This window comes from Streptomyces sp. NPDC039609, from assembly GCF_055596705.1.
In genome coordinates this window covers 459679-514036 of record NZ_JBVIUJ010000006.1, presented here as the reverse complement: position 1 = coordinate 514036, position 54358 = coordinate 459679, and the positions used below count along the sequence as shown (strand labels likewise).

General features: G+C 72.4%; 55 protein-coding genes (2 of these 55 running past the window's edge). 27 read left to right on the top strand and 28 right to left on the bottom strand.

What is annotated here, in order from left to right; genetic code table 11:
* Positions 1–799: the 5' portion of a serine/threonine-protein kinase gene (locus ACZ561_RS20665; RefSeq protein WP_470996936.1), read on the bottom strand. The gene continues 782 nt to the left of window position 1, outside the view; only the first 799 of its 1581 coding nucleotides appear in the window; it begins with the start codon at positions 797–799; its stop codon lies beyond the left edge, outside the window.
* A gap of 334 nt (positions 800–1133) precedes the next feature.
* Here ACZ561_RS20665 and ACZ561_RS20660 point away from each other — a divergent pair, with 334 nt between their 5' ends.
* Positions 1134–1397, top strand: a complete 264-nt coding sequence (locus tag ACZ561_RS20660) for a hypothetical protein (protein WP_376434722.1) — start codon at positions 1134–1136, stop codon at positions 1395–1397.
* A 155-nt stretch (positions 1398–1552) separates the two neighbouring features.
* Here the strand turns inward: ACZ561_RS20660 and ACZ561_RS20655 are convergent, their stop codons facing one another.
* From ACZ561_RS20655 to ACZ561_RS20645, 3 genes are all read right to left on the bottom strand, one after another.
* Complete coding sequence (locus tag ACZ561_RS20655; RefSeq protein WP_470996933.1) at positions 1553–2749, bottom strand: CaiB/BaiF CoA transferase family protein; 1197 nt, start codon at positions 2747–2749, stop codon at positions 1553–1555.
* A gap of 70 nt (positions 2750–2819) precedes the next feature.
* Positions 2820–3584, bottom strand: coding sequence for an ABC transporter permease (locus ACZ561_RS20650; RefSeq protein ID WP_470997209.1), 765 nt, complete (start codon positions 3582–3584; stop codon positions 2820–2822).
* Between the two features lie 59 nt (positions 3585–3643).
* A complete protein-coding gene (locus ACZ561_RS20645) occupies positions 3644–4582 on the bottom strand; it encodes an ATP-binding cassette domain-containing protein (protein ID WP_470996930.1) in 939 nt (312 codons plus the stop codon).
* A gap of 62 nt (positions 4583–4644) precedes the next feature.
* On the opposite strand from ACZ561_RS20645, the gene ACZ561_RS20640 reads away from it, so the two are divergent.
* Positions 4645–5376 carry a TetR/AcrR family transcriptional regulator gene (locus ACZ561_RS20640; RefSeq protein WP_470996927.1) on the top strand — a complete coding sequence of 244 codons (732 nt, stop codon included), beginning with the start codon at positions 4645–4647 and terminating at the stop codon, positions 5374–5376.
* Here the strand turns inward: ACZ561_RS20640 and ACZ561_RS20635 are convergent.
* The 3 genes from ACZ561_RS20635 to hmgA are packed head-to-tail and all read right to left on the bottom strand — an operon-like array spanning position 5373 to position 8722.
* Positions 5373–6584: a type ISP restriction/modification enzyme gene (locus ACZ561_RS20635; protein WP_470997207.1), complete on the bottom strand. Its 1212-nt coding sequence runs from the start codon at positions 6582–6584 to the stop codon at positions 5373–5375. The two genes, ACZ561_RS20640 and ACZ561_RS20635, sit on opposite strands and share 4 nt — an antisense overlap.
* A gap of 14 nt (positions 6585–6598) precedes the next feature.
* Entirely contained in the window at positions 6599–7348 is a 750-nt protein-coding gene (locus ACZ561_RS20630; protein WP_376434712.1) for a GntR family transcriptional regulator, read from the bottom strand.
* A gap of 48 nt (positions 7349–7396) precedes the next feature.
* Positions 7397–8722: a homogentisate 1,2-dioxygenase gene (gene hmgA / locus ACZ561_RS20625; RefSeq protein ID WP_470996924.1), complete on the bottom strand. Its 1326-nt coding sequence runs from the start codon at positions 8720–8722 to the stop codon at positions 7397–7399.
* A 142-nt stretch (positions 8723–8864) separates the two neighbouring features.
* On the opposite strand from hmgA, the gene ACZ561_RS20620 reads away from it, so the two are divergent.
* The 11 genes from ACZ561_RS20620 (at position 8865) to ACZ561_RS20570 (ending at position 23180) form a co-directional block, all read left to right on the top strand.
* A complete protein-coding gene (locus ACZ561_RS20620; RefSeq protein ID WP_470996921.1) occupies positions 8865–10934 on the top strand; it encodes a right-handed parallel beta-helix repeat-containing protein in 2070 nt (689 codons plus the stop codon).
* A gap of 470 nt (positions 10935–11404) precedes the next feature.
* Positions 11405–12175 (top strand): hypothetical protein, encoded by a 771-nt coding sequence (locus ACZ561_RS20615; protein WP_470997205.1) that lies wholly within the window; start codon positions 11405–11407, stop codon positions 12173–12175.
* Positions 12172–13449 (top strand): hypothetical protein, encoded by a 1278-nt coding sequence (locus tag ACZ561_RS20610; RefSeq protein WP_470996918.1) that lies wholly within the window; start codon positions 12172–12174, stop codon positions 13447–13449. Before ACZ561_RS20615 ends, ACZ561_RS20610 begins: the two co-directional genes overlap by 4 nt.
* A gap of 41 nt (positions 13450–13490) precedes the next feature.
* The gene (locus tag ACZ561_RS20605; protein WP_470996916.1) at positions 13491–14111 is read left to right on the top strand and encodes a TetR/AcrR family transcriptional regulator; all 621 of its coding nucleotides are present in this window, start codon (positions 13491–13493) and stop codon (positions 14109–14111) included.
* 76 nt (positions 14112–14187) lie between these two features.
* Entirely contained in the window at positions 14188–16383 is a 2196-nt protein-coding gene (locus tag ACZ561_RS20600) for a molybdopterin oxidoreductase family protein (RefSeq protein ID WP_470996914.1), read from the top strand.
* 134 nt (positions 16384–16517) lie between these two features.
* Complete coding sequence (locus tag ACZ561_RS20595) at positions 16518–17942, top strand: CitMHS family transporter (RefSeq protein ID WP_470996912.1); 1425 nt, start codon at positions 16518–16520, stop codon at positions 17940–17942.
* Between the two features lie 153 nt (positions 17943–18095).
* On the top strand, positions 18096–19064 hold the full coding sequence (locus tag ACZ561_RS20590; protein ID WP_470996910.1) for a hypothetical protein: 969 nt from the start codon (positions 18096–18098) through the stop codon (positions 19062–19064).
* On the top strand, positions 19051–19851 hold the full coding sequence (locus ACZ561_RS20585) for a class F sortase (RefSeq protein WP_470996908.1): 801 nt from the start codon (positions 19051–19053) through the stop codon (positions 19849–19851). Before ACZ561_RS20590 ends, ACZ561_RS20585 begins: the two co-directional genes overlap by 14 nt.
* 134 nt (positions 19852–19985) lie before the next feature.
* The gene (locus ACZ561_RS20580) at positions 19986–20459 is read left to right on the top strand and encodes a DUF3574 domain-containing protein (RefSeq protein ID WP_470996905.1); all 474 of its coding nucleotides are present in this window, start codon (positions 19986–19988) and stop codon (positions 20457–20459) included.
* Positions 20460–20581: 122 nt separating this feature from the next.
* On the top strand, positions 20582–21973 hold the full coding sequence (locus tag ACZ561_RS20575; protein ID WP_470996902.1) for an aldehyde dehydrogenase family protein: 1392 nt from the start codon (positions 20582–20584) through the stop codon (positions 21971–21973).
* A gap of 121 nt (positions 21974–22094) precedes the next feature.
* Entirely contained in the window at positions 22095–23180 is a 1086-nt protein-coding gene (locus ACZ561_RS20570; RefSeq protein ID WP_470996900.1) for a zinc-binding dehydrogenase, read from the top strand.
* Between the two features lie 10 nt (positions 23181–23190).
* Here ACZ561_RS20570 and ACZ561_RS20565 read toward each other — a convergent pair whose 3' ends face one another.
* The 4 genes from ACZ561_RS20565 to ACZ561_RS20550 are packed head-to-tail and all read right to left on the bottom strand — an operon-like array spanning position 23191 to position 26924.
* Positions 23191–24126, bottom strand: coding sequence for a DMT family transporter (locus tag ACZ561_RS20565; protein ID WP_470996897.1), 936 nt, complete (start codon positions 24124–24126; stop codon positions 23191–23193).
* 32 nt (positions 24127–24158) lie between these two features.
* Positions 24159–24854: an ArsR/SmtB family transcription factor gene (locus ACZ561_RS20560; protein WP_470996894.1), complete on the bottom strand. Its 696-nt coding sequence runs from the start codon at positions 24852–24854 to the stop codon at positions 24159–24161.
* 19 nt (positions 24855–24873) lie between these two features.
* Positions 24874–26280: an ankyrin repeat domain-containing protein gene (locus ACZ561_RS20555; protein WP_470996891.1), complete on the bottom strand. Its 1407-nt coding sequence runs from the start codon at positions 26278–26280 to the stop codon at positions 24874–24876.
* Positions 26247–26924 (bottom strand): TetR/AcrR family transcriptional regulator, encoded by a 678-nt coding sequence (locus ACZ561_RS20550; RefSeq protein WP_470996888.1) that lies wholly within the window; start codon positions 26922–26924, stop codon positions 26247–26249. The genes ACZ561_RS20555 and ACZ561_RS20550 overlap by 34 nt, the downstream gene beginning before the upstream one ends.
* Before the next feature lie 72 nt (positions 26925–26996).
* On the opposite strand from ACZ561_RS20550, the gene ACZ561_RS20545 reads away from it, so the two are divergent.
* From ACZ561_RS20545 to ACZ561_RS20535, 3 genes are all read left to right on the top strand, one after another.
* Positions 26997–28148, top strand: coding sequence for an acyl-CoA dehydrogenase family protein (locus tag ACZ561_RS20545; protein ID WP_470996886.1), 1152 nt, complete (start codon positions 26997–26999; stop codon positions 28146–28148).
* A gap of 70 nt (positions 28149–28218) precedes the next feature.
* Entirely contained in the window at positions 28219–28506 is a 288-nt protein-coding gene (locus tag ACZ561_RS20540; RefSeq protein WP_352189895.1) for a YiaA/YiaB family inner membrane protein, read from the top strand.
* A 59-nt stretch (positions 28507–28565) separates the two neighbouring features.
* Positions 28566–29192: a TetR/AcrR family transcriptional regulator gene (locus tag ACZ561_RS20535; RefSeq protein ID WP_376434677.1), complete on the top strand. Its 627-nt coding sequence runs from the start codon at positions 28566–28568 to the stop codon at positions 29190–29192.
* Here the strand turns inward: ACZ561_RS20535 and ACZ561_RS20530 are convergent.
* The gene (locus ACZ561_RS20530) at positions 29183–29644 is read right to left on the bottom strand and encodes a MaoC family dehydratase (RefSeq protein ID WP_376434675.1); all 462 of its coding nucleotides are present in this window, start codon (positions 29642–29644) and stop codon (positions 29183–29185) included. The two genes, ACZ561_RS20535 and ACZ561_RS20530, sit on opposite strands and share 10 nt — an antisense overlap.
* 129 nt (positions 29645–29773) lie before the next feature.
* Here ACZ561_RS20530 and soxR point away from each other — a divergent pair, with 129 nt between their 5' ends.
* Complete coding sequence (gene soxR, locus ACZ561_RS20525) at positions 29774–30238, top strand: redox-sensitive transcriptional activator SoxR (RefSeq protein ID WP_470996881.1); 465 nt, start codon at positions 29774–29776, stop codon at positions 30236–30238.
* A 140-nt stretch (positions 30239–30378) separates the two neighbouring features.
* On the opposite strand, the gene ACZ561_RS20520 is transcribed toward soxR, so the two are convergent.
* From ACZ561_RS20520 to ACZ561_RS20505, 4 genes are all read right to left on the bottom strand, one after another.
* Positions 30379–31449 (bottom strand): RNA ligase (ATP), encoded by a 1071-nt coding sequence (locus ACZ561_RS20520; protein ID WP_470996878.1) that lies wholly within the window; start codon positions 31447–31449, stop codon positions 30379–30381.
* 125 nt (positions 31450–31574) lie between these two features.
* On the bottom strand, positions 31575–32273 hold the full coding sequence (locus ACZ561_RS20515; protein ID WP_470996875.1) for a 3-keto-5-aminohexanoate cleavage protein: 699 nt from the start codon (positions 32271–32273) through the stop codon (positions 31575–31577).
* Positions 32270–32878, bottom strand: coding sequence for a hypothetical protein (locus ACZ561_RS20510; protein WP_470996872.1), 609 nt, complete (start codon positions 32876–32878; stop codon positions 32270–32272). Before ACZ561_RS20510 ends, ACZ561_RS20515 begins: the two co-directional genes overlap by 4 nt.
* A 99-nt stretch (positions 32879–32977) precedes the next feature.
* Positions 32978–33457: a hypothetical protein gene (locus ACZ561_RS20505; protein WP_470996869.1), complete on the bottom strand. Its 480-nt coding sequence runs from the start codon at positions 33455–33457 to the stop codon at positions 32978–32980.
* A 194-nt stretch (positions 33458–33651) separates the two neighbouring features.
* Between ACZ561_RS20505 and ACZ561_RS20500 the strand changes: the two genes are divergently transcribed.
* Positions 33652–34419, top strand: a complete 768-nt coding sequence (locus ACZ561_RS20500; RefSeq protein ID WP_470996867.1) for a hypothetical protein — start codon at positions 33652–33654, stop codon at positions 34417–34419.
* Here the strand turns inward: ACZ561_RS20500 and ACZ561_RS20495 are convergent, their stop codons facing one another.
* From ACZ561_RS20495 to ACZ561_RS20485, 3 genes are all read right to left on the bottom strand, one after another.
* Positions 34420–35631 carry an alpha/beta hydrolase gene (locus ACZ561_RS20495; RefSeq protein WP_470996865.1) on the bottom strand — a complete coding sequence of 404 codons (1212 nt, stop codon included), beginning with the start codon at positions 35629–35631 and terminating at the stop codon, positions 34420–34422. It abuts the gene before it with no gap.
* A 111-nt stretch (positions 35632–35742) separates the two neighbouring features.
* Positions 35743–37065 carry an erythromycin esterase family protein gene (locus ACZ561_RS20490; RefSeq protein WP_470996862.1) on the bottom strand — a complete coding sequence of 441 codons (1323 nt, stop codon included), beginning with the start codon at positions 37063–37065 and terminating at the stop codon, positions 35743–35745.
* A gap of 78 nt (positions 37066–37143) precedes the next feature.
* Positions 37144–38439: an exo-beta-N-acetylmuramidase NamZ family protein gene (locus tag ACZ561_RS20485; RefSeq protein ID WP_470996859.1), complete on the bottom strand. Its 1296-nt coding sequence runs from the start codon at positions 38437–38439 to the stop codon at positions 37144–37146.
* A 152-nt stretch (positions 38440–38591) separates the two neighbouring features.
* On the opposite strand from ACZ561_RS20485, the gene ACZ561_RS20480 reads away from it, so the two are divergent.
* From ACZ561_RS20480 to ACZ561_RS20470, 3 genes are read left to right on the top strand one after another with little or no spacing between them, the layout of a single operon-like run.
* On the top strand, positions 38592–39362 hold the full coding sequence (locus ACZ561_RS20480) for an SDR family oxidoreductase (RefSeq protein WP_470996856.1): 771 nt from the start codon (positions 38592–38594) through the stop codon (positions 39360–39362).
* Positions 39359–41017: an AMP-binding protein gene (locus tag ACZ561_RS20475; protein ID WP_470996853.1), complete on the top strand. Its 1659-nt coding sequence runs from the start codon at positions 39359–39361 to the stop codon at positions 41015–41017. The genes ACZ561_RS20480 and ACZ561_RS20475 overlap by 4 nt, the downstream gene beginning before the upstream one ends.
* Before the next feature lie 26 nt (positions 41018–41043).
* On the top strand, positions 41044–41637 hold the full coding sequence (locus tag ACZ561_RS20470) for a TetR/AcrR family transcriptional regulator (protein ID WP_470996850.1): 594 nt from the start codon (positions 41044–41046) through the stop codon (positions 41635–41637).
* A gap of 57 nt (positions 41638–41694) precedes the next feature.
* Here the strand turns inward: ACZ561_RS20470 and ACZ561_RS20465 are convergent, their stop codons facing one another.
* Together ACZ561_RS20465 and ACZ561_RS20460 are read right to left on the bottom strand one after the other, a co-directional pair.
* On the bottom strand, positions 41695–42909 hold the full coding sequence (locus tag ACZ561_RS20465) for an acyl-CoA dehydrogenase family protein (RefSeq protein ID WP_470996847.1): 1215 nt from the start codon (positions 42907–42909) through the stop codon (positions 41695–41697).
* Positions 42910–42915: 6 nt separating this feature from the next.
* Positions 42916–43938 carry a phosphotransferase family protein gene (locus ACZ561_RS20460; RefSeq protein ID WP_470996844.1) on the bottom strand — a complete coding sequence of 341 codons (1023 nt, stop codon included), beginning with the start codon at positions 43936–43938 and terminating at the stop codon, positions 42916–42918.
* Between the two features lie 134 nt (positions 43939–44072).
* On the opposite strand from ACZ561_RS20460, the gene ACZ561_RS20455 reads away from it, so the two are divergent.
* Positions 44073–45311, top strand: coding sequence for a glucarate dehydratase family protein (locus ACZ561_RS20455; RefSeq protein WP_470996841.1), 1239 nt, complete (start codon positions 44073–44075; stop codon positions 45309–45311).
* Positions 45312–45347: 36 nt separating this feature from the next.
* Here the strand turns inward: ACZ561_RS20455 and ACZ561_RS20450 are convergent, their stop codons facing one another.
* Together ACZ561_RS20450 and ACZ561_RS20445 are read right to left on the bottom strand one after the other, a co-directional pair.
* Positions 45348–46259 (bottom strand): MBL fold metallo-hydrolase, encoded by a 912-nt coding sequence (locus ACZ561_RS20450; RefSeq protein ID WP_470996838.1) that lies wholly within the window; start codon positions 46257–46259, stop codon positions 45348–45350.
* An 88-nt stretch (positions 46260–46347) separates the two neighbouring features.
* On the bottom strand, positions 46348–46644 hold the full coding sequence (locus ACZ561_RS20445) for a hypothetical protein (protein WP_329122466.1): 297 nt from the start codon (positions 46642–46644) through the stop codon (positions 46348–46350).
* A 128-nt stretch (positions 46645–46772) separates the two neighbouring features.
* Here ACZ561_RS20445 and ACZ561_RS20440 point away from each other — a divergent pair, with 128 nt between their 5' ends.
* Positions 46773–47711, top strand: a complete 939-nt coding sequence (locus tag ACZ561_RS20440; protein ID WP_470996835.1) for an NADP-dependent oxidoreductase — start codon at positions 46773–46775, stop codon at positions 47709–47711.
* Positions 47712–47903: 192 nt separating this feature from the next.
* Here the strand turns inward: ACZ561_RS20440 and ACZ561_RS20435 are convergent, their stop codons facing one another.
* From ACZ561_RS20435 to ACZ561_RS20415, 5 genes are read right to left on the bottom strand one after another with little or no spacing between them, the layout of a single operon-like run.
* Positions 47904–48224 carry a DUF202 domain-containing protein gene (locus tag ACZ561_RS20435; protein WP_470996832.1) on the bottom strand — a complete coding sequence of 107 codons (321 nt, stop codon included), beginning with the start codon at positions 48222–48224 and terminating at the stop codon, positions 47904–47906.
* Positions 48221–48616 (bottom strand): YidH family protein, encoded by a 396-nt coding sequence (locus ACZ561_RS20430; RefSeq protein ID WP_470996829.1) that lies wholly within the window; start codon positions 48614–48616, stop codon positions 48221–48223. The genes ACZ561_RS20435 and ACZ561_RS20430 overlap by 4 nt, the downstream gene beginning before the upstream one ends.
* A gap of 9 nt (positions 48617–48625) precedes the next feature.
* On the bottom strand, positions 48626–49141 hold the full coding sequence (locus ACZ561_RS20425; RefSeq protein WP_470996826.1) for an NUDIX hydrolase: 516 nt from the start codon (positions 49139–49141) through the stop codon (positions 48626–48628).
* A gap of 35 nt (positions 49142–49176) precedes the next feature.
* On the bottom strand, positions 49177–49977 hold the full coding sequence (locus ACZ561_RS20420) for a glucose 1-dehydrogenase (RefSeq protein WP_470996824.1): 801 nt from the start codon (positions 49975–49977) through the stop codon (positions 49177–49179).
* Positions 49974–50609, bottom strand: a complete 636-nt coding sequence (locus tag ACZ561_RS20415; RefSeq protein WP_470996821.1) for a TetR/AcrR family transcriptional regulator — start codon at positions 50607–50609, stop codon at positions 49974–49976. The genes ACZ561_RS20420 and ACZ561_RS20415 overlap by 4 nt, the downstream gene beginning before the upstream one ends.
* A 93-nt stretch (positions 50610–50702) precedes the next feature.
* Between ACZ561_RS20415 and ACZ561_RS20410 the strand changes: the two genes are divergently transcribed.
* The 4 genes from ACZ561_RS20410 to ACZ561_RS20395 form a co-directional block, all read left to right on the top strand.
* Positions 50703–52358, top strand: coding sequence for an FAD-binding dehydrogenase (locus tag ACZ561_RS20410; protein ID WP_470996818.1), 1656 nt, complete (start codon positions 50703–50705; stop codon positions 52356–52358).
* Positions 52359–52500: 142 nt separating this feature from the next.
* A complete protein-coding gene (locus ACZ561_RS20405) occupies positions 52501–53205 on the top strand; it encodes a VanZ family protein (protein ID WP_470996816.1) in 705 nt (234 codons plus the stop codon).
* Between the two features lie 68 nt (positions 53206–53273).
* Positions 53274–53969 (top strand): response regulator transcription factor, encoded by a 696-nt coding sequence (locus ACZ561_RS20400; protein WP_470996812.1) that lies wholly within the window; start codon positions 53274–53276, stop codon positions 53967–53969.
* Positions 53962–54358, top strand: the beginning of a protein-coding gene (locus tag ACZ561_RS20395) for a sensor histidine kinase (RefSeq protein WP_470996809.1). It continues 683 nt past the right edge of the window; only the first 397 of its 1080 coding nucleotides appear in the window; its start codon is at positions 53962–53964; its stop codon lies off the right edge, out of view. Before ACZ561_RS20400 ends, ACZ561_RS20395 begins: the two co-directional genes overlap by 8 nt.

The window sequence follows — 54358 nt, the reverse complement described above, 5'->3', positions numbered from 1 at the left end:
CCGCGACCAGTCTCAACTCCCGCTCCGCCTCGGCGGATTGGAGCCGTTCCTGCGGATCCTTGCGGAGCAGTCCCTCGATCACGGGGGTCAGCGGGCCGGCTCTGCGGGGTGGTGGCAGCTCCTCGTCCACCACGGCTCGCAGGGTGCTCAGCGGTGTGTCCTGACGGAACGGCGAGTCGCCCTCCACCGCCGCGTAGAGGAGCACGCCGAGCGACCACAGGTCCGAAGCGGGCCCCGGGGTGCGGCCCAACGCCCGCTCAGGGGCGAGGAATTCGGGCGAGCCGACCAGCTCGCCGGTCATCGTGAGGCCGGAGGTCCCCTCCACCGCCGCGATGCCGAAGTCGGTGAGGACCACCCGGCCGTCGTTGGCGAGCAGCACGTTGCCCGGCTTCACGTCCCGGTGCAGCACCCCGGCCTCGTGTGCGGCGCGCAGTGCGGCCAGTACGTCGGCTCCGATGCCCGCGGCGCGCTGCGGGGGCATGGGGCCCTCCGCGTCGAGGACGTCGGAGAGGGTCAGCCCGCGGATCAGCTCCATCACGATCCAGGGCCGGCCGTCCTCGGTGGCCACGTCGTACACCGTCACCACGTTGCGGTGCGAGATCCGGGCGGCCGCCCACGCCTCCCGCTCCAGGCGGGCGTAGAGCCGCCGCTCGTCGTCCCCCGCGAGCCCGGCCGGGGCGCGGACCTCCTTGACGGCGACATCGCGGGCCAGGACCTCGTCCCTGGCCCGCCAGACGGTGCCCATGCCCCCCTGGCCCAGGACGTCGAGGAGTCGGTACCGCCCCGCGATCACGGTCATGGCGTGTCCCCGTCCGTCGTCCACCGGTGGAACATTCCTGCCCCCGCCCCGGCCACTTCGAACACCGCGCCGCGAGCCCGAGGTGATCTTGGTGGTGGAGATCACATACCATCGGACGACCACGGCCGACGGGCTTGCGTGCAGGATGGTTCGTGACGGTTCGCCAGGTGTTCGAGCGCTGTCCAACTCGCCCTGGAATCAGATGGATTCGGACAGTAATCGTCAACCCCCGTACGAGTGCGGTGAATCCTGCCGCCGGGATACACGAGTGTCACAGCGGGGCGATAGGGTTAACCTGCCCGGGCTGGGTGCCCTCGTTAGGGTGGGGAGTGACATGGAACAGATAGCAATGCGCAGCAGGCCGCGAGTGCCTGCCATCACATGCGGGAGCAGTGCGACCAGTTCGCGACTCGACCGTCATCTCGCGGTGCTCGGCGGTCCCGTCGTGCCGCAGCGCGACGCGGCCGAGGCGACGCTGCTGATGCGCGAGCTGACGTCGCGTGACGTCGCGCACAGCCGCCGTAGCAAGAGCGCGCGCGTCTCGCTCTTCGCCCCCCTGCGCCGCCTGCGGCGCTCGCTCTTCGGCAGCCGCGGCTAGCCGGCGTTCCTTCGGGGTCGTGGGCATCCGATCCGCAGGGCATGGGATCCCCCTGGGGACACCTCCCGGGCGAAGCCCCGGGGGAGAAGCCCCGGGGGAAGGTGGTCACACCCCCGATGTGCGGCTGCCCCACCCCGCTCACCCCCGCGGCCCCGTCACGCCACGACACCGTCTCCTCGTAGCGTCTCCAGCTCCGCCGGCCCCACCCCGAGCTCACTGAGCACCGCATCCGTGTCCTCCCCCAACGCCGGGATGCGGCCCATCCGGGCTTCGGGTCCGTCCGGGAACGTGACCGGCGGCAGCAGGGTCCGCAGCTGCCCGGCCGCTGAGTCCACGAACCGCCAACGGTCCCGCGCCGCCAGTTGCGGATGCTCCGCCAGATCCGCGACCGTGTTCAGCCGCGCGCAGGCGACCCCCGCCGCGTCCAGCCGCGCCAGCGCCTCCGCCGCCGTCAGCGGCGCCAGCGCGTCCGCCACCACCGCGTCCGTCTTCGCGCGGCCGGCCACCCGCGCCGTGTTCGTGGCGAACGCCGGATCGTCCGCCAGATCCGGTCGGCCCAGGACCCGTTCGGCGAGTCGGCGCCACTCACGGTCGTTCTGGACCGACAGCAGAACCAGGCTCCCGTCGGCCGTCGGATAGGCGTCGTACGGCGCGATCACGGCGTGCGCCAGCCCCGTGCGCGCCGGTGCCGTGCCCCCGTGCATCCCGTGGTGCAGCGGATGCCCCATCCACTCGGCCAGCGAGTCGAGCAGCGACACTTCCACGGGCCCGCCCCGCCCGGTCGTCCCCCGTCGCACCAGCGCGGCGAGGACGCCCGTGCAGGCGTACATCCCCGCCGCGATGTCGGCCGCCGGAATCCCCGACTTGACCGGTTGTTCCTCCGTCCCGGTCACCGAGACCAGCCCCGCCTCGCACTGCACGAGCATGTCGTAGGCCCGTTTGTGCGCGTACGGTCCACCCGGCCCGTACCCCGAGACGTCCACCGCGATCAGCCGGGGATGCGCTGCGCAAAGCGTGGCCGCGTCCAGGCCGAGCCGGGCCGCCGCGCCCTGCGCCAGGTTCTGGACGAAGACGTCGGCGCCGGCCACCAGCCGGCGGACCAGGGCGAGCCCCCGGGCGTCCTTGAGGTCGACGGCCACCGACTCCTTGCCGCGGTTGCACCACACGAAGTGCGAGGCCAGGCCCCGCGCGGCCGTGTCGTAGCCCCGGGCGAAGTCTCCGCCGTCCGGACGCTCGATCTTGACGACGCGGGCGCCCAGGTCCGCGAGCTGGCGGGTGGCGAAGGGGGCGGCGACGGCCTGTTCGACCGCCACGACCGTGATCCCCTCCAGGGGGAGTGGCTGAGTGCTCATGACAGCCCTGCCTACCCTGCGGGCGACGCCTTGTCACCGTCGCCCTCGTCACCGTCGTCCTCGGGCCGTGTCACCCGCGGGCGTAGCGCCGCACCGCGAGCGGGGCGAAGACCGCGATCAGCGCCAGCGACCAGAGCAGCGCCCCGGCCACCGGGTGCGCCACCGGCCAGGCGGCGTCCGCCGGCGCGGTCGCGTTGCCGAACAGCTCCCGTACGGCCGTCGTCACCGCCGAGATCGGGTTCCACTCGGCGACCGTCCGCAGCCAGCCGGCCATGTTCTCCGTCGGGATGTACGCGTTCGAGAGCAGCGGCAGCATGAACGTGGCGCTGCCCAACTGGCCGGCCGCCTCCTCGCTCTGCGAGGCGAGGCCCAGCAGGATGCCCACCCAGGTCGCCGCGAAGCGGAAGAGCAGCAGCAGACCGAAGGCGCCCAGCGCCTCCGGAGCGGTGCCCTCGATCCGCCAGCCCATCGCGAGCCCGACCAGGATCATCGGGACCATGCCGACCGCGCTCGTCACCAGATCGGCGAGCGCCTGCCCCAGCGGGACGGCGGCCCGGCTCATCGGCATGGTCCGGAAGCGGTCCATCACACCCCGGTGCGTGTCCTGGGCGGCCTGGAACATCCCTGTCATGAGCCCGCCCGCCGCCGTCGCCACGAGCAGGCCGGGCACCAGGTACGCCCGGTACTCGGTGCCGGGCATGGCGAGCGCGCTGCCGAAGACGTACCCGAAGAAGAGCAGGAAGACGATCGGCATGGTCTGCGTCATGACGACGATCGCCGGGGCCCGGCGGACCTTGTGCAGGTGGCGGCCCAGTACCGCCCACCCGTCTCCCATCGCCGCCCCTACGGAGAGCGCTTCGCGCGCGCCCTTCCTTCCGTCGTGGACCAGTGCGCTCACGCGGCGAGCTCCTTCCGGTCGGTGAGGCGCAGGAACACCTCGTCGAGGGTGGGCGGACGCAGGGACGCGTCGACGATGTGGACACCGGCCGCGTCGATCTCGCGGACGATCCGGGGGAGGGTGACGGTGGTGTCGGTGGTCACCGCGCCGACCGTGCGCCGCTCGGCGTCGAGCACGGGTGCCGAGCCGGTCAGCTGGTCGAGCACGGCGGCCGCCGCGTCGAGCAGCGCCGGGTCGGCGACCACCACCTCGGCCCAATTGCCGATCATCGCCTTGAGTTCGGACGGAGTGCCGCGGTGTGCGGCCCGGCCCTCGTCGATCAGCACGATGTCGTCGGCGAGCTGATCGGCCTCCTCCAGGTACTGCGTGGTCAGCACCACGGTCGTGCCCTGGGACGCCAACCCCCGTACGGCGTCCCAGATCCCGTTCCGGCTGTGCGGGTCGAGCCCCGTCGTCGGCTCGTCGAGGAAGAGGACCCGCGGCGGGACCAGCAGGCTCGCCGCGAGATCGAGCCGGCGGCGCATCCCGCCCGAGTAGGTCCGGGCGGGCCGGCCGGCCGCCTCCGTGAGGCCGAACTGCTCCAGGAGTTCGTCGGCGCGGGCGCGCGGGGCACGCAGCAGTCTGGCGAAGAGCCGCAGGTTCTCGGCGCCGGAGAGGTCCCCGTCGACCGAGGCGTACTGGCCGGTGACGGCGATCCGCCTCCGCACCCCCGCCGGGTCGCGCACCAGGTCGTGTCCGGCGACCCGGGCGCTGCCCGCGTCCGGGGCGACCAGCGTGGTCAGGACCCGCACGGCGGTCGTCTTGCCCGCGCCGTTGGGGCCGAGGACCCCGCAGACCGTGCCCTCGGGGACCGCCAGGTCGAGTCCGCGCAGCGCGTGGACGTCGCCGTAGCGCTTCCTCAGACCCTCACTAAGTACAGCGTACGTAGTAGTCATGGTTCGACCATACCTCACTACGTACGGTGTACGTAACTACGATGGTGGGGAGGTGATGATCAATGGCGGGCCGAGCGGCCGAACCGGAAGTGATCTGGGCGCGCCCCGAGCGCACGGGCCGTGGCCCGAAACCGGCGTACAGCAGGGCCGACATCGTGGCCGCCGCGGTGCGGATCGCCGACGCCGACGGGATCGACGCGCTCTCGATGCGCCGGATCGCGGCCGACATCGGCTGCGGCACGATGTCGCTCTACAACTACGTCCCGCGCAAGGAGGATCTGTACGAGCTGATGGTCGACGCCGTCAGCGGCGAGTACGACCTCCCCGACCCTCCGAGCGGTGACTGGCGCGCGGACATGGTCCACGTGGCGCGCGAGGCCCGGGGCATCCTGCGCCGCCACCCCTGGGTGATCAGGCTGATGACGACCGGGTACGCCTTCGGCCCCAACGCGCTGTGCTTCCTGGAGGGGTGTCTGGCCTGCCTGGACGGCCTCGACCTGCCCGGCGGCACCAAGATGGAGCTGATCGCGACGGTGAACGGCACGGTGATGACGATCGTCGCCAACGAACTCGCCATCGCCGAGCGCGCCCGCGGACTGCCCTGGTCGGAGGAGCAGGAGCAGGCGGTGCGCGGGGCCTATCTGGCGGAGCGGCTCGCGGGCGGTGCCTACCCCAGGCTGGCCGCGGTGTTCGGCGCGGCCGGGGTCGGTCCCCTCGACCCCGACGAGATCTTCGACCGGACGCTGGGGCGGGTCCTCGATTCCTTCGTCCCGGGCCGGGTTCCGCCGTCCTAGAGCAGCGCGAACTGGCCCTCCGGCCCCTCCTCCTGATGGTCCAGTACGGAGGCGGGGCGGCGCGCCGCGTCGGGTACGGGGAGCACTCCCGCCTCCCGTAGCGCGGCCCGGGTCAGTGGCGTGCCGCGCGTGAGCGCCTCCCGCTCCGGCTCCCGCTGGGCCAGGAGGGCCAGGACCGTGATCAGCTCCAGGAGCTCCGAGGTCCACTCCTGCGGCCAGGCCGCCGGACCGATGGCCTCCAGACCGCCGGTCTCGGCGGGCGCGGTCCGGTGCGCGAACCACTGCTCGAGCATCCGCACCCCGCCGACATGGAACTCCCACGCCTCGGCCGGGACGGGCGAGATCCTGCCGTCGTCCAGGGTCAGGGTCTCCTCCTCCGGCTCGTACGCGAGCACGGTCGGCCGGGCCGGGATCGGCGCCCGTACATAAGGCCGCCGACCACCGGGCAGCCGGGGCCGCTCGCCGCCGCGGGAGCCCCGCAGCTGGATGTCGGTGAGCCGCCGGCCCAGCTCCACGCCCGCGACCCAGACGTCCGGGTCCGCGGGGAGCGGGACGCGACAGCCGGCGGCGGAGGGGCGGGCGGCGGCGACGGCCCAGGCCAGTACGGACTCCGGGGCGACCGGCCGTCCGTACCGCTCGCTCAGCAGCGGGAGCAGACCGGGTGCGAGGTTCGGCTCCTCGCCCCCGGGGCGACGGAAGAGCGGCCGGATCCGACCCGGGCGTCCCGCGGGGGAGCGGCCGGCGGGCAGCGCCGAGGTCACCAGGAGCGCGGGACCGGACGCCCCCGGCACGTACCCCTGCTCCACGGCGAACAGCTGCCTCTCGTCGGCGACCCGCCAGAGCTCCGGGCGGGCGGTGTCGATGAGCCGGTGATCAGGGAGCAGCCACTGCTCGTCGAACGGGCCGTGGGCCAGTCGTACCGGCTCCGGACACGGCCCCGACTCGCGGACGAACCGGACGGTGCCGGTCCGCTGTCCGGGCAGCGCGGCCACCGAACTCGACGGCGTCCGCGCCCGGCTGGGCCGGAACAGCTCCTCGCGCTCGGTACCCTCCGCCCCGACGAGACGGTCCCAGCGCGCCCGCAGCGTCCGGACGTCGGGCGCCACGATCCAGGAACGGCCGAGCCGCAACGGCGCGACGGACCACGGCATCAGCTCGTCCAGGAGAGGCGCCTCGTCCAGCGGTACGTCTTCGGTCACGCCCCGGATGCTAGCGAGCGGGCTCAGTGCGCCTCCACCGTCACGGTGAACGAGAACCGGTCACCCCGGTAGCGGATCCGGGCCACGTCGACCACCCGGCCGTCCTCGTCGTAGGTCACACCGGTGTAGTGGAGGATCGGCGAGAGCAGCGGCACCTCGAGGAGCGCGGCCGTCTCCGGGTCGGCGAGGCGGGCCTCGACGGTGTCCGTGATCCGGCTGATCCGGACCCCCATCACGTCCCGCAGCACCTTCGTCATCGGCCAGCGCTCCAGATCGGCCGGGTCGAGACCGGCCGCGATCTCCGGCCGTACCGCGTTCTGCGCCCAGTTGGTCGGCTCGCCGGTCTCCCCGTCGCGCCGCAGCCGCCGGTACGCGACGACCTCGGTCACATCCGGGAAGTACTCGGCCAGCTCGCCCGGCACCGGCTCGCTGCCGTGACCGAGGACGGTGGTCCGCTCGCCGGACTGCTGGGCCACGATCGCGTCGATCGAGCCGAGCAGCCGGCGCGGGCTGGAGCGCCGGGCGCCCGGTTCGATGAAGGTGCCGCGCCGCCGGTGCCTGCTGATCAGGCCCTCCTCCTCCAGCTCCTTGAGGGCCTGGCGCATGGTCAGCACGCTCACGCCGTAGTGCGCGGCGAGCTGCTCCTCGGTGGGCAGCCGCAGCGAGGCGTCGGGCGTGCGGCCCAGTATGGAGGCGCGCAACGACTGCGAGACCTGATACCAGAGCGGCAGCTTGCGGTTCAGGACCAGCGAGTCGGGAGCGAAGGCGGTCACGGCGTTCTCCGTACGACGACTACGACGAGACTCGACGGCTACGAGACTCTACGGCCGGAAGTGGCGCTCCAGACCCTGCCACACGTCGTCGTACCCCTTCTGCAGATGGTCGGCGTTCGCGGCCTGGCCGGTGGCGGTGACGGGCCAGCGGGTCTCGAACATGAAGGCAAGACCGTCGTCGATCCGCTGCGGCTTCAGCTCCGCCGCGCTCGCCTTGTCGAAGGTCTCCCGGTCCGGGCCGTGCGCGGACATCATGTTGTGCAGCGAGCCTCCGCCGGGCACGAAGCCCTCCGCCTTGGCGTCGTAGGCGCCTTCGATCAGGCCCATGTACTCGCTCATCACATTGCGGTGGAAGTACGGCGGGCGGAAGGTGTCCTCGCCGACCAGCCAGCGCGGCGCGAAGACCACGAAGTCGACACCCGCCAGGCCCGGGGTGTCGGACGGCGAGGTGAGCACCGTGAAGATCGACGGGTCCGGGTGGTCGTACGAGATCGTCCCGATGACGTTGAAACGGTGCAGGTCGTAGACGTACGGGGTGTGGTTGCCGTGCCACGCGACGACATCGAGCGGGGAGTGGCCGTACGTCGCCGACCAGAGGTTTCCGCAGTACTTGTTGACTACCTCGACCGGACCCTCGACGTCCTCGTAGGCGGCGACGGGCGCGCGGAAGTCGCGGGCGTTGGCCAGGCCGTTGGCGCCGATCGGGCCGAGATCGGGGAGCTGGAAGGGCGCCCCGTAGTTCTCGCAGACGTATCCGCGGGCACTGTCGTCCAGGAGCTCCACGCGGAAGCGGACGCCGCGCGGGATCAGCGCGACCTCGCCGGGGCGGGCGGCGAGCAGGCCCAGCTCGGTGCGGAGCAGGAGCCCGCCGCGCTCGGGGACGATCAGCAGCTCGCCGTCGGCGTCGCTGAAGACCCGGTCCATGGAGGCGTTCGCGTGGTACAGGTGCACGGCCATGCCGGCGCGCTGGGTGGCGTCGCCGTTGCCACCGAGGGTCCACAGGCCGGCGAGCCAGTCCGTGCCCGGCGCCGGGTCGGGCAGCGGGTTCCAGCGCAGCCGGTTGGGGTCGGGGACGGTCTCGGTGAAGGGGGCCGAACGCAACGCGCCGTTGTCGATCCGGGCGAACGGCGGGTGCGCGGCCGAGGGCCGGATGCGGTAGAGCCACGAGCGGTGGTTGTGCGCCCTGGGCTCGGTGAAGGCGCTGCCGCTGAGCTGCTCGGCGTAGAGACCGAGAGGGGCGCGCTGTGGCGAGTTGCGGCCGTGCGGCAGCGCGCCGGGCACCGCCTCCGAGCTGTGCTCGTTGCCGAAGCCGGTGCTGTAGTCCAGCGCCTCGGCCACTTTCCTGGCCTGCTCCGTCGGCTGTTCCGTGGTCATCGCCCGCTCCTGTCCTGAGCCCGCAAAGGAATCCTATGGATGACCGTAGGATTCCGCGACCGCTCGCGTCAACGGGTCACGGTTCGACGTGATGCGTGCAGAAGGGGTTCCAAAACATGAACATTGCTCTACTCTCACGCGCATGTCGTGGACCCGTAGGCTCCTTGTCGCGCTCTCGGTCGTTCTCGCGGCGCTCGCCGCCGCCCTCGTCACCGCTCCCGGGGCCCAGGCCCACGAGGAGCGGCCCGTCACCTTCCCCGACGGCTCCGGCAGTGTGCCGACGCTGCGCACCGGGGAACCCGATCTGCTGGTCTGCAAGACCGACCGGGCCGACTTCACCCGCCGCGTCTCCGGCTTCCCGGCCGAGGCGAAGGCCCGGAACCTGGCCCTGTTCGAACGCTGTACGCGGACCGGCTACCGCCATCTCCAACAGGCCGTCGACGCCGTCGACCGACCCGGCATGACCATCGCCGTCCTGCCCGGCCTGTACGAGGAGGAGCCCTCACAGCCCGCGCCGACCGGCGCCTGCGCCTCGCTCAAGGCGCCGAACTCCGCGCTCGGCTACCAGATCCTGTCGTACGAGCAGCAGAAGCAGTGCCCCCACAACCAGAACCTGGTCGCGATCCTCGGCAAGAAGAACCTCCAGATCGAGGGCACCGGCGCCTCGCGCCTCGACGTCGTCTTCGACGCCAAGTACACCAAGCTCAACGCGATCCGGGCCGACGAGTCCGACGGGATCTACTTCCGCAACTTCACCGCCCAGCGCACCACCTTCAACTCGCTGTACGTGCTCGCCGGCGACGGATTCGTCATCGACAACGTGCTGACCCGGTGGAACGACGAGTACGGCTTCCTGACCTTCGCCTCCGACCACGGCCTGTACAAGAACTGCGAGTCGTACGGCAACGGCGACTCCGGCATCTACCCCGGCTCGGCCTCCGACATCAACGACGGCCGCGGCTACGACGTCCCGCGCTACTCCATCGAGATCACCGGCTGCCGCAGCCACCACAACATGGTCGGCTACTCGGGCACGGCCGGGGACTCGGTCTATGTCCACGACAACGAGTTCGACCACAACATGGGCGGCGCGTCGATGGACTCCGCCTTCCCCGGCCACCCCGGACTTCCGCAGAACCACGCCCGCTTCGAGCGGAACCTGATCCACGACAACAACCAGAACTACTACCGCCACGTCGCCGACGGGACCTGCGCCAAGCCGCCCGTCGAGCGCGGCTACGAACAGGGCGTCGTCTGCCCGCAGATCTCCATGCCACCCGGCACCGGCATCATCACGGCGGGCGGCAACTGGAACCTGTACGAGAACAACTGGGTGTACGGGCACCAGCGCGCCGCCTTCTTCCTGAGCGCCGTCCCCGCCTTCATCCGCGGCGAGTCCGACTGGGGCAAGCAGACCGACACCTCCCACCACAACCGTTACGCCGGCAACCACCTGGGCGTCGACCGCTCCGGCGCCTCCCGCCCCAACCGCGCGGACGTGTGGTGGGACGGCCAGGGCGGCGGCAACTGCTGGCAGGCCGACGCCGGGGCGTCCAGCCCGGGCGCCCTGCCCGAGTGCGGGACGCGGCGGGGCGAGGTCTCGGGGAACACCGACCGGCTCGTCGGCGAACCGGCCAAGCTGGCCCACCTCCTCGTCTGCGCCGACTACAGCGTCCAGGCGCGACGGCTGCCGGCCGGCTGCGACTGGTACGGGGCGCGGGGCATCCAGCGCGTCGAGACCCAGCTCGCCCTGGCGGTCGCGGTCGTCCTCGCCCTGGTCGGCGGTGTCCTGTGGTGGCGCAGGCTCCGCGGCAGCCGGCTCGCGGGCGCGGCGACCCTCGTGGGCCTCGCGGGCCTGGCGCTGGACGTGGCCGGCTCGACCCTCGGCCTGTCCTCGGGCCCCGTCCCCGCCCTGGCGCTGCTGCTCATCGGCGCCTGGTGGACGGCGCTCGGCCTGGCCCTGCGGCCGACCCGCCCCGCCTTCGCCTGGACCACCGTCGCCCTCGGCGCCCTCACCCTCCTCGATGCCTTCGACAAGGCCGTCCTGATGATCCCCTGGATCCCCCTGAGCCCGGCCTGGCTGCGCGGACTCCTCGCCGTGCTCTGGGTGCTCTGGGCCGTGGTGGCGGCCGGCCGCCGCACCCCACCGGCCTCCGTCGCCTCGTCCGCACCGCGGGACGAGGCCGCCGAGACCGCTGGAGGCCGGGCATGAGTGCCGAGCCGACGACCGGCACTCCCGCGACGACCGAAGCGGCCGCACTGCGCAGGACCGGAGGAGGCGCCGCGGCGCGGGGGGCCGGCGGGGGAGGGTCTGCGGTGCGTGGGACCGGCGCGGGTGGGTCTGGTGTGCGTGGGACCGGGGGAGGGTCTGCGGTGCATGGGATCGGTGGGCGAGGGTCTGCGGTGCGTGGGACCGGTGGGGGAAGCGCCGCGGTGCGTGAGACCGGGGGAGGGTCTGCGGTGCGTGGGGCCGGCCGGGGAGGCGCCGCGGTGCGTGGGACCGGCGGGAGAGCAGTCGCCCGCGCCTCGGCCTCCCGCGCCTCGGCCTCCCGCGCCTCGGCCTCCCGCGCCTCGGCCTCCCGCGTCTCGGCCTCCCGCGCCTCGGCCTCCCGCGCCTCGGCCTCCCGCGTCTCGGCCGGCCGGGGCGGGACCGCTGCCCGGCGTGCGGCCGCCCTCGGTGGGATCGTTCTCGCCGTCGTTCTCGCCGTCGGGTGCGGCGGCCGGGCCACCACGCACCACAAGCCGGGCACCAGCCACCAGGAGGCGACCGGGGGCAGCGGGACGCTGCTCCCGGCGAAGGACGAGGCCGGGCACCGGCTGCGGGAGGTGCCCGTCGCGGGCGCCCCCGCCGTACGGGCCGATGCGCGGCCCGACACCGAGGGCGGCTGGAACATCCACCTGACCGTGGAGAGGTTCCGCTTCACCCCCGAGAGCGTCGGCGGCGCCGCGATCCCGGGCCGCGGGCACGCCCGGCTCCTCGTCGACGGCAAGGAGGCCGGCCGCGCCTACGGACCCTGGCACCACATCCCGCCCGGCGCGCGCACCGTGACCGTCCGCCTCCACGCGGACGACCACACCGTCTGGGCCGTCGCGGGCAAGCCGATCGAGGCCACCGTCCCCCTGACCGGCGCCGCGCCCACCGTGGGCGCGCCTCCGGCCGCCGCGACACCGACCGCCACCGCCACAGCCGCCGGCCGGACCGTCGAGATCACCGTCACCGGCACATCCGTACAACCACCCCCTTCCCGCGTCGAGTTGAAGAAGGGCGAGCGCATCACCCTTCGCGTCACCAGCGACCGCGCCGACACCCTCCACGTCCACGGCTACGACCGCGAACTGCCCCTCGCCCCCGGCGAACCCGCCTCCCTCACCCTGACCGCCGACCGCACCGGACTCTTCGAGGTCGAGACCCATGAGTCCGGACTCCTGCTGACCCAACTCGTCGTCCGGTGACCGCTCCCGCGCGCCTCCTCGCCCACGGAGTCGGCTCCCAGCACGACCTCCCCCTCTCGCCCTTCTACGCCTACGCCGGCGCGTTCGCCGCGCTCTTCGTCTCCTTCCTCGCCCTGGGCCTCCTCTGGTCCTCCTCCCGCTTCCGAGGAGACCGGGCGGGCCGCCCCCTGCCCGCAGCCGTCCAGCGCCTCGCCGACGCCCCGGCCACCCGCACCGCCCTCCGTCTCATCGGCGCGGGCGCCGGCCTCGCCGTCCTGCTCCATCTCCTCCTCGGGCCCGACGATCCCGACCGCAACCCCGCCCCCGGCGCCGTCTACGTCCTGCTGTGGGTCGGGCTCGTCCCCGCCTCCCTCCTCCTCGGCCCCGTCTGGCGCCTCCTCAACCCCCTGCGCACCCTCCACGCCCTGCTCCCCGCGGCCCGGGCCCCTCGCCCCGTGCCCGCCGGTCTCGGCATCCGCCCCGCCGCCGCGGGACTCCTCCTCTTCGCCTGGCTCGAACTCGCCGCCCCCGACCCCGCGTCCACCACCACCCTCCTGACCTTCCTCGCCGTCCTCACTGCAACCGGCCTCCTCGGCGCCGCCCGCCACGGCCCGGACTGGTTCGCCCACGCCGACCCCTTCGAGGCCTACTCCTCCCTCCTCGCCCGACTCTCTCCGCTCGGCCGCCGCGCCGACGGCCGACTCGTCCTGCGCTCGCCCTTCGACGGCCTCGACTCCACCCCACAGACCCCCGGCCTCGTCGCCACCGTCAGCGTCCTCCTCGGCTCCACCGCCTACGACGGCATCTCCGACAACCCCCGCTGGGTCACCACCCTCCAGACCTCCGCACTCGGCCCGACCCTCACCGCCACCCTCGGCCTGCTCGCCGCCGTGGCCCTCGTCACCGTCCTCTACGCCCTGTGCGCCGGCACCCTGCGCCTCATGTCCCGCACGCTCACCCACCCCCTCACGTCCTTCGCCCACTCCCTCCTGCCGATCGCCCTCGGCTATCTCGTCGCGCACTACTTCACACTCTTCGTCACCGAAGGGCCACGTACGGTCATGATGGCAGCGGGCACCGACAACGCCCCCGCGCCCGCCCCACCCCTGAGTCCCGGCGGCCTCGCCACCCTCCAGGTCGCCGCGATCGTCACCGGTCATGTCCTCGGCGTCGTGGCCGCCCACGACCGCTCCGTGCGCCTCTTCCCGCCCGCCCGGGCGGTGGCCGGCCAACTCCCGCTGTTCGCGCTGATGATCGCGTACACCCTCGGCGGCATCGGCCTGCTCATCGCCTGACCCGCGCATCTCCTGACCCGAACCAGGATCGGAGCGGCATCATGGACCCCGTGCCCCCGCCCTCACTCCGCCGCACCCCCGTCCAGCAGCGCAGCGCCGAGCGCCTCGCCCGGATCCTCGACGCCTGCGCCGAACTCCTCGACGAGACCGGCTACGAGCAGCTGAGCACCCGCGCCGTCGCCGTCCGCGCGGGTGTCCCCATCGGCTCCGTCTACCGCTTCTTCGGCAACAAGCGCGCCATGGCCGACGCCCTCGCCCAGCGCAACCTCGACCGTTACGCCGAGCGGATCGCCGCCCGGCTCGCCGTGGCCGGACACGTCGACGCGTACAGCGCGATCGACGGCGTCCTGGACGAGTACATCGCCATGAAGCGCACGGTGCCCGGTTTCGCGCTCGTCGACTTCGGCGTCCCGGCCCCGCCCGCCGGCGAGGGGCCGGGCGAGGATGCCAACCACCTCGTCGCCGACCGCCTCTGCGGGCTGCTCGCCGACCATCTCGGCCGTACCACCGACGACGTCCTGCGCCGCAAGGTGCTGGTCGGCGTCGAGGCCGCCGACGCGCTGCTCCAGCTCGCCTTCCGCACGGACCCGTCCGGGGACCCGGGGCTCGTCGCGGAGATCCGCGAGCTTCTCTACGCCTATCTCGCACCCTCGCTGACATGACCCTCCCCACCGTGCGTACCGGTCGGTATGCTCGCTGGTGCCCGCGCGTCACAGCCGCCGCCCCAGGGAGCCCGCCATGTCCACCGCCCTGCGTATCTGCCCGCTCTGCGAAGCCACCTGCGGGCTGACCCTCACCCTCGACGGCTCCCGTGTCACCGGAGCTCGCGGGGACCGCGACGATGTCTTCAGCCAGGGCTTCATCTGCCCCAAGGGCGCCTCCTTCGGCGAGGTCGACGCCGACCCCGACCGCCTCACCGGGCCCCTCGTCCGCAAGGGCGGCATCCTCCAGGAAGCCACCTGGACCGAGGCGTTCGACGCGATCGCCGCCCGCGTCCGGCCCCTGATCGAGGAGCACGGCCCGAACGCGGTGGGCGTCGTCCTCGGCAACCCGAACGTCCACACCATGGCCGGCGCGCTCTACCCGCCCCTGCTGCTCGGCGCGCTGCGCACGCGGAACCTGTTCACCGCCTCCACGCTCGACCAGATGCCCAAGCACGTCTCCAGCGGACTGCTCTTCGGCGACCCCTTCGCCATCCCCGTACCGGACCTGGACCGCACCGACCATCTCCTGATGCTCGGCGCCAACCCCCTGGACTCCAACGGAAGTCTCTGCACCGCCCCCGACTTCCCCGGCAAGCTCAAGGCGCTGCGCAGGCGCGGCGGCACCCTCACCGTCGTCGATCCGCGCCGTACGCGCACGGCCCGGCTCGCCGATCGCCATGTCGCCATCCGCCCCGGCGCCGACGCCTTCTTCCTTGCCGCGCTCGTCCACACCCTCTTCGCCGAGGACCTCACGGACCTCGGCGCGCTCACCGAGCACATCGAGGGAGTGGAGGAGGTACGGGAAGCGGTACGGGACTTCACGCCCGAGGCCGTCGCCACCGCCTGCGACCTGGACGCCGACACCATCCGCACCATCGCCCGGGAACTGGCCGCCGCACCCACGGCCGCCGTCTACGGCCGCATGGGCAGCTCCACCGTCGCGTACGGCACGCTCGCCAACTGGCTCGTCGACGTCCTCAACGTCCTCACCGGCAACCTCGACCGCCCCGGCGGCGCGCTCTTCCCGCTCGCCGCCACCGCCCCCGCGCCCCGCCCGGCGGGACCCGGCAAGGGCTTCGCCCTGGGCCGCTGGAGCAGCCGCGTCTCCGGTCACCCGGAGGCCAAGGGCGAGATCCCGATGGCCGCCCTCGCCGAGGAGATCGAGACGGAGGGGGAGGGGCGAATCCGCGTCGTGATCACCGTCGCCGCCAACCCCGTCCTGTCCGCACCCGACGGCACGCGTCTCGACGCGGCCCTGAGCACCTTGGACTTCATGGTCGCCGTCGACCCGTACCTCAACGAGACCACGCGCCACGCCGATGTCCTGCTGCCCCCGCCGCCACCCTCGCAGAGCGCGCACTTCGACTTCGCCTTCAACAACTTCGCCGTCCGCAACCAGGCCCGCTTCACGCCAGCCGCCGTCCCTCTGGAAGAGGGACGCATGGACGAGTGCGAGATCCACGCCCGGCTGATCCTCGCCGTCTCCGGGATGCACGGCGCGCCGCCCTCGGCCGTCGACGACCTCGCCATCGACACCACCCTCGCCAAGGCCGTCGCGCAGGATCACTCGCCCGTCCACGGCGCCGACCCCAAGGCCGTCGCGGCCCAACTGAGCGGCGCGACCGGGCCCGAGCGGCGCCTCGACATGATGCTGCGCCTCGGCCCGTACGACCTGGACCTCGAAGCCCTCCGCCGGGCGCCCCACGGCATCGACCTCGGCCCGCTGAAGCCCCGCGTCCCCGGGCTACTCAAGACCCGCAGCGGACGCGTCGAGCTGCTGCCCGCGCCGATCGCCGCCGATCTGCCCCGGCTGCGCGCCGCCCTCGACACCGAACCGGGCGGCCTCGTCCTCGTCGGCCGGCGGCATCTGCGCTCCAACAACAGCTGGCTGCACAACGTGCCGTCCCTCAACAGCGGCTCGAACCGGTGCACCCTCCAGATCCACCCGGACGACGCCGACCGGCTCGGCCTCGCCGACGGCAAGCCCGCCCGGATCGCGGCCGAGGGCGGCGAGCTGGAGGCCGAGGTGGAGATCACCGACACCGTACGGAACGGGGTGGTGAGCCTGCCGCACGGCTGGGGCCACGACCGTCCGGGCACCCGTCTCGCGGTCGCCGCCGCACGCCCCGGGGTCAATGTGAACCAGCTCCTCGACGGCACCCGGCTGGACCCGCTGTCCGGCACCGCCGTGCTCAACGGCTTCCCCGTGGAGCTGTCACCCCTGCCGTGACCTGGGGTTTTGCTCGTATTGCTCACGCGTCGACATCTTGTTAACCGCGGAAGGGGGCACCTAACGTCATCCGAACGCCGCACCGGTGGGAGCCGCCCCGGTGGGAGTTCAAGGGTGAACGTGAGGTGTCCTCCATGCTGACCGTCCTCGGCTTCGCCATGATCGCGACCTTCCTGGTCCTGATCATGATGAAGAAGATGTCGCCGATCGCGGCGCTCGTGCTGATTCCCGCGTTGTTCTGCGTCGTCGTCGGGCAGGGAGCCCAGCTCGGCGACTACGTCCTCGAAGGCGTGGGCAAGCTGGCGCCCACCGCGGCGATGCTGATGTTCGCCATCGTCTACTTCGGCGTGATGATCGACGTCGGTCTCTTCGACCCGATCGTCCGGGGCATCCTGCGCTTCTGCAAGGCCGACCCGGTGCGGGTGGTGGTCGGTACGGCGGCGCTCGCCGCGATCGTCTCGCTCGACGGCGACGGCTCCACCACCTTCATGATCACCGTTTCGGCGATGTATCCGCTCTACAAGCGGCTCGGGATGAGCCTGGTCGTCATGACCGGTGTCGCCGCCACGGCCAACGGCGTCATGAACACCCTGCCCTGGGGCGGCCCCACCGCCCGCGCCGCGACCGCGCTCAAGCTGGACGCGGCCGACATCTTCGTCCCGATGATCCCGGCGCTCGGCATGGGCCTGCTCTTCGTCTTCCTCCTCGCGTACGTCCTCGGCCGCCGCGAGCGCAAGCGCATCGGCTACCTCACCCTGGACGAGGTCCTCGAGCCGACGCAGACCGAGACCGTCCTGGTGAAGACCGGTGCCGGTACGGAAACCCCGAAGGCGTCCGGCGGCTCCGGCGGTGCCGGTGACGCCCTCGGGCTGCCCGGTGCAGCCTCCGGGCAGCCCGAGGGGGCTTCCGATGAGGGCTTCCCCGGGCTCGACCCGAACCGCCCGACCCTGCGACCCAAGCTGTACTGGTTCAACGCCGGCCTCACCGTCGCGCTGCTCACCGCGATGATCCTCGAACTGCTGCCGATCCCGGTCCTGTTCCTGCTCGGCGCCGCGCTCGCGCTCACCGTCAACTACCCGAACATGGCCGATCAGAAGGCCCGGATCGGTGCCCACGCCGACAACGTCCTCAATGTCGCCGGCATGGTCTTCGCGGCCGCCGTGTTCACCGGGGTCCTGACCGGCACCGGCATGGTCAAGCACATGGCCGACTGGCTGGTGGGCGCCATTCCTGCGGGCATGGGCCCGCACATGGCCCTGGTCACGGGCGTGCTCAGCCTGCCGCTGACGTACTTCATGTCGAACGACGGCTTCTACTTCGGTGTCCTGCCGGTCCTCGCCGAGGCGGGCGCGGCCCACGGCGTGTCCCCGCTGGAGATCGCCCGCGCCTCGATCGCCGGCCAGGCCCTGCACATGTCGAGCCCGCTGGTTCCGGCCGTCTATGTCCTCGTCGGTATGGCGAAGGTGGAGTTCGGCGACCACACCAGGTTCACGGTGAAGTGGGCGGCGCTCACCTCGCTGGTGGTCCTCGCGGCCGGGATCCTCTTCGGCGTCATCTAGCCCGCGGTCGGCGGAGGGCGAGTGATTCCTCCGCCGGGGGAGTGAAAGTCGGAGGGTGGGCGGCGTTGCTGCCACCCTCCGTATTTCTGTCATGACAGAAAGTCAGATTATCGGTTGATCATCTGATGTCTTCATGACTGGAGGAACCCTCGTATGACCGCTCTGGCTGTCCGTCCCCTACTGTCCGCCGCGCTGGTCACCCTGGCTTTCGGCGGCGCCACCCTGGCCGGTGCGCCCGCGGCCGTCGCCGCCCCCGGCGACGACGGCGACATCAAGGTCCACCATGCCGGACGCCCGGGCGAGGTGTCCCGCACGGGCGAGAACAGCCCGGTCAACAATCCCTCCGTCTGCACGTTCTACTTCGCCGCCTTCAACTTCGACGGACTCCAGAGCATCAACTGGGCCATCACGCCCCAGCCGCCGGTGGACAGCGTCACGACGAGCGGCTCGATTCCCATCGACGCCTCGGGGCACGGGATCAGCCCGGATCTGACGCTCGCCGACGGCAGGTACAAGGTCGAGTGGACCTGGGAGGGCCAACAGGGCCCGGAGAAGAGCAAGATCTTCAGAGTCGACTGCGACGACAGCGCCGGCCCGCCCCCGACGAACGGCAGTGGCGGCAACGGGGGAGCCGCAGCAAACAGTGGCAATGGCGGCACCGGGAACGGCAGCACCGCATCCAGCAGCAGCGCGAACGGCGGGACGGCCAACGGCAGCGGCAGCTGGAACGGCGGGACCGGCAACGCCACCGGCGGGACCAGCAGCGCCACCAGCAATGCCACCGGCGGAACCGGTAGCTGGAACGGCGGGACCGGCACCGCCACCAGCGGGACCACCAGCGGGACCAGCAGCTGGAACGGCGGCACGAGCAACGGCGTCACCGGCAACGGCGCGAGCCCGTCCAGCACCAGCAGCGCGAACGGCTGGACCGGTGGCAGCGGTGGCAGCGCCACCAAGCCCCCGCAGGGCCCGGTCGGCGCGGGTGGTGGCGGCAGTGCCGACACCACCGGGACGGACGGCTCCGCCTTCGGGGTCGGATCGGCCATCGCCGCCGCCCTCGCGGGTACGGTCGGCCTGATCCTCGTCCGTCGGTCGCGCCGCCGCACCGATGGCGCCGCGTAGGTCCCGCTTCACGCGCAGACAGCGGCGCCTCCTCCGGCTCACCCGGACGGTGGTGGTGACCCTGTCGCTGGTCGGTGGCGGCATCTGGTGGGCCCAGGACGAGGAACCGTCCGGCCCGCCGATCGCCGCCCCGGCCGCGCACGGGGCGGGTGCGGAACCCCCCGCCGCCCCGGCCGGATCCGGTCGGCACCCCGACGAGAAGCCCAAGGCGCAGCCGCGGCCCACGGCCTCGGCCCCCCCGAAGGCGCAGCCGCGGCCCGGGGCTCCGGCCGCGCCCAAGGCCCGGCCCGCACCCAAGGGCGATCCGCTGCCCGCGCCCCTGGTCCGCTCGCGCCCCACCGGCATCGCCGTCCCGGCGATCACCATCGAGGCCCCGGTGCTCGGCCTGGGACTGGACTCCGCCGGGCGGCTCGGCACCCCGCCGGCCGACGACCCCCGGATCGTCGGCTGGTACAAGGACGGCCCGGCCCCGGGTGAACGCGGCACGGCGGTCGTCGTCGGCCACCGTGACACCCGTACCGGGCCTGCCATCTTCCTCAACCTCGACTCGCTCGCCCCCGGGAACACCGTCCGCGTCGCCCGCGCCGACGGCCGGGTCGCCGTCTTCACCGTCGACAAGGTCCGCACCTACACGAAGGAGCAATTCCCCGACCGGGAGGTGTACGGCTCCACGGGCCGCCCCGAACTGAGGCTGCTCACCTGTGGTGGCTCGTTCGATCCGAAGAAGGGGTACGAGTCGAACATCGTCGTCTACGCCCATCTCACCGACATCGCCGGGGAGATCTGACCCGGGCGTCGTCCTCCGTTCGGGGGGCGGCGACGCGACGGTTCGGCCGGGAAGGGTGGAACCGGTCCGTTCCCGGGGAGTTACCGAGCCTCAGGAACCTCGGGCCCCCGGCCCCGAGCCACAAGGACGCGCACATGCCCCTTCGTCTGCTGACCACCCGTAGCCGTGTCGCCGTCGCCACCGCCGGGCTGCTGATCGCGGTCGGCGCCCCCGCCGCGTACGCCACCCTCGACGAGGACGCGGTCTCCCCTGTCGCCGTCACGGCACAGACGCGCGGCACGGCGTATGTCGAGACACGGCTGTTCTTCGGGACGGAGCGCCCCGACGGCGGCCCGGACGTCACCGATCAGCAGTTCATGGCCTTCGTCGACAAGGAGGTCACGCCGGGGTTCCCGGCCGGCCTGACGGTCCAGGACGGGCGTGGACAGTGGCGTGACGTGAACGGCACCATCGAGCGGGAGCGATCGTACGAGCTGATCCTGTTCTACCCGGCCGCCGAGGCGCGGCTTCACGACCCGCGGATCGAGCAGGTCAGGGAGGCGTACAAGAAGGCCTTCGGGCAGGAGTCCGTGGCCCGGCTGGACGAGCCGACCCGCGCCGACTTCTGAGTCGGCGGGAGGGAAGGGACTGCGGGAAGAAGGCTCTGGCGCCGAAAAACTATCAGCGCTAGTTTGGGTCGCGGACGACGAACCGGCCGGTAGGTTGGGAACAGGCGCAGAGGAGACAGCGGATGAAGAGCCACGACGCGATGTACATCGGCGGGGAGTGGCGCCCCGCCGCCTCCACCGACACCATTCCGGTCGTCAACCCGGCGGACGAGCAGGTCATCGGCCATGTTCCCGCCGGAACCGCCGAGGACGTCGACGCCGCCGTCCACGCGGCGCGGGCCGCGTTCCCCGGCTGGGCCGCCACCCCGCCGGCGGAGCGCGCCAAGCTGATCGGCGCGCTCCGCGACGCCCTCGCGGCCCGCGCCGAGGAGATCGCCGCCACGGTCACCGCCGAGCTCGGCGCCCCGCCCCAGCTGGCGGCCACGGTCCACGCCGGACTGCCGATCGCCGTCGCCGGTTCGTACGCCGAGCTCGCAGCCACCCACTCCTTCGAGGAGAAGGTCGGCACCTCCACGGTCTACTCCGAGCCCGTCGGTGTCGTCGGCGCGATCACCCCGTGGAACTACCCGCTCCACCAGATCGTCGCCAAGGTCGCCCCCGCGCTCGCCGCCGGCTGCACCGTCGTCCTCAAGCCCGCCGAGGACACCCCGCTGACCGCCCAGCTCTTCGCCGAGGCGGTCCACGCGTCGGGCATCCCGGCCGGTGTGTTCAACCTCGTCACCGGCCTCGGCCCGGTCGCCGGCCAGGCGCTCGCCGAGCACGAGGGCGTCGACCTCGTCTCGTTCACCGGCTCGACGGCCGTCGGCAGGCGGATCGGCGCCCTCGCGGGCGGCGCCGTCAAGCGGGTCGCCCTGGAACTCGGCGGCAAGTCGGCCAACGTCATCCTGCCGAGCGCCGACCTCGGCAGGGCCGTCGCCGTCGGCATCGCCAACGTCATGGCCAACTCCGGTCAGACGTGCAGCGCGTGGACCCGGATGCTCGTCCCCGCCGACCGGTACGACGAGGCGGTGGCGCTGGCCGCCGAGGCCGTCAAGAAGTACGTCCCCGGCGAGCGCGTCGGCCCTCTCGTCAACGCCAAGCAGCAGCAGCGGGTGCGCGGCTACATCGAGAAGGGCGTCGAGGAGGGCGCCCGTATCGTCGCGGGCGGCCCCGAGGCGCCGCGCGAGACCGGCTACTACGTCTCCCCGACCGTCTTCGCCGACGTCACCCCGGACATGACCATCGCCCAGGAGGAGATCTTCGGCCCGGTCGTCTCGATCCTGCGGTACGAGGACGAGGAGGACGCCCTGGCCATCGCCAACGGGACCGTCTACGGGCTCGCCGGCGCGGTCTGGGGCGAGCCGGAGGCGGCCGTCGCCTTCGCCCGCCGGATGGACACGGGCCAGGTCGACATCAACGGCGGCCGCTTCAATCCGCTGGCGCCCTTCGGCGGTTACAAGCAGTCGGGCGTAGGCCGTGAACTCGGCGCGCACGGCCTCGCCGAGTACCTCCAGACCAAGTCCCTCCAGTTCTGAGCCCTTCCGAGCCGGTTCCGACCCCGCTCCGGTCCCGCTGAGCGTGTTCGAGCCTGCCTGTTCCCAGCCTGCTCCGAGCCCTTCCGAGCCTGTTCCGAGTCCCTGAGGAGCAAGACGCGTCATGAGCGTGGTCCGCGCCGCCTTCCTGCCCGCCGTCGGCTCTCCGCTGGAGATAGCCGGTATCCGACTGCCCGAGCCCGGCCCCGGCCAGGTCAGGGTGCGCCTCGCCGCGGCCGGGGTCTGTCACTCCGACCTGTCCCTCTCCAACGGGACGATGCGGGTGCCCGTCCCCGCCGTCCTCGGCCACGAGGGCGCCGGCACGGTCGTCTCCGTCGGCGAGGGCGTCACCCACGTCGCCCCCGGCGACGGCGTCGTCCTCAACTGGGCGCCGTCCTGCGGAACCTGCCACCCCTGCTCGCTCGGCGAGGTCTGGCTCTGCGCCGACGCGCTGACCGGCGCCGGGAGCGTGTACGCCGCCACCGAGGACGGCGTCGACCTCCACCCCGGTCTCAACGTGGCCGCCTTCGCGGAGGAGACCGTGGTCGCGGCGAACTGCGTCCTGCCCGTCCCGGACGGGGTCCCGCTCACGGACGCGGCACTCCTCGGCTGCGCCGTCCTCACCGGCTGGGGCGCGATCCACCACTCGGCGCGGGTCCGGGAGGGGGAGTCCGTCGTCGTCTTCGGTGTCGGGGGCGTGGGCCTCGCCACCCTCCAGGCCGCCCGCGTCGCGGGCGCCTCGCCGATCATCGCGGTCGACGTGTCGCCCGAGAAGGAGGCCCTGGCGCGGGCCGCCGGGGCGACGGAGTACGTCGTCGCCTCCGAGACCACCGCCAAGGAGATCCGGAAGCTGACGGGTGGCCAGGGCGCCGACGTGGCCGTCGAGTGCGTCGGCCGCGCCACCACCATCCGTACCGCCTGGGACTCCACCCGGCGAGGCGGTCGCACCACGGTCGTCGGCATCGGCGGCAAGGACCAGCAGGTCACCTTCAACGCCCTGGAGCTCTTCCACTGGGGCCGGACCCTGTCCGGCTGCGTGTACGGGAACTCCGACCCGGCCGTGGACCTGCCCGTCCTCGCCGAACACATCCGGGCCGGCCGCCTCGACCTGGGCGCCCTGGTCACCGAGCGGATCACCCTGGACGGCATCCCGGGCGCGTTCGACAACATGCTCGCGGGCAAGGGCGGCCGGGCGCTCGTCGTCTTCTAGACGGCCCCGGTCAGACGGTTTCCGCGGCCTCGACGCTGTCGGCCGGAGTCCTCGACGGGGGCTTCGGCCGGGAGCGCGAGACCGCCACGCCCGCCAGGCACAGCGCCCCGCCACCGAGCGTGAGCAGCCCGGGGAGCTCGCCGAGGAACACCCACGCCATGACGACGACCAGTGCGGGCACGGCGTACGTCGTCGCGCCCATCCGGCCCGCGGTCGTACGGGCCAGGGCGTAGGCCCAGGTGGTGAAGGCGAGGGCGGTCGGGAACACCCCGAGGTACACCATGTTCAGCGTCGCGGAGAGCGGCGCCCGGCTCGCCTCGTCGACGAGCTGCCCGGCGAACGGCAGACACGCCACGGTGCCGACCAGGCACCCGAAGGTCGTGATCTGCAGCGCGCTGCCGTGGGCCAGGGCGGGCTTCTGCGCGACCACACCGCCCGCGTACGCGACGGCCGCGAGCAGGCAGAGCACCACGCCGAGGACGGAGGCGTGCCCCGCGCCGGACATCGAGAACCCGACGGCGACCGCGCCGGCGAAGGAGACCCCCATCCCCGCGATCAGCCGGGGCGGCAGCTTCTCGCCGAGGAAGCGGGAGCCGAGCAGCGCGATCAGGATCGGCCCGATGTTCACGACCATCGCCGCCGTGCCGGCGTCGACCTCCTGCTCGCCCCAGTTGAGGACCACCATGTAGGCGCCGAACCACAGGAGTCCGGACACCGCGATCCCCGGCCAGGCCGCCCGTGACGGAAGCCCCTCCCGCCGTATCAGCAGGACCGCTCCGAGGACGAGAGCCCCGGCGAGGAGCCGGCCCAGGGCGAGCGCGCCGGGGGAATAGGCGGCCCCCGCGCTGCGGATCGAGACGAAGGCGGAGGCCCACAGGACGACGGTGACAGCGGCGGCGGCGAGCGCCAGGCGGGAGGTGGCGGGGGAGCCGGGTGAGTCGGTCATGGGGCGACCGTATGCCCTGGACCCTTCGGCGCTCACCGAATTGTCTCCGGCTCGATCCCCAGGGCCAGCCGCAGCGCCTGCTCGCCCTGCGGGGTCACCTTCACGGCCCGCTCGGACCCGATCCGTACGCACCAGCCGGCGTCGAGCGCGTGCCGGCAGAGCGCCGCGCCCGCGATCCCCGCCAGATGAGGCTTCCGCTCGGTCCAGTCGAGGCAGCCGCGGGCGACGGGCCGCCGCCCCCTGGCCGCGAGGGCGATCCCCAGCTCCCCGAACCACTCCACGCCCGCGTCCGTGAGCGCGAACCCGGTGTCCTGACGCAGCAGTCCGCGCACGGTCATCGCCTCGGTGATCGCGATGCCCAGCCGCCCGGCGAGATGGTCGTAGCAGGTACGCCCCCGCGCCATCGCCTGCCCCGCGCTCGCGGCCCGCAGCGACTGCGGCGGCGCCTTCCGCGCGGGCTCGGAGCGGGCGGCCAGGTCCTCGACGAGGTGGGCGATCCCGGCGTCGGCAAGGCGCACGTACCGGTGCCGCCCCTGCCGCTCCTCGGCGAGCACCCCGCCCGCGACGAGCTTCCCGAGGTGCTCGCTGGTCGTGGACGGCGCCACGCGCGCGTGGCGCGCCAACTCCCCCGCGGTCCAGGCCCGCCCGTCGAGCAGGGCGAGGAGAAAGGCGGCGCGGGTCTCATCGGCGAGGAGCGCCGCGAGGGCGGCGAGGTCTTTTGCGGCCATGGCTACCAGGGTGCCGCACTCACGGTTCGGCGTCCGCCGAACCGTCCCGGTGGCGCGACCGGTAGGCGTGGAGCTCGATCAGGCGGTGGTCCTCGGCGAGCAAGCACGGCTCCCATGGGAGCCGTCCCACCCGCTCGTACGCGTCCTCGGTGCGCGGATCGTCGCGCAGGGCGAGCCCGTACGCGGCCTCCAGGCGCACCAGTTGCTCGTCCTCGTCGAGCAGCCGCCACAGCGTGTCGGCTACGGCGGGGGAGCGGTCCGGGCACGTGGCGAGTGTCGCCGCGGTGCCGCCCCGGACGCCGGGATCTGGGTCCCGGGCCAGGGCGAGCAGCGCTTCCGCGAACTCGGCGGCCTCGGCCGGCTCCCCGGCCTCGGTGAACCTCTGCTGCCAGTGGCTCAGGGCCTCGGAGGTGGACGCGCGCACGTTCGGATGCGGATCCCGGGTGAGAGCGAACAGGGCACGGCGGGCGTCCGCGCCCAGGGACGCGCCCTCGTCACCGCCGAGGGCGAGGGGGACCGAGGCGCGGATGTCGGGGTCGGCATGGCCGGCGAGCCGGAGGCCGATCGCCTCCTCCTCGGGGTGGCCGAGGCCGATGTAGGTGTCGAGGATCTCCCACAGGACCTTCGGGTCGCTCTCGTCGGCCGTCCAGGAGGCGAGGAGGGCGGCCGGCTCCCCGCGCTCGAGCCGGGTCTCGCCCAGGAAACCGAGCGTGTCGGCGTACCGCAGTACCTGGAGCGCGAACAGCCTGCGGTCGCGCTCCGAGGGGTGGCGGGCTGAGAGGACCGCCGACCAGGACTCCCGGTCGAGCCGCAGGCCCAGCGGGAAGAGGACGGCCGACCGGTCCGCGTGTTCCGGGTCCGGGTCCGCGAGCGCCCGCCCCATCAGCACCTCCGCCGGTGTCAGGACGCCGAAGGACCGCTCGAGCGAAGTCAGGATCGCTCCGTGCCCGGCGCGGACGGTCAGCCCGCCGAGCGACACCTGGTCGACGGTGTCGGACTCGTCGTCCCGGATCCGGACCGTCTCGGCCGGCCCCGAGGCGCCGGTCCTGCGCCGCAGTTCGGCCTCCGCGCCGGTCTCGTACCAGGAGCGGGCGATTCCGAGCAGCCGTTCCTGCTGAGACCTCGGCAGCCGTGTCCCGGGGTCGCGCTCCAGGACGGCGTAGAAGACGGCGGGAGAGCCGCCGTCGACCGCCCGCGACAGCGGTGTCGTGCCGTCCGGCAGCACCCGGTCCGGGTCCGCCCGGCCCTCCACCAGGACCTCGGCGACCTCCGCGTCGTACGCGGCGACCGCCAGACACAGCACCGGCAGCCCGTCCTCCGCCACCGTTTCCGGGTCGGCGCCCGCGCCGAGAAGACGCTCGACCTCCTCCCCGTCCCCCGCCCGCACCGCCGCTACGAGCCGCTCGTCGTCTCCTGCCTGGCCCATGCTCCCCGTACCCCTGTCTCGTACCGCATCGCCAGTCCGTCGAGCAGCGCCCGCAGTCCTGTCTCGAACGCGCCCTCGTCGACCTTCTGGCGGTGTTCCGCCAGGAGGTGCGCCTGGCCCAGGTGAGGGTAGTCCGCCGGGTCGTAGGCCGTCTCGTCGTCGACGAAGCCGCGGGCGAAGGAGCCCAGCGCCGAGCCGGTGACGAAGTACCGCATCAGCGCGCCGATGTAGGTCGCCTGGGCGGGCGGCCAGCCCGCGCGGACCATCGCGCCGAAGACCGCGTCGGCGACCTTCAGGCCCGCCGGGCGGCGGCCGGGGCCCTGTGCCAGGACCGGGACGATGTTCGGGTGGTCGGCGAGGGCCGCGCGGTAGGAGGCCGCCCAGTCGTGCAGGGCCGTGCGCCAGTCGCGTTCGTCGCCCTCCTCGAACATCGACAGATCGACCTTCGCGCTGACGGCGTCGGCGACCGCGTCGAGGATCTCGTCCTTCGTGCGGAAGTGGTTGTAGAGCGACGGCCCGCTGACCCCCAGCTCCGCGGCGAGGCGCCGGGTGGAGACGGCGGCGAGGCCCTCCGCGTCCACGAGCGCGCTCGCCGTCTCGACGATCCGGTCTCGGCTGAGGAGGGGCTTGCGCGGTCGGGCCATGGCGCACATAGTAGGCCTGCCCGCAGGAAACTAGCAGTGCTAATTAAAGTCTTCACGAAGGTCGGTGGCGCAGTGAACCTGGAGCTCAGCGAGGAACAGGAAGCCGTACGGCAGCTCGCCCACGACTTCGTCGCCCGCGAGGTCACCCCGCACGTCGTCGAGTGGGACCGCGCCGAGAGCGTCGACCGTTCGATCGTCAAGAAGCTCGGCGCCGTCGGCTTCCTCGGCCTCACGATCCCGGAGGAGTACGGCGGCTCGGGCGGCGACCACCTCGCCTACTGCCTGGTCACCGAGGAGCTCGGGCGCGGCGACTCCTCCGTGCGCGGCATCGTCTCCGTCTCGCTCGGTCTCGTCGCCAAGACCATCGCGGCGTGGGGCGACGAGGAGCAGAAGCGGGCCTGGCTGCCCCGGCTCGCCGCGGGTGAGGCCCTCGGCTGCTTCGGTCTCACGGAGCCCGGCACCGGTTCGGACGCCGGCAGCCTCGCCACCAGGGCCGTCCGCGACGGGGACGCGTACGTCGTCAACGGCTCGAAGATGTTCATCACCAACGGGACCTGGGCCGATGTCGTCCTGCTCTTCGCGCGGACGAACGACACGCCGGGCCACAAGGGCGTCTCCGCCTTCCTCGTGCCCACGGACACCCCGGGCCTCTCGCGCCGCACCGTCCACGGCAAGCTCGGTCTGCGCGGCCAGGCGACCGCCGAACTGGTCCTCGAGGACGTCCGCGTCCCCGCCTCCGCGATGCTGGGCCCGGAGGGCAAGGGCTTCTCCATCGCCATGTCCGCCCTGGCCAAGGGGCGGATGTCGGTCGCCGCCGGCTGTGTCGGCATCGCACAGGCGGCGCTCGACGCGGCCGTCCGCTACGCGGGCGAGCGGGAGCAGTTCGGCAAGCCCATCGCCTCGTACCAGCTGGTGCAGGAGCTGATCAGCGACATCGCCGTGGACGTGGACGCGTCGCGGCTGCTGACCTGGCGCGTCGCCGATCTGATCGACCGCGGTCAGGAGTTCGCCACCGCCGCGTCGAAGGCCAAGCTGTACGCCTCCGAGGCCGCGGTCCGCGCCGCGAACAACGCCCTCCAGGTCTTCGGCGGCTACGGCTACATCGACGAGTACCCGGTCGGCAAGCTGCTGCGGGACGCCCGCGTGATGACGCTGTACGAGGGCACCAGCCAGATCCAGAAGCTGATCATCGGGCGGGCGCTCACCGGCGTCTCGGCGTTCTGAGTACCTCGCGGTGCGCCGCTGAGTATCCGGACGGATGTGGCGGGCGCCACATCCGTCCGATGCTTCCTCCATGAGCGACACACCCGTCAAGCAGCAGAACACCGCCGCCTACCACCTGCAGGCCGTCATCTCCTTCGGGCTCGCGCTCGCCGCCGTGGCGATCGGCGTCTACCAGCTGGACGCCGACGCCTGGGTGCGCGCCTTCCTCGCCATCGCCGTCCTCTACCTCACCACCTCGGCCTTCACGCTCGCCAAGGTCGTCCGCGACCGCCAGGAGGCGGGTCAGATCGTCAGCCGGGTCGACCAGGCCCGCCTCGAGAAGCTCCTCGCCGAGCACGACCCCTTCCAGAAGCTCTAAGCGCTTGCTCAGCTTCGTTGTATGGTGTTCGTTCCGACAGCTGGAGTGAGGGGCGAGCGATGAGCGTGGCGGAGGAGACGCCCGGCGGCGAGGACATGCCGTGGGGCGAGGTCACGCCGGAGGCGGCCAGGCGGCTGCTCGTCGCGGCCGTCGAGGCGTTCGCCGAGCGCGGGTACCACGCCACGACGACCCGGGACATCGCGGGCCGGGCCGGCATGAGCCCGGCCGCGCTCTACATCCACTACAAGACCAAGGAAGAGCTGCTCCACCGGATCAGCCGCATCGGTCACGACAAGGCCCTGGAGATCCTCCGGGACGCCGCCGACGGTGAGGGAACGGCGGGGGAGCGGCTCGCGGACGCCGTGCGGTCCTTCGTCCGCTGGCACGCCGAGCGGCACACCACGGCGAGGGTCGTGCAGTACGAGCTCGACGCGCTCGGCCCCGAGCACCGCGCCGAGATCGTCGAGCTGCGCCGCGAGTCCGACGCGGCCGTGCGCAGGATCATCAACGAGGGCGTGACGGCCGGGGAGTTCGACGTCCCGGACGTGTCCGGCACCACCGTCGCGGTGCTCTCGCTGTGCATCGACGTGTCGCGCTGGTTCAACGTGTCGGGCCGCCGGACTCCGGACGAGGTCGGCGCGCTCTATGCCGACCTCGTCCTGCGGATGGTCGGCGCTCAGAAGTAGTAGCGCGAGACCGACTCGGCGACGCAGACCGGCTTGTCGCCGCCCTCGCGTTCCACGGTCACGGTCGCGGTGACCTGCACACCGCCACCCGCCTCGACGACGTTCGTCAGCACGGCGGTCGCGCGCAGCCGCGAGCCGACGGGTACGGGGGAGGGGAAGCGCACCTTCTCCGTGCCGTAGTTGATGCCCATCTTCATGCCCTCGACGCGCATGATCTGCGGGACCAGGGTCGGCAGCAGCGACAGCGTCAGATAGCCGTGCGCGATGGTCTTCCCGAACGGCCCGGCGGCCGCACGCTCCGCGTCCACGTGGATCCACTGGTGGTCACCGGTCGCGTCGGCGAACAGGTCGATCCGCTTCTGCTCGATCTCCAGCCAGTCACTGTGCCCCAGCTGCTCGCCGACTCCGGCGCGCAGCTCCTCGGCGGAGGTGAAGATCCTCGGCTCGGCCATGTCCCTGCTCCCTGTCTCTCACCCGGCTTGACGCCTGTCGCTCGACGCATATCTAAGCGACTGCTTAGTCTGGCTGGGGCGGAGGGCTCTGTCAACGGGTCGGAAGGGTCGAGCAGTAGGGTTCGGGGAGTGCCGCAGATTCCAGAGAAGATCCACGAACTCACCGTCGGCCAGCTGTCCGCGCGCAGCGGCGCCGCCGTGTCCGCCCTGCACTTCTACGAGTCCAAGGGCCTGATCAGCAGCCGCCGCACCAGCGGCAACCAGCGTCGCTACGGCCGCGACATCCTGCGCCGGGTCGCCTTCATCCGGGCCGCGCAGCGCGTCGGCATCCCGCTCGCGACCATCCGCGACGCGCTCGCCGAACTCCCCGAGGAGCGCACCCCCACCAACGAGGACTGGGCGCGGCTCTCGGCGGCCTGGCGCACGGAGCTGGACGAGCGGATCAAGCAGCTCGGACGGCTGCGCGACCATCTGACGGACTGCATCGGCTGCGGATGCCTGTCGCTGCAGAACTGCGTGCTGTCCAACCCCGACGACGTCATCGGCGAACGGATGACGGGCTCGCGGCTGCTGCCGGAGCGCCGGGAGGGTTAGGGGTCCGCCCGGAGGACGGGCACCGGAGCGCCGGGCCGTTCTCGAAGGCCACCCCGGTCCCCGCGGGCCGGCCGTCCGCACGTACGGAGAGGGGCCCGCCACCCCCGTGGACGGGCCCCTCGGTTCCGGCGGCGGGCGGATCACTCGTACTCGGTGCCGCCCTTACGGGTCAGATAGGCCGGGCTGACCGCCTTGGCGATGGCGCGGCCACCGACCACCGGGCTGTACCGCTCCGTCACCGGGCGGATCACGACACCCTCCCGCAGATGGAGCTCCCGCCCGGAGACGGTCTCCCGGCCGTTCGCCACCTCCAGCACCCGGTCCAGGTCGTACGGTCCGGTGTACAGCCGTGGTACGAGCGGCAGTTCGCCGGGCTCCAGGACCTCGGCCGGGTCCAGCCAGCGGACTTGGCCGTCGATCTCGGCCGACACGTCGAAGACGGCGTAACCGACGCCCTCGCTGCGGGCGTTCGCGCCGTAGCCGAGGTCCTGCACCCCGGCCCCGTACACCTCACCGAACAGCCCGACCCGGCTCGCGCCGAGGCGCGCGGCGAGCCGCGCCGCCACCGCCTGTACGTCATGGCCGTGGACCGCGCGCCAGTACAGGTTGCGCGGGTCCTCCTGGAGGGCCAGGCCCTTGGCTCCGAAGCCCTTCGAGGAGACCCGCAGCCGGTCGTCCTCGACGACATACGTCGCCAGGCAGGCCGTACCGTGCAGCTTCTCCGTCAGGACCACCGGCTCACCGGGCTCGAAGATGTCCGGATACCGCTGCAGGTTCTCGATGTCGACCCACGGCAGCAGATCCGGCGCGGACTCCACGTCCCCGCTCATCGTCGGCGGGATCGGTGGCGCCCACTTGGTGATCCCGAGGAGTTCGGCGAAGTCGGTTCCCTCGGCGGCCGCCGAGGCCAGGTCGACATCGGTCAGCGCCTTGGGCCGGCACACGATCCCCTGCGACAACTCGCCCCGCAGCCGCACCGCCTTGACCCGGTCCGACGCCTTTCCGGCCAGCCGCCCGGTCAGCCCCAGCTCGTCGACGAGCGCGATCGGCAGTACGGCCTGCTCCGGGATGTAGACGGCGACCTCACCCGTGCGGTAGGCGCCCTTGGCGACGACGGCTCGGTAGAGGCCGACCTGGGCCAGCTCCAGCGCGTCGGCGTTGGGATGGTCATGGACGGTCAGGGTTTCGGCGGTGACGCGCAGTGTCGACATGTCGGTTCTCCGGCGGCTCAGGGATAGTCACGTGGCGTTCTCATCGCCGGACACTCTGCCCGGGTGAAAACCCCCTGGGCCAGCGGTTTTCGCACGGGTAGCCTCGCGCTCCCCGCAGCGGGGGGCTACTCCTCCGGGAACGCGGCCGAGACCAGCTGGGCGTTGTCCCGCGCAGGGCTTCCGTCCGGCAGGAACAGCGTGTCCTCCAGACCGATACGCGTCGCCAGACCGAGACGACGGGCCAGTCGCAGGACCGGCCACGCGCCGGCGTCGGTGCCATGGAGGAGGATCGGCCGGCCGTGGCTCCCGCCCGCCTCGGCCAGCAGCGTACGGGCCGTCGTGACCGGGTCGGGGCCGGTGACCTCCGCCAGGACGCGCAGCACTCGGGGAGCGAGGGGTGAGCCGAGAAAGCGCGCAGGACCCCGCGTACCCGATCGCAGTCCGGCTTCCACGCCGACGCCCCGCTCCATCAGTGCAGCCGCAAGCTCCTCCGCGCCCGGCTCGTGCCAGTGCACCGAGGCGTGGTCGGGGAGGACCGTCCAGGCGCGGACGCGCTCCACCCGCCGTACCGGATCGGGCTCCTCCGCCACGCCGGTCGTCACCCCCACCGGCACGTCCACGGCCGCGCGGATCGCCGTCAGGGTCTCCGCCAGCACCCGGGGCGAGAGCGTCTCCCCGCCGCACGGAGTCCTGGGGTGTACGTGAATGTCCGACGCCCCGGCCGCGACCGCCCGTGCCGCCGCTTCCGCCATCGCGGCCGGCGACATCGGCACGGCCGCCGAATCCCCCGGACCGCGGCCCCCGTTCAGACAGACCTGCATCACGCCACGGACGCCAGCCGTGGAACCGTCTCCCGCGCCCGGGCCAGCGCCCCCGCCGTCAGCACGGCCCGCGGCACCACGACCCCGCAGTCACCGCACACCGGACCGAACCACGGCTCGTCGTCCAGATCCGGCCGCCACTCGATCCGGGGCCCCGCGCACACCGGGCAGAACTCCCCGGGAGCGGACTGCAGCGCGGTGATCAGCCGCCGCAGCACCTCGGCCAGCGGATCCGACGGATGCACCGCCGGATCGTCGCACCGCGCCACCCCGTTGCCGCCCCAGGTCCGCCGGTGCCAGTCGTCCAGCGCGCCGGGCCGCCTCAGCCCGCCGTGCTTCTCGCGCCGCCGCCGCGCCGCGAACTCCTCCTCGTACGCGAGCCACACCGCCCGCGCCTCCTCCAGCTCCTCCAGAGCGGCCACCAGCCGCCCAGGATCGAGCTCCCGATCCTCGGGCCCGAACCTGTGCCTGCGGCACAGATGGTCCCAGGTCGCGCGGTGCCCGTACGGGGCGAACCGCTCCAGGCACTTGCGCAGCGAGTACCTCCGCAGCGCCGTGTCACTCCCGGGATCGCGCACCTGTCTCGCAAGACTCCGGAAACCCGCCATCGCTTCGCACCTCCGTCGGTGGTACTTCGGCGTCAAGGACGTTATGGAATGGACGAACGGCCGCCCGTTCGTGTTCCATCGAAAATTCGATGGGGGCCATCAGAGGCGCGCGAGGGAGATCTGTTGCGGGACGTCGTACTGGGGCTCGCGGAGAATCCGGCGCTGCCGGAACGGCTGTTCGCACGGCTCCTGGAGACCGGCCACGAGGACGTTCCCTTCTTCCTCGCGTACCGCCCGCAGCTGACCGGGCCGCAGGTGAAGACGCTGCTCGCGCACCAGGGCGAGGAGATCGACACGCTCATCGTCGAGGGGAAGGTGTCCTGGGCGGACGTTCCGCGCGACAACCCCCGGGCGCTGCTGGCCGCCGTGCAGGCGGGCATCGCCCCCCGAGCCGCCGCGCAGCAGCTCGCCGCGCATGCGGATCCGGAGATCCGCCGTTCCCTCGCGGACCACGCGGAACTGCTGTCCCCCGAGGTGATCGCCGTCCTCGCCCGCGACCGGGATCCCGAGGTGGTCCAGCGGGTGGCGCTTCATGCCGTCGACCTCCCCGCGCCCCTTGCCGAGGAAATCGCCCGCCATCCCCACACTGTCGTACGGACCGAATTCGCGTCGAACGACCACGCACCGCCCGCCCTGCTCGCCTCCCTCCTCGCCGACGGCGGGGCCGGCCCGCGCCCACCCGCTGTGATTCCTGCCACTCCCGGGCCGAGGGCTGCGCCGACCACGCGCCGGGCATCCGCCGGATACGGATCGCGGCAGCGAGCAACCCCGCCGTGCCGCCGGCGGGTCTCGAGGAGTTCCTGGACGCCGAGGAGGCCTGGGCCGCGGCCGAGATCGCGGAGCGGACCGACCTGCCGGCCCACTTCCACCCACGCCTGGCCGGCCACCCCGTCGCCTACGTACGGATGACCGCCGCGCGCAATCCCACCGTCGGCGAACCCCTGCTCCGGCGGCTCGCCGACGATCCCGATCCCGCTGTGCGCGCGGCCGTCGCGGAGCATCCCGCCATACCCCTCTCCTGGCTGACCGCCTTCGCGGCCGACCGGCGGCTCCCGCGCGAACCGCTGCCCCGGATCCTCGCCGCCACCGACGCGGAGCTTCACGAGCTGGCCAGGAGTCGCGTCGCGCAGGTACGCGCCCTCGTCGCCGCCCGCCCCGACCTCCCCGCCGACCTCGTGGACCTGCTCGCCGCCGACCCCGACATCGGGGTGGCCCGGCGGATCGCGCCCCACCCGGCACTCGCCGCCACCCGGCTCACCGAACTCGCCGAGCGCCACGGTCCGCCCCTGCACGGGGCCGTCGCCCGTAACCCCGGCTGTCCCGCCGCCCTGCTGCGCAGGATGGCGCGGCACACCGGGTCCTCGCCCAAGGCCCTGGCCTCGATCGCCGAGCACCCCGCCACTCCGGCGGACATCGTCGAGGACCTGCTGGCGCACCCGGACCGGGACGTAGCCGTGACGGCCGCCGCTCACCCCTCACTTCCGGTGGAGACGATGGAACGGCTCGTCGAGCAGGCCGGTGAGGGCCGTCCGCGGACCTGACTACCGCCCCCTGATCCGGCCCGCCGACGCCACCAGCCGGGCGAGCTCCGCGTGGCAGATGTCGCTGTGCTCCCCCACCACCTCCGCCGCGTCGACGCTCACGCATCCCGTCGCCGGGATTCCGTCGCGCAGGGCCTTTGTCAGCGGCAGCGAGGGCGTGCCCGGAACCGCCTGGACGCCGTCGTGGCCGATCGCCCACCAGCGCTTGTCGCTGCCGAGCAGCGAGTCGGCGTCGCGGGCCAGCCGGGAGGCGAGGGGGTAGATGACCCGCAGCGCGGTGTCATGGCGGGAGTAGCAGGCGACCACGGGGCCGTCCACGCGGCGCTGGAGATCGCGCAGCGCACCGCCCCGGCCCGGGTCGTGCGGGAGGCGGGCCGCGAACGCGTAGTGGGAGAAGGCCCCTTGGAGGAGCGTCACCGAAGCCACGTTGCGGACATCGGCCGGCAGGCCGCGCAGGGCGAACGAGACGAGGCGGGCGCCCATGCTGTGACCGACGAGATGGATCCGCAGTCCGGGGGAGGAGCGGGCGAGTTCGCCGAGCAAGGGGCCGAGCCCGCGCTCGCCGACCGTGCCGGAGCGGCGCTTCATCGTGTAGTACGTGGCCTGCCGCAGGGCCTCCCGCGCGCCCTTCCAGTACCGCGTCAGCCTGCCCCCGAACGCCTCGCGCGGGGTCGGCAGGCTCCCCGGACCCGCCGCCTCCTCCAGCGCGTCGGCGAACATCGCGCAGACGACCACCGGGTCCGCGAGCAGGAAGTCCGGCACCTCCGGGTCGTCCCTCGTGAAACCCTGCGAGCCGTTCGTGTCGGTCAACTGCCGGAGCAGCTCGCCGAACTCGGTCAGCGCCGCCTCGTCGTCCGGTTGCTCCCGCAGCAGCGTGGCCAGCCGTTCCACGACCGACTCCTTGCCCGGGTGCACCGCGGCCACGGACTCGAAGTCGGGGATCGGCTCGTCCGAGAACATCATCGACGGCCACACCACCCCCACGTACCCGGCCCGCACATCCGGCCTCAGGATCTCCGGGAACGGGGCGAAGAACGCCGAGTACAACCGGGTCGCCACGGATCGGGTGTTGTTCCACCCGTGGGCGAACATCACCAGATCCGTGACCCCTTGGGCGGCCAGCGCCGCGAGCGCCTCGTGCTGCCGGGCCGCCCCGTCGCCGTCCTTGTCGAAGGTGATCTCCCGGTACGGCTCCACACTCATTCCGGCCATGCTCTGCCCGTCCCTCCGCGTCGAGGAAGTGCTGGGGAAGTTCCTGAGGAAACTGCTGGGGATGTTCTTCCCGCGACAGCATCCTGCGCGCACGGAGGGACGGCCAGGTTTTCAGCGCAAACGCGCCGCGGAGACCTCGGGGAAGTGGACGAGCAGGTCGTACGACGTGGTCAGCCGGACCGGTGAGCGGTTGCCCTCCCACGGGTACGCGGTGCCGATCAGCCAGGCCGGGCGGTGCACGCTCAGCCAGTCGCGGGCCGCGGGCGTCGCGGCGCGCAGGTCCAGGTAGAAGGGGCGCGGCGACACCCGGTCCAGGGTCTCCGCGCTGCTGTCCGGAGCGGGCCGGCCGACCGTGAACGTGCGGATCGGCTCGCCCGCTGCCTCGGTGTCATGGGCGTTGAACGAGCCCCGCCCGAAGGAGGCGCCCATGCTCACGTAGTCCCTGCCGAGCGCGTCCCGCAGGAAGGCCCCCTGGAGGCGCGGGTACTGGTCCGGCTTGGTCGTCTCGTAGCCGACGTGGTTGTTGTGCGCGGACAGCACGATCCGGTCGCCGGTCGCCCGCTGCCACCACACGGTGTTCTCGGCCATGATCCGGTCCCGGTAGAGCATCGCGTCGGCGACGCCCGTGGCGCTCTCCGCGTCGTGCGCCATCTCGGTGCCGACCTGCGCGATCGCCCGGGCGTGCTGGACCGTCCAGGTGTGCGCCTCACGGTCCCGGCCGGGCTTCTGCCCCTCCAGGAGCGCCAGCGCCCGGTTCACGTCCGCGGCCATCCGCCGACGCTCCTCCAACGGCTTGGCGAGGTACCCGTTCATCCAGGTGTCGACGTCACCGAGCGGCTGTGAGGCCCGGTACAGCTCCTGGAAGCGCGGCAGGAGCCGCGGGTGGGTGCGGGCCACGTAGCCCGTGACCTTGTCGAAGAGCTGCGGTCCCGCGTAGCCCAGGTCGTTGCCCATGAAGCGCACCTGGTGGCCGGGATGGCGCAGATTGTGCTGCCGCATCCAGAGGATCAGGTCGAGGTACTCCTCGGTGTTCCAGAACCGGTAGGCGTTCTGGAACTCGTCGTCCAGGATCTGCCGCGGGTCGCCCTTGCCGAAGCGTACGTAGTCGTCGATCAACAGCCCCGTCGACCAGTTGGCCTCCAGCGCGAAGGTCGTGAAGCCCTTCTTCTCCACCAGGTGCTCGAAGATCCGGTGCTTGGTCTCGAAGAACTCGGAGGAGCTGTGGGTCGCCTCCCCGATTCCGAGGACCTTGGCCGAGCCGATCATCCGGTCCAGCGGCCGCAGGTCGTCCAAGGGGCTCGCGGTACGGGCGAGTTCACGGGCGGGGTCCGGTGCGGCCGTCGCGTCCGCGCTCGCGGCCGGGGCGAGGGCGGCGAGGCAGAGCGCCACGACCGCCCCCACCAGCGGTAACCGATGTCGTGTCAACGTGTTCATGGATCAAGTGTGGTGGCGACGGACCCACCCCGGCCAACCTGCCCGCACCCGTGATCACGCGGGGGTTTCCCCCACCTGTCACCGGTAGAGCAGGTACTCCTTCCGCACGGCACGGAACGCGGCCAGATCCGAAGCCCACGCGCCCACCACCTCGTCCGTGTCCGCGCCCGCGTCGATCAGGGTCCGGACGCGTGTCGAGCCCGTCAGCTTGTCGATCCAGTTGTCCGGCCGCCAGGCGAAGCCGCTCCACGAGCGCTTCGCGCTGATCAGCAGCCCGATCCCGGCCCGTACCGGGTCGAAGGCCTCCCGGTCGTGCACCTGCACCTGGACCCCGCCGACCGTCTTCCCCTGGAACTTGGAGAAGGTCGGGGCGAAGTACGCCTCGCGGAAGCGCACTCCGGGCAGCTCAAGGGCGTTCGCCGTCTCCGCCCACCGCCGGTCGACGCCCTCCGCGCCGAGCAGCTCGAAGGGGCGGGTGGTGCCGCGCCCTTCGGAGAGGTTGGTGCCCTCGAAGAGGCAGGTGCCGGAGTAGACGAGCGCGGTGTCGGGCGTGGGCATGTTGGGGCTCGGCGGCACCCACGGCAGCCCGGTGGCGTCGAAGAAGTCGCGCCGCTTCCAGCCCGACATCTGTACGGTCTCCAGCTCCACCGGCTCTGCCAGGAACTCTCCGTTGAACAGCCGGGCCAGTTCCGACACCGTCATCCCGTGCGCCTGCGCGATCGGTTCGCGCCCCACGAAGGTGGCGAAGGAGCGGTCGAGGACCGGACCGAGGGCCGCCCGCCCGGTGACCGGATTGGGCCTGTCCAGGACGACGAACCGTTTCCCCGCCAGCGCGGCCGCCACCATGCAGTCGTAGAGCGTCCAGATGTACGTGTAGAAGCGGGCACCCGCGTCCTGGATGTCGAAGACGACGGTGTCCACGCCCGATGCGGTGAAGACGTCCGCCAGCGGCTGCCCGCTCTTGAGGTAGGTGTCGTAGACCGGAAGCCCGGTCGCGGGGTCGTCGTAGCGGCCCTCCGAGCCGCCCGCCTGCGCCGTGCCCCGGAAGCCGTGCTCGGGGCCGAAGACGGCCACCAGGTCGACCCGGTCGTCCGCGTGCATGACGTCGACGATGTGGCGCACGTCCGAGGTGATCCCGGTCGGGTTGGTGACGACACCGACCTTCTGCCCGGCCAGCGGGGCGTATCCGTCGGCGACCAGCCGGTCGAACCCGGTGCGGACCCGGTGGCCGCCGCCGTGCGCGACGGCCACGGGGGCTGTCGCGGCCCCCAGCCCGACCGCGCCGCCGGCGGCGAGCAGGCCGCGTCTCGACAGGCCCGACGGGTGCGACCGGCTCGACGAGTTCGACGGGTTCGACGGGCTCGACAGGCTCATACGGAAACCTCCTTGATCGCCTTCCCTGACATGGGCCCGCACGCTAGCGCTCCTGACGGCCCCAGGGAACGAGGCGTGCACCAGAGGTCTTCCCTTGCTACATACCGACTGGTTAGTCTGCTGGCACTGTCACAACGGAGAGGCGGATCCCGATGAGTACGGTGCAGGGCGCTGGAGTGGTCGTCACGGGCGCGGGCGGCGGGATCGGAGCCGCACTGGCCCGCCGGTTCGCCGCCGAGGGCGCCCGGGTCGTCGTCAACGACCTCGACCCCGACCGCACCAAGGCCGTCGCCGAGGAGATCGGCGCCACCGCCGTCCCGGGCGACGCCTCGGCGATCGTCGAGGAGGCCCGCGAGGCCCTCGGCGGCACCGGCACCATCGACGTATGGTGCGCCAATGCCGGACTCGCCTCGCCCGGTGACGCCTTCGCCGACGAGGCCGTCTGGGCCGCCGCCTGGGACGTCAACGTCATGGCCCATGTCCGCGCCGCCCGCGCGCTGCTGCCCGACTGGCTGGAGCGCGGCACCGGCCGCTTCGTCTCCACGGTCTCCGCCGCCGGCCTGCTCACCATGGTGGGCGCCGCCCCCTACAGCGTCTCCAAGCACGGCGCCTACGCCTTCGCCGAATGGCTCTCCCTCACGTATCGCCACCGCGGCGTCAAGGTCCACGCGATCTGCCCGCAGGGTGTGCGTACGGACATGCTCACCGCCGCCGGATCGGCCGGTGAGCTGGTCCTCGCCCCCACCGCCATCGAGCCCGAGGACGTTGCCGACTCCCTCTTCGACGCCATCGACGCCGACCGCTTCCTGGTCCTCCCGCACTCCGAGGTCGCCGAGTTCTACCGGGCCAGGGCGACCGACCCCGAGCGATGGCTCGGCAACATGAACCACATCCAGCGGAAGTGGGAAGGAGCCGGCGCATGACCTCGACCCAGTCGCCGTACGCGGCCAAGCCCTGGCTCGACCGGCTCACCGAGGCCCAGCGGGCCCCCATCGCCCCGCCGCCCACGGTGCTCCACGCCTTCCGGGCCTCCGCCGCCCGGGCCCCGGAGAGCCCGGCCCTCGCCTACTTCGACGGCCGCCTGACCTACCGCGAGACCGACGCGCTCTCCGACTCGGTCGCCGGGCACCTCGTCGCGCACGGCCTGGAGCGGGGCGACCGGGTCGCGATCATGCTCCAGAACAGCCCGCACTTCGTCCTCGCCCTGCTCGGCGCCTGGAAGGCCGGCGCGACGGTCGTCCCGCTCAATCCGATGTACAAGTCGGCCGAGGTAGGGCACGCCCTGCGGGACTCCGGCGCCACCGCCCTGATCTGCTCCGACCGGGCCTGGGAGGCGTATCTGCGGGACACCGCGGCCGACTCTTCCGTTCGGATCGCGCTCACCGCCTGCGAACGCGAGCTCCAGACCCGCGACGACCCCCGTGTCCTCGCCTTCGAGCCCGTGCCCACCGAGGTCGACGACCTGCTGACCGTCGCCCGCGCCGGCCACCCCGCCCCCGCCGACCGTGAGCTCACCGCCGACGACGTGGCCCTGATCAGCTACACGTCCGGCACCAGCGGCACCCCCAAGGGCGCGCTCAACCTCCACCGGGGCATCAGCTACAACGCCGAGCGCCAGCGCACCGGGCACCCGATTCCGGAGGGAGCCGGCTACTTCGCGCTCGCCCCGCTCTTCCACATCACCGGCCTGGTCTGCGAGCTCGCCGCCTGTTTCGGCAACGCCGGCACCCTTGTCCTCGCCCACCGCTTCGATGCCGGGGTCGTCCTCGACGCCTTCCTCGAGCACCGCCCCGCTTACACGGTCGGCCCCTCCACGGCCTTCATGGCGCTCGGCGCCCACCCTGGGGCGACCCGCGACCACTTCTCCTCGTTCCTTGTCATCTCCTCGGGCGGCGCGCCGGTGCCGCCTGCGCTGGTGGAGAAGTTCCGTGCCGGCTTCGGGCCGTACATCCGCAACGGCTACGGCCTCACCGAATGCACCGCCCCCTGCGCCGCCGTACCGCCCGAGCTGGAGGCCCCGGTGGACCCGGCCTCCGGCACCCTCTCCGTCGGTCTCCCCGGGCCCGACACGGTCGTCCGCATCCTCGACGAGACCGGCGCCGAGGTGCCCTTCGGCGAACCGGGCGAGATTGCGGTACGCGGCCCGCAGGTCGTACCGGGCTACTGGCGGCTCCCGGAGGCCACCGAGCAGACCTTCCCCGACGGGGAGCTGCGCACCGGCGACATCGGCTTCATGGACGCGGACGGCTGGCTCTACGTCGTCGACCGCAAGAAGGACATGATCAACGCCTCGGGCTTCAAGGTCTGGCCGAGGGAGGTCGAGGACGTCCTCTACACCCACCCGGCCGTCCGTGAGGCCGCCGTCGTGGGCGTCCCCGACGCCTACCGGGGCGAGACGGTGAAGGCCTATGTGAGCTTGCGCCCGGGCGCCGCCGCGGAGCCCGGCGAGCTCTCCGCGTACTGCGAGCAGCGGCTGGCCGCGTACAAGTATCCGCGCGAGGTCGAGATCCTGGCGGAGCTGCCGAAAACGACAAGTGGGAAGATCCTGAGGCGGGAACTCCGTTCCCCCACTTCATGACGATCACAAGGGAAAGGCGGCGGCGCATGGCCAGGACGACGGACGGGAGCGGTACCCCCGTCCCCCAGAGGCTGCTGGCCGCCGCCACCCGGCTCTTCGCGGAGCGTGGCTACGACCGCACCTCCGTCCAGGAGATCGTGGAGGCGGCGGGCGTCACCAAGGGCGCGCTCTACCACTACTTCGGTTCCAAGGAGGACCTCCTCCAGGAGGTCTACTCCCGCGTGCTGCGGCTGCAGCAGGAGCGGCTCGACGCCTTCGCGGACGCGGACGCCCCGGTCGAGCAGCGGCTGCGGGCCGCCGCCGCCGACGTCGTGGTGACCACGATCGAGAACCTCGACGACGCCTCGATCTTCTTCCGCTCGATGCACCACCTCAGCCCGGAGAAGAACAAGCAGGTGCGCGCCGAGCGGCGGCACTACCACGAGCGGTTCCGCGCCCTGATCGAGGAGGGCCAGCAGGCCGGGGTGTTCTCCGTGGCGACCCCCGCCGACCTGGTCGTGGACTACCACTTCGGTTCGGTCCACCACCTGTCCACCTGGTACCGCCCGGATGGCCCGCTGACTCCGCAGCAGGTCGCCGACCAGCTCGCCGACCTGCTGCTGCGGGCGCTGCGGCCATAGCGCTCCGGCACGGCCGAGGGCACCCGGGGCGATTCCGCCCCGGGTGCCCGCTTCGGCTCACAGGTACTTCTTCAGCTCCCGCCGGGCCAGCGACCGCTGGTGCACCTCGTCCGGGCCGTCCGCCAGCTTCAGAGTCCGCGCCGCGGCCCAGAGCTGGGCCAGCGGGAAGTCCTGCGACACCCCGCCCGCACCGTGCACCTGCACGGCCTTGTCGATGATGTCGACGACCGCGCGCGGGGTCGCGATCTTGATGGCCTGGATCTCCGTGTGCGCACCGCGGTTGCCGACGGTGTCCATCAGCCAGGCGGTCTTGAGGACGAGCAGGCGCAGCTGCTCGACCGTCACCCGGGCGTCGGCAATCCAGTTCTGCACGACCCCCTGCTGCGCGATCGCCTTGCCGAAGGCCGTACGGGACACGGCCCGCCGGCACATCAGCTCGATCGCCCGCTCGGCCATGCCGATCAGCCGCATGCAGTGGTGGATCCGGCCGGGGCCGAGCCGGGCCTGGGCGATGGCGAAGCCGCCGCCCTCCTCGCCGATCAGGTTCGAGACCGGGACGCGGGCGTCGTGGAACAGCACCTCGGCGTGGCCGCCGTGGGAGTGGTCCTCGTAGCCGTACACCTGCATGGCCCGCCGCACCTCGACACCGGGGGTGTCGCGCGGGACGAGGATCATCGACTGCTGGCGGCGCACATCGGCGCCCTCCGGGTCGGTCTTGCCCATCACGATGAAGATCTTGCAGTCGGGGTTCATCGCCCCGGAGATGTACCACTTGCGGCCGTTGAGGACGTACTGGTCGCCCTCCCGCGTGATCCGGGTCTCGATGTTCGTCGCGTCGGAGGAGGCGACCTCGGGCTCGGTCATCGCGAACGCCGAGCGGATCTCGCCGGCCAGCAGTGGCTCCAGCCACTGCTTCTTCTGCGCCTCGTCGCCGAACTGGGCGAGCACCTCCATGTTCCCGGTGTCGGGGGCCGCGCAGTTGAGGGCCGTGGGGGCCAGCTCGGGGCTGCGGCCGGTGATCTCCGCCAGCGGCGCGTACTGGAGATTGGTCAGCCCCGCTCCGTGCTCGGCGTCGGGCAGGAAGAGGTTCCACAGACCCTGGCGGCGGGCCTCGGCCTTCAGCTCCTCGACGATCTGCGGGGTGTCCCACGGCGAGGCGAGCAGCGCCCGCTGCTCGTGTGCGGTCTGCTCGGCGGGGTAGACGTGCTCGTCCATGAAGGTGAGCAGCTTCTCCCGGAGCTCCTCGGTCCGTGCGTCGAATGCGAAGTCCATAACGGATCAGCCTTCCTGAAGGGTGGTGAGGCCGTGCTCGATGAAGACGGGGACGAGTTCGCCGATGCGGTCGAAGCCGGCGCCGACGGTCTGGCCGAGGGTGTACCGGTAGTGGATGCCCTCCAGGATCACGGCGAGCTTGAACCAGGCGAAGGCCGTGTACCAGGAGATCGCCGAGGTGTCGCGGCCCGAGCGGGCGGCGTAGCGCTCGATCAGCTCGGCGGGCGTGGGGTGGCCGGCGGCCGTGGCGGTCGTACTGACGGGGGAGTGCGGGACGTCGAGCGGCGCGCTGTACATCGCGAGCAGCCCGAGGTCGGTCAGCGGGTCGCCGAGCGTCGACATCTCCCAGTCGAGGACGGCCTTGATGCGGTCGTCCTCGCCGATCAGGACGTTGTCCAGGCGGTAGTCGCCGTGGACGACGGTCGGGGCGGGAGAGGCCGGGAGCGCGCGGCCGAGCGCCGCGTGCAGCTCGTCGATGCCCGCCAGGTCGCGGTTGCGCGAGGCGTCGAGCTGCTTGCCCCAGCGGCGCAGCTGCCGGTCGAGGAAGCCGTCGGGCCGCCCGAAGTCGCCCAGGCCCACCTCCGCCGGGTCGACGGCGTGCAGGTCGACGAGGGTGTCGACCAGGCCGAGGACGGCCTCGCGGGTGCGCTCGGGGCCGAGCGGGGCGAGCTGTTCGGCCGAGCGGTACGGGGTGCCGGCGACGAACTCCATGACGTAGAACGGCGCTCCGAGCACGCTGTCGTCCTCGCAGAGCAGCACGGTCCCGGGGACGGGCACCGCCGTGCCGTGCAGGGCGGTGATCACGCGGTGCTCGCGCTTCATGTCGTGCGCGGTGGCCAGGACGTGGCCGAGCGGGGGCCTGCGGACGACCCACTGGCCGGTGCCGTCGGTGACGACGTACGTGAGGTTCGACCGGCCGCCCTCGATCAGCCGGGCGGTCAGCGGGCCGCCGACGAGTCCGGGCCGCTCGCGGTCGAGGAATCCGCGCAACTGCTCGGGATCGAGACCTGGCGGCTGGACTGCGCTCATCGTGTGTACCTCCGGGGACGCGGGGCGGGTCGGCGTTCATGATGACCGACCAGTCGGTATGTCGTCCAGGGTTCGGGCGGGAAAGCAGTGTCGGCGCTCTGGCCATCGATCGGACTCATGAATAGAGTTCACATATGAATCCAGAGCTGTTCGTCGAGGAAGTCCGGCTGACCCCGATCCTGATCTCCGACCCGCCTCTGCTCAACACCCAGGGCGTGCACCAGCCCTACACGCCACGGCTCGTGGTCGAGGTCGTCACACGCGGCGGTGTCGTCGGCCTCGGCGAGACCTACGGCGATACGAGGTACCTGGACCTCGCCCGGCCGCTGGCCGAGGCCCTGCCCGGCCGATCGGTCACGGACGTGAACGGTTTGTTCTCGCTCGCCGCGCAGGTGTGCGGCGGTTCACGGGCCGTCGACGAGCGGGTCGACGCGGCCGGGCTGCGCGGAGTGCAGACCGCCGACAAGCTCCGGCTCTCCGTCGTCTCGGCCTTCGAGGTCGCCTGCCTGGACGCCCTCGGCAAGAGCCTGGGCCTGCCCGTCCACGCCCTGCTCGGCGGAAAGGTCCGTGACTCCGTCGAGTACAGCGCGTACCTCTTCTACAAGTTCGAAGGAGCGGACGTCTGGGGAGCGGCCCTCGACCCGGCGGGGATCGTCGAACAGGCCCGCCGCTTCGACCGGACGTACGGCTTCCGCTCCTTCAAGCTCAAGGGCGGCGTCTTCCCGCCCGAACAGGAGATCGCGGCGATCCGCGCCCTGGCCGAGGAGTTCCCCGGCCGGCCGCTCCGCCTCGACCCGAACGGCGCCTGGTCGGTGGAGACCGCGCTGGAGGTGGCTCGGGAGCTGAAGGACGTCCTGGAGTATCTGGAGGACCCGGCGACCGGCACGGACGCCATGGCCGAGGTCGCCGCCCGCACCGACGTGCCGCTGGCCACGAACATGTGTGTCACGACCTTCGAGGAGGTACCGGAGGCCTTCGCCCGGGACGCGGTACGGATCGTGCTCTGCGACCACCACTACTGGGGCGGCCTGCACCGCACCCGCGAACTGGCCGCGCTCTGCCACACGTACGGCGTCGGGCTCTCCATGCACTCCAACACCCACCTCGGCATCAGCCTCGCCGCGATGACCCAGGTCGCCGCGACCCTGCCCCACCTCGACCACGCCTGCGACACCCACTACCCCTGGCAGACCGAGGACGTCGTCACCGCCCGCGCCACGTTCCACGACGGCCGCCTGGCGGTCTCCGACGCTCCCGGTCTCGGTGTGGAACTGGACCGCGACCGGCTCGCGGACCTCCACCGCCGCTGGCGCGAGGACGACGGCACCCTGCGCGACCGCGACGACGCGGCGGCGATGCGCCGGCTCACGTAGGCGCGTCCCACCCGTGCGCCCCGCCCGTGCCCCGCGCTACGCGTGGCACGCCACGGGCACGCCCCCGTTCATCGCCGCCATGTCGCCGAAGACCACCGCCGGGTCCAGCGGAGAGCCCTCCGGGAGCCCGTCCAGCTCCGCGTACGCCCGATGCAGGTTCGCCACCAGCCGCTCGCTCTCCCGCCAGGCCGCGAACTCCCCGAGGTCGGCCCCGCGGGCCGTCTCCAGGGGAGTCGCCCCCTTGCCGTGGCCCTCGCGCGCCAGCTCGGCGACCCAGCGCAGATAGCGCTCCGTCGCGTCGTACGCCGACGGGTCGGTGACCCGGCCGTGCCCGGGCACCACCGTCGGCGCGTCCAGCGCGCGCAGCAGGTCCAGCGCCCGCAGCGAACCGGACAGCGAACCCATCGGCAGGAACGGCGTCCCGCCGTGGAAGACCAGGTCCCCGGTGAAGACGACGCCCTGCTCCGGGAGATGGACGATCGAGTCGCCGGTCGTATGAGCCGTCCCCGGGTGCAGCACGCGCACCTCCAGCTCACCCACGTACAGCGTCAGCCGCTCGCTGTACGTGAGCGAGGGCGGCGTCACCTCGATCGCACCGAAATCGGTCTGCGGCCACAGCAGATGGAGCTGACGCCCGGCCGCGAGCTGCTCCGCCCGGCAGTTGTCGTGCCCGACGATCCGCGCCTCCGGCAGGAACACCCCGTTGCCGTAGGTGTGGTCGCCGTGGTGGTGCGTGGAGACGATCGTGCGGGGGAGCGGCAGCCCCTCGGAGAGGATTGCCTCGCGCAGCAGCCGCGCCCGCCGCTCGGTCGCGGCCGTGTCCACGAGCAGAGTCTCGCGGGTGTCGCCCACGAACCCCGCGTTGTTCAGACACCAGCCGCCGTCCGGCTGGACGAAGGCGTGCACGTGCGGCGCGAGGCGGACGACATAGGGATCGGTGACGGACAAGGATTCCCCCCGGACATGAAGGACGGGCCCGACTGGCAAGGGCAGGGAGACAAGTGTGCCTGCCAAGTCGGGCCCGTTCCACGAAAGTTCAGTGGTCGTCCCAGTGGTTGCCGTGCTCCGCGTGCCGATGTCCGTCGTGGACGTAGTCGACATGGTCCCCGTGCGCGACGGCGGTGTGCCCGCACTCCGGCCCGTGCGTGTGATCGGGGTGGGTGTGCGCGACGTGCGACGTGGGCTCGCACTCGTCCCAGTGCCCGGCGTGTTCGCGGTGCAGATGCCCGTCATGGGCGTAGTCGACATGGTCCCGGTGCGTGACGGCGGTGTGCCCGCACGACGGGCCGTGGGTGTGGGCGTGGGTGGGGTGCTCGTGGTGCAGAAGGGTCATGACCTCAGGCTAGTCCGAAATGTCTCCTTCGTCCTTGTGTCGGCGCTGCGCCCCGGTGAGCGCGTCGCCGCACTCCGCCGGGCCAACCCGGCTTGCGGGGCGAGAGGGGCGACGTGATCGTTCGGGGTATGAAGGCGATCAGCTACAGCCGGTACGGCGGACCTGAGGTGCTCGAGTACGGCGAGCGGCCCGACCCGAAGGTCGGCCCCGACGACGTCCTCGTCAAGGTGCGCGCGGCCGCTGTGAACCCCGTCGACTGGAAGGCCCAGGCCGGCTACCTCGACGGGATGATCGACGCGGTCTTCCCCGTCATCCCCGGCTGGGACGTCTCCGGCGTCGTCGTCCAGCCCGGCGTCTCGGTCACCGAGTTCACCGTCGGCGACGAGGTGATGGGCTATGTCCGCGAGGACTTCCTCGCCCGCGGCACCTTCGCCGAGTACGTCGCCGCCCCGGTCCGTACTCTCGCCCGCAAGCCGCGCACCATGAGCTTCGAGGAGTCCGCCGCCCTTCCGCTGGCCGGACTGACCGCCTACCAGGTGCTCCACCAGGCTCTCGCCGTTCGCTCCGGCGAGACCGTCCTGGTGCACGCGGCGGCGGGTGGGGTCGGCTCCATGGCCGTCCAGATCGCCCGCCACCTCGGCTGCCGGGTGATCGGTGCGGCGCGCGAGGCGGGCCAGGAGCGGATCAGGGAGCTGGGCGCCGAGCCGGTCCTGTTCGACGAGGACACCTTCGTCGCGCAGGTCCGGGAGCTGGCGCCGGACGGCGTGGACGCGGCCTTCGACACCATCGGCGGCCCGTTCCTCAAGCTCACCCCCCGGGTGCTGGCCCCCGAAGGCCGCCTCGCCTCGATCGCCGACGGCGAGGTCATCGGCCTCGGAGGCCGCTACTTCTGGGTGCGCCCGGATCCCCGGGACCTCGCCGCGCTCGCGGAGCTGGTCGACGAGGGCGTGCTGTCCGTACGGGTCGCCCGGAGCTTCCCGCTGGAACAGGCCGCCGATGCCCAGCGCGCGAACGCCGAGGGCGGCCTGAACGGCAAGGTCGTGGTCACGGTGGAGTGGCCCGACTGACAGGGCTCCTGGAGCGCGCCGCAAGAGCGGGCCTCGGGAGCACGGCCCATGAACAGGCCCCAAAAGCAGGTCCCGGGGTCGGGCCCCCAGGTCGAGCCCCTCGCGTCTACCGCCCGAGTCGAGCCCCAGGAAAGAGCGCCCGGGTCGGGCCCCCGGGTCGAGCCAGCTCGCGCGTCGGAGCCCTCGGCGCCGTCAGAGCACCACCGCGACCGCGAACGCCGCCAGCGCGACCGTGCAGACCGTCGCCAGCAGCGCGCCCCGGTGCGAGAGCGGACCCGGCCGTGCCGCGTCCAGGGCGCGGATCCGGCGGTGGGCGACGGCCAGGAAGCCCAGCCAGGCCAGCACCGCCAGCGCCGCGCCCGTCACTCCCGCCGCGGTGATCTCGTCACGGATCACCGCCTTCGCGGCGAGGACGGCCGCGATCGTGAACGTCAGCGTCGTACGCCGCCACGCGAGCCGCGTCCGCTCCGGCTGCAGCCCCGGGTCCCGGGCCGGCGTCGCCGGCTCCGTCACCGCCCGGCCCAGCCGAAGACGATGACCACCACCATCGCCAGCGCCACCACGGCCACCGCGAGACTCAGCACCGTCGGGAACCGCGACACGGGCAGGTCCTCGCCGCGCCGCATCGCCCGCTCGCACCGGACCCAGTGGTTGACCGCCCGCAGCGCGCACAGCGCCCCCGCGCCGATCAGCGCCAGGGCGAGCCCGACCCGTACCCCCCAGCGCAGATCCGGCAGGAACTGGTCGACGGCGAAACCGCCGGCGACGAGTGCCAGCGCGGTCCGGATCCAGGCGAGGAAGGTGCGCTCGTTGGCGAGCGAGAACCGGTAGTCCGGAGTCTCGCCCTCGTCCCGGATCCGCTGCGGCGCGAACCACAGCCGCAGACTCTGCACGAAGTCACTCACCCGGGAACCTTAACCGCGGTGCGCGCGCAGCCGTTCATAGGCCGCCCGGCCGTCCGGGACCCACTCCCACGTACCGAGCCGGGAGGTCACTTCCTCCTCGGGCAGGAAGGCGTGCCAGGCGACCTCTTCCACCTGGGGGTGCACCGGCAGCGTGCAGCGCACCTCGTAGACGGCCGACCACCACTTCCCGGCGACGCCCCCGGAGTCGTACAGGAAGCGGAACAGCGGTTCCGGCCGCGGCAGGCCGGTCACGCCCAGCTCCTCCTCGGCCTCGCGCAGCGCCGCCTCGTCGTACGACTCGCCCGCGCCGACGACCCCGCCGACGAACATGTCGTACAGGGACGGGTAGACGAGCTTCGACGGCGTCCGGCGGTGCACGAAGATCCGGTCCTCGGCGTCCCGTACCAGGATGAAGGCGCAGCGATGGATCAGGCCCCGCGCGTACACCTCGGCGCGCGGGGCCTGGCCGACCACCTCGTCGTTCTCGTCGACGACGTCCAGGATCTCTTCGGCGGGGTTCGTCATCCCGCCATGAAATCACCGGCCGGTGGCACCCGTCCTCACTGACCCATGACGTACTTGACCGTCGGACCGGTCGTCCAGCCGCCGTCCACGGCCAGCTCCGCACCCGTCATGTACGACGCCGCGTCCGACAGCAGGAAGACGACGGCGCCCGCGATCTCGGGAGCCTCGCCGACCCGCCCCATGGGGGTGTTCGGGTACTTGCCCTCGCCCCGCTCGATACCGACGACGGCGGTCATCGGGGTGTACGTCATGCCGGGGTGGACCGAGTTGACGCGGATCCTCGCCGTGCCCAGCTCCACCGCGCCGATCTTCGTCAGTCCGCGCACGCCCCACTTGGAGGCGCCGTAGCCCGCGGTCAGCGCGAGACCCATCAGCCCGGCCGCGGAGGAGATGTTGACGATCGAGCCGCCGCCGGCCTCCTTCATCGCCGGAATCGCGGCCTTCATGCCGATGAAGACGCCGGTCAGATTGATGTCGAGCACCTTGCGGAAGTTCTCGACGGACTCGGACTCAAGGAACGCGCCGCTGGCTATTCCGGCGTTGTTGACCAGACCGTGCAGACCGCCGAACTCGGCGACCGCGTACGCCACCGCCGCGGCCCACTGCTCCTCCGACGTGACGTCGTGGTGGAGGAAGCGCGCCCGCTCGCCCAGCTCGGCCGCGGTCGCCTTGCCGTCCTCGTCCAGCACGTCGGTGATCACGACGTTCGCCCCTGCGGCGACGGCCTGCCGCGCGGCCTCGGCGCCCAGACCGCGGGCGCCCCCGGTGATCAGGACGGTCCGGCCGGTCAGGTCGTGGAGACGGGTGGGCTCGGCGGCGGCGGTGGGCTCGTTCATGAGAGGTCCTCTCGGATGTCGGGGAGCGGGGCCCGGAGCAGGGCGGTGGTGGTCTCGACGAGATCGGCGAGGAAGAGCGCCTCACCCGTGAGCGGTCGGGTGCCGTCGAGGTACTGCCGGGCCCGGTCGGCCATGGCCGCGCCGACGACGGTGAGCGCCAGATCGAGGCGCTCCAGGCGCAGCGGCTCGGGCAGTGCGGTCAGACAGACCTCGAGCCGCTCGATCAGCCGCCAGTAAACGGTGCCGTCGAGTGTGGGATGGGGCGTGCGGGTGCGGACGCCGCTCTCATGGCTGAGCTGGGCGGAGATCCGCAGACAGCGCAGTCCGCGTGCGGTGCGCAGCTCGCTCGCCTCGGCGGTGACCAGGGCGCGGATCAGCGCGCGCGGTTCGTCGGGGCCCGGGGCGAGGAGCGGGCCGAGCACCTGCTCCGTACGGCGCTGGCGGCCGGCCATCACCGCGTCGAGGAGGCCGCCGCGCGAGCCGAAGTGGTACTGCACGGCCGAGGGGTTGCTCTGTCCGGCCAGGGCGACGATGTCGCGGAGCTGGGCGCCGTCGACGCCCTGGGCGGCGAAGATCTCCTCCGCCGCGCGGATCAGCTTGTCCCTGGTATCGGGCCCGGATGTCCTCGCCATGCATCCATATTAATGCTCGACATTAGAAAGTGGGAGGGGTCCGCACGGTCCGAACTGTTGACTCGATACATCGGTGTATCCAAGATTCGGTCCATGTCGTACGACGCTGATGTGATCGTGATCGGAGCCGGCCTCGCCGGGCTCGTCGCCACCGCCGAACTCGTGGAGGCGGGCCGGAGCGTGATCCTGCTCGACCAGGAGCCGGAGCAGTCCCTCGGTGGCCAGGCCCACTGGTCCTTCGGCGGTCTCTTCCTCGTGGACTCGCCCGAGCAGCGCCGGATGCGGATCAAGGACAGCCACGAGCTCGCGCTCCAGGACTGGCTCGGCACCGCCGGGTTCGACCGCAAGGAGGACCACTGGCCGCGGCGCTGGGCGGAGGCGTACGTCGACTTCGCCGCGGGCGAGAAGCGCAGCTGGCTGCACTCCCGCGGAGTCCGGTTCTTCCCGGTCGTCGGCTGGGCCGAACGCGGCGGGTACGACGCGAACGGGCACGGCAACTCGGTGCCCCGCTTCCACATCACCTGGGGTACCGGCCCCGGCCTCGTCGCCCCCTTCGAGCAGCGGGTCCGCGAGGGCGTCGCCCGGGGCCTCGTCACCTTCCGCTTCCGCCACCGCGTCACCGGCCTCGGCCGCACGGCGGGCGCCGTGGACACCGTCAGCGGCGAGATCCTGGCGCCCTCCACCGCGGAGCGCGGCACCGCGAGCAGCCGGGAGGCCACCGGCACCTTCGAATTCCGCGCCCAGGCGGTGATCGTCACCTCGGGCGGCATCGGCGGCAACCACGATCTCGTCCGCGCGCAGTGGCCGGACCGGCTCGGCACCCCGCCCGCGAAGCTGCTCTCCGGCGTCCCCGCCCATGTGGACGGGCTGATGCTCGGCATCACCGAGTCGGCCGGTGCGCACCACATCAACCGCGACCGGATGTGGCACTACACCGAGGGCATCGAGAACTGGAACCCGATCTGGGCCAAGCACGGCATCCGCATCCTGCCGGGACCGTCCTCGCTCTGGCTGGACGCCCGCGGCCGTCGGCTGCCCGTCCCCCTCTTCCCCGGCTTCGACACCCTCGGCACGCTCGAGCACATCATGAAGACCGGCTACGACCACACCTGGTTCGTGCTCGACCAGCGCATCATCGGCAAGGAGTTCGCCCTGTCGGGCTCCGAGCAGAACCCCGACCTCACCGGCAAGTCGATCCGGGACGTCATCGGCCGGGCCCGCGCGGACGTGCCGGGACCGGTGAAGGCGTTCATGGACCACGGTGTCGACTTCATCGTGGAGAAGGACCTGTCCGCCCTGGTCCGGGGCATGAACGCGCTGACCGACGAGCCGCTGATCGACGAGGCGGAGCTGCGCCGCGAGATCACCGCCCGGGACCGGGAGATCGCCAACCCCTTCACCAAGGACCTTCAGGTCACGGCGATCCGGGGTGCGCGCAAGTACCTGGGCGACAAGCTGATCCGTACGGCGTCCCCCCACCGCATCCTGGACCCGAAGGCCGGCCCGCTGATCGCCGTACGCCTGAACATCCTCACCCGGAAGTCGCTCGGCGGTCTGGAGACGGATCTGTCGTCGCGGGTGCTCAAGGAGGACGGCGAGGTACTGGAAGGGGTGCACGCGGCGGGCGAGGCGGCCGGGTTCGGCGGCGGTGGCGTCCACGGCTACCGCTCCCTGGAGGGCACCTTCCTCGGCGGCTGCATCTTCTCGGGCCGTGCGGCGGGCAGGGCGGCGGCGAAGGCGGTCGGCTAGGGCCTGTCCGGAGGCCGTCCCGTAACCGGTGCGTCCCACTGCCGGCTCGCGCCGGTTCCCCGATGCCGGGGATGGCGTGTATCGGGGGCGTATCGAAAAACGCATACGCCCCCGCAACGGCACTCCGTCTTCCATGGGTTGCGTGAACCACGACGCATCCCTTTCGGCACCGCCCCGTCGCACGCGCAGGATCGTGCTCCTCGGCCTGACGGCCCTCGGCATCGCGAGCGCCCTGTTCGTCGTGCGGGGACCGCTCATGATGTCCGCCCCGAGGTGCATGGCCGGGCGGTGGCACGGCTGCCTCGACACGTTCAACGGTGTGGTGCTCATGACGTTGGTCGCACTGCCCTTGGCCGCGCTGGTGGTCTGGGCTCTGGCGCGCCGTCGGCGTGCCGCCGGCCTCCCCTCGGTGTGGCGGACGTCGCTGGCCGAGGTGGGCATGGTCCACGGGACGGTGCCGTTCCTGTGGATGACCATGATGCCGGGCGCCGGGGCCGGCGTCGTCCCGGCCCGGGTGAGCCTGGTACCGCTGCGGGACCTGGTCACGATGGGGCCGCTCGGGATCGTCGGCAACCTGCTCGTCTTCGCGGCTCTGGGGTTCTTCGCCCCGATGCGGTTCGCCGCCGTGGCGTCCGTGCCGCGGATCCTGGCGCTCGGGGCGGGCTGCTCGGTCCTGGTCGAAACAGCGCAGTACGTCCTGAGCCTCGACCGGGTGTCCTCCGTGGACGACGTACTGGTCAACGCCACCGGCGCCGTGCTCGCCGGACTGGCGTCGCGCCGCTGGTGGCGCACGACGGCGGAGGCACCGTCGGACCGGCCTCGCCCCGCGCTGTCACCGGCGGGGTGAGCCGCGTGTCCGGTGCCTGCGGGTCGTCGCATACGTCGGCGATATGTCGTGCTGCTTAGGCTTCGGCCATGCGCGTACTGATCGTGGAGGACGAGCCCTACCTGGCGGAAGCCGTCCGTGACGGTCTCCGGCTGGAGGCGATCGCCGCCGACATCGCCGGCGACGGCGACTCCGCCCTGGAACTGCTCGGCGTCAACTCCTACGACCTCGCGGTCCTCGACCGCGACATCCCCGGCCCCTCCGGCGACGAGGTCGCCCGGCGCATCGTCGCCTCCGGCAGCGGCATCCCGATCCTCATGCTCACCGCTGCCGACCGGATCGACGACAAGGCCTCCGGTTTCGGGCTCGGCGCCGACGACTACCTCACCAAGCCGTTCGAGCTGCGGGAGCTCGTCCTGCGGCTGAGGGCGCTCGACCGCAGACGCGCGTACGCCAGGCCCCCGGTCCGCGAGATCGCGGGCCTGCGGCTCGACCCCTTCCGCCGGGAGGTCTTCCGCGACGGACGCCATGTCGCGCTCACCCGCAAACAGTTCGCCGTCCTGGACGTCCTCGTCGCCGCCGAGGGCGGTGTCGTCAGCGCCGAAGAGCTGCTGGAACGGGCCTGGGACGAGAACGCCGACCCCCTCACCAACGCCGTGCGCATCACCGTCTCCGCCCTGCGCAAACGGCTCGGCGAACCATGGATCATCGCCACGGTGCCCGGCGTCGGCTACCGCATCGAGACGGGCCCCGACACCAACCGTCCCGGCAGTGCGCATGCGTAGACGACCAGGGCTCAGCGTCCGAATGAGACTCGCTCTCAGCTACGCAGGGTTCCTGGCCGTCGCCGGCGCTCTCCTGCTGGCCGTGGTGTGGGTGTTCCTGCTGCGCTACGTACCCGACAACTCCCAGGGACTTCTCGGGATCTCACCCAACCGCTACCTCCTTGTGCACACCTTCGCCCCCGCCGCGGCCGTGGCGATGCTCTTCCTGCTCGTGTTCGGCCTCGTGGGGGGATGGATCCTCGCCGGCCGGATGCTCGCACCGCTCACTCGGATCACGGATGCGGCACGGATCGCCGGGAACGGGTCACTGTCCCACCGGATCCGCATGAAGGGCCGCCAGGACGAATTCCGTGAACTCTCCGACGCGTTCGACTCGATGCTCCGACAGC

What these genes read in the sequence shown, in the direction of transcription:
- ACZ561_RS20655 (WP_470996933.1), bottom strand. Translation starts at nt 2,749, where the DNA reads ATGAGCACTCAGCCACTCCCCCTGGAGGGGATCACGGTCGTGGCGGTC.
- ACZ561_RS20505 (WP_470996869.1), bottom strand. Translation starts at nt 33,457, where the DNA reads ATGGCGGGCGATTTCCTCGGCAAGGGGCGCGGGGAGGTCGACGGCATG.
- ACZ561_RS20530 (WP_376434675.1), bottom strand. Translation starts at nt 29,644, where the DNA reads ATGGCCGAGCCGAGGATCTTCACCTCCGCCGAGGAGCTGCGCGCCGGA.
- ACZ561_RS20415 (WP_470996821.1), bottom strand. Translation starts at nt 50,609, where the DNA reads ATGGCGAGGACATCCGGGCCCGATACCAGGGACAAGCTGATCCGCGCG.
- ACZ561_RS20580 (WP_470996905.1), top strand. Translation starts at nt 19,986, where the DNA reads ATGCCCCTTCGTCTGCTGACCACCCGTAGCCGTGTCGCCGTCGCCACC.
- ACZ561_RS20605 (WP_470996916.1), top strand. Translation starts at nt 13,491, where the DNA reads ATGGACCCCGTGCCCCCGCCCTCACTCCGCCGCACCCCCGTCCAGCAG.
- ACZ561_RS20520 (WP_470996878.1), bottom strand. Translation starts at nt 31,449, where the DNA reads ATGTCGACACTGCGCGTCACCGCCGAAACCCTGACCGTCCATGACCAT.
- ACZ561_RS20565 (WP_470996897.1), bottom strand. Translation starts at nt 24,126, where the DNA reads ATGACCGACTCACCCGGCTCCCCCGCCACCTCCCGCCTGGCGCTCGCC.
- ACZ561_RS20495 (WP_470996865.1), bottom strand. Translation starts at nt 35,631, where the DNA reads ATGGCCGGAATGAGTGTGGAGCCGTACCGGGAGATCACCTTCGACAAG.
- ACZ561_RS20550 (WP_470996888.1), bottom strand. Translation starts at nt 26,924, where the DNA reads ATGGCCCGACCGCGCAAGCCCCTCCTCAGCCGAGACCGGATCGTCGAG.
- ACZ561_RS20570 (WP_470996900.1), top strand. Translation starts at nt 22,095, where the DNA reads ATGAGCGTGGTCCGCGCCGCCTTCCTGCCCGCCGTCGGCTCTCCGCTG.
- ACZ561_RS20470 (WP_470996850.1), top strand. Translation starts at nt 41,044, where the DNA reads ATGGCCAGGACGACGGACGGGAGCGGTACCCCCGTCCCCCAGAGGCTG.
- ACZ561_RS20410 (WP_470996818.1), top strand. Translation starts at nt 50,703, where the DNA reads ATGTCGTACGACGCTGATGTGATCGTGATCGGAGCCGGCCTCGCCGGG.
- ACZ561_RS20440 (WP_470996835.1), top strand. Translation starts at nt 46,773, where the DNA reads ATGAAGGCGATCAGCTACAGCCGGTACGGCGGACCTGAGGTGCTCGAG.
- ACZ561_RS20460 (WP_470996844.1), bottom strand. Translation starts at nt 43,938, where the DNA reads ATGAGCGCAGTCCAGCCGCCAGGTCTCGATCCCGAGCAGTTGCGCGGA.
- ACZ561_RS20475 (WP_470996853.1), top strand. Translation starts at nt 39,359, where the DNA reads ATGACCTCGACCCAGTCGCCGTACGCGGCCAAGCCCTGGCTCGACCGG.
- ACZ561_RS20590 (WP_470996910.1), top strand. Translation starts at nt 18,096, where the DNA reads ATGACCGCTCTGGCTGTCCGTCCCCTACTGTCCGCCGCGCTGGTCACC.
- ACZ561_RS20465 (WP_470996847.1), bottom strand. Translation starts at nt 42,909, where the DNA reads ATGGACTTCGCATTCGACGCACGGACCGAGGAGCTCCGGGAGAAGCTG.
- ACZ561_RS20575 (WP_470996902.1), top strand. Translation starts at nt 20,582, where the DNA reads ATGAAGAGCCACGACGCGATGTACATCGGCGGGGAGTGGCGCCCCGCC.
- ACZ561_RS20540 (WP_352189895.1), top strand. Translation starts at nt 28,219, where the DNA reads ATGAGCGACACACCCGTCAAGCAGCAGAACACCGCCGCCTACCACCTG.
- ACZ561_RS20400 (WP_470996812.1), top strand. Translation starts at nt 53,274, where the DNA reads ATGCGCGTACTGATCGTGGAGGACGAGCCCTACCTGGCGGAAGCCGTC.
- ACZ561_RS20510 (WP_470996872.1), bottom strand. Translation starts at nt 32,878, where the DNA reads ATGGCGGGTTTCCGGAGTCTTGCGAGACAGGTGCGCGATCCCGGGAGT.
- ACZ561_RS20560 (WP_470996894.1), bottom strand. Translation starts at nt 24,854, where the DNA reads ATGGCCGCAAAAGACCTCGCCGCCCTCGCGGCGCTCCTCGCCGATGAG.
- ACZ561_RS20485 (WP_470996859.1), bottom strand. Translation starts at nt 38,439, where the DNA reads ATGAGCCTGTCGAGCCCGTCGAACCCGTCGAACTCGTCGAGCCGGTCG.
- hmgA (WP_470996924.1), bottom strand. Translation starts at nt 8,722, where the DNA reads ATGACCACGGAACAGCCGACGGAGCAGGCCAGGAAAGTGGCCGAGGCG.
- ACZ561_RS20585 (WP_470996908.1), top strand. Translation starts at nt 19,051, where the DNA reads ATGGCGCCGCGTAGGTCCCGCTTCACGCGCAGACAGCGGCGCCTCCTC.
- ACZ561_RS20640 (WP_470996927.1), top strand. Translation starts at nt 4,645, where the DNA reads ATGGCGGGCCGAGCGGCCGAACCGGAAGTGATCTGGGCGCGCCCCGAG.
- ACZ561_RS20490 (WP_470996862.1), bottom strand. Translation starts at nt 37,065, where the DNA reads ATGAACACGTTGACACGACATCGGTTACCGCTGGTGGGGGCGGTCGTG.
- ACZ561_RS20600 (WP_470996914.1), top strand. Translation starts at nt 14,188, where the DNA reads ATGTCCACCGCCCTGCGTATCTGCCCGCTCTGCGAAGCCACCTGCGGG.
- ACZ561_RS20595 (WP_470996912.1), top strand. Translation starts at nt 16,518, where the DNA reads ATGCTGACCGTCCTCGGCTTCGCCATGATCGCGACCTTCCTGGTCCTG.
- ACZ561_RS20645 (WP_470996930.1), bottom strand. Translation starts at nt 4,582, where the DNA reads ATGACTACTACGTACGCTGTACTTAGTGAGGGTCTGAGGAAGCGCTAC.
- ACZ561_RS20555 (WP_470996891.1), bottom strand. Translation starts at nt 26,280, where the DNA reads ATGGGCCAGGCAGGAGACGACGAGCGGCTCGTAGCGGCGGTGCGGGCG.
- ACZ561_RS20535 (WP_376434677.1), top strand. Translation starts at nt 28,566, where the DNA reads ATGAGCGTGGCGGAGGAGACGCCCGGCGGCGAGGACATGCCGTGGGGC.
- ACZ561_RS20660 (WP_376434722.1), top strand. Translation starts at nt 1,134, where the DNA reads ATGGAACAGATAGCAATGCGCAGCAGGCCGCGAGTGCCTGCCATCACA.
- ACZ561_RS20455 (WP_470996841.1), top strand. Translation starts at nt 44,073, where the DNA reads ATGAATCCAGAGCTGTTCGTCGAGGAAGTCCGGCTGACCCCGATCCTG.
- ACZ561_RS20480 (WP_470996856.1), top strand. Translation starts at nt 38,592, where the DNA reads ATGAGTACGGTGCAGGGCGCTGGAGTGGTCGTCACGGGCGCGGGCGGC.
- ACZ561_RS20445 (WP_329122466.1), bottom strand. Translation starts at nt 46,644, where the DNA reads ATGACCCTTCTGCACCACGAGCACCCCACCCACGCCCACACCCACGGC.
- ACZ561_RS20650 (WP_470997209.1), bottom strand. Translation starts at nt 3,584, where the DNA reads ATGGGAGACGGGTGGGCGGTACTGGGCCGCCACCTGCACAAGGTCCGC.
- ACZ561_RS20620 (WP_470996921.1), top strand. Translation starts at nt 8,865, where the DNA reads ATGTCGTGGACCCGTAGGCTCCTTGTCGCGCTCTCGGTCGTTCTCGCG.
- ACZ561_RS20425 (WP_470996826.1), bottom strand. Translation starts at nt 49,141, where the DNA reads ATGACGAACCCCGCCGAAGAGATCCTGGACGTCGTCGACGAGAACGAC.
- ACZ561_RS20420 (WP_470996824.1), bottom strand. Translation starts at nt 49,977, where the DNA reads ATGAACGAGCCCACCGCCGCCGCCGAGCCCACCCGTCTCCACGACCTG.